This is a genomic window from Oribacterium sp. Sow4_G1_1 (genome assembly GCF_052116105.1).
Classification (GTDB): Bacteria; Bacillota; Clostridia; order Lachnospirales; family Lachnospiraceae; genus Oribacterium.
In genome coordinates this window covers 1-57,671 of the sequence record NZ_JBQKLS010000008.1, presented here as the reverse complement: position 1 = coordinate 57,671, position 57,671 = coordinate 1, and the positions used below count along the sequence as shown (strand labels likewise).

Annotated in this window: 41 protein-coding genes, 1 pseudogene and 1 riboswitch; of the genes and pseudogenes, 34 read left to right on the top strand and 8 right to left on the bottom strand. The window is 55.8% G+C overall.

Translation table 11 applies throughout. The features are described 5' to 3' along the window. Positions 1-54 precede the first annotated feature (54 nt). The gene (locus tag ACTQ52_RS06715) at positions 55-669 is read right to left on the bottom strand and encodes a folate family ECF transporter S component (RefSeq protein WP_441982137.1); all 615 of its coding nucleotides are present in this window, start codon (positions 667-669) and stop codon (positions 55-57) included. 56 nt (positions 670-725) lie between these two features. Continuing rightward, positions 726-827, bottom strand: a riboswitch (THF riboswitch). Between the two features lie 222 nt (positions 828-1,049). On the opposite strand from ACTQ52_RS06715, the gene ACTQ52_RS06710 reads away from it, so the two are divergent. Next, a complete protein-coding gene (locus ACTQ52_RS06710) occupies positions 1,050-2,147 on the top strand; it encodes a hypothetical protein (RefSeq protein ID WP_441982136.1) in 1,098 nt (365 codons plus the stop codon). A gap of 127 nt (positions 2,148-2,274) precedes the next feature. Here ACTQ52_RS06710 and ACTQ52_RS06705 read toward each other — a convergent pair whose 3' ends face one another. Continuing rightward, complete coding sequence (locus tag ACTQ52_RS06705; protein WP_441982135.1) at positions 2,275-3,729, bottom strand: DUF3810 domain-containing protein; 1,455 nt, start codon at positions 3,727-3,729, stop codon at positions 2,275-2,277. Between the two features lie 815 nt (positions 3,730-4,544). Between ACTQ52_RS06705 and ACTQ52_RS06700 the strand changes: the two genes are divergently transcribed. Next, positions 4,545-6,029 (top strand): M14 family zinc carboxypeptidase, encoded by a 1,485-nt coding sequence (locus tag ACTQ52_RS06700; RefSeq protein ID WP_410043193.1) that lies wholly within the window; start codon positions 4,545-4,547, stop codon positions 6,027-6,029. Between the two features lie 210 nt (positions 6,030-6,239). On the opposite strand, the gene ACTQ52_RS06695 is transcribed toward ACTQ52_RS06700, so the two are convergent. Then, a complete protein-coding gene (locus ACTQ52_RS06695; RefSeq protein ID WP_441982134.1) occupies positions 6,240-7,547 on the bottom strand; it encodes an MFS transporter in 1,308 nt (435 codons plus the stop codon). A 306-nt stretch (positions 7,548-7,853) separates the two neighbouring features. Between ACTQ52_RS06695 and ACTQ52_RS06690 the strand changes: the two genes are divergently transcribed. The 3 genes from ACTQ52_RS06690 to ACTQ52_RS06680 all read left to right on the top strand — a co-directional run bounded on the left by ACTQ52_RS06690 (position 7,854) and on the right by ACTQ52_RS06680 (position 12,011). Further along, positions 7,854-9,146, top strand: coding sequence for an ATP-binding protein (locus ACTQ52_RS06690; protein WP_441982133.1), 1,293 nt, complete (start codon positions 7,854-7,856; stop codon positions 9,144-9,146). Positions 9,147-9,336: 190 nt separating this feature from the next. Next, positions 9,337-11,037 carry a glutamine--tRNA ligase/YqeY domain fusion protein gene (locus tag ACTQ52_RS06685; protein ID WP_410043196.1) on the top strand — a complete coding sequence of 567 codons (1,701 nt, stop codon included), beginning with the start codon at positions 9,337-9,339 and terminating at the stop codon, positions 11,035-11,037. A 284-nt stretch (positions 11,038-11,321) separates the two neighbouring features. After that, on the top strand, positions 11,322-12,011 hold the full coding sequence (locus ACTQ52_RS06680) for a hypothetical protein (protein WP_441982132.1): 690 nt from the start codon (positions 11,322-11,324) through the stop codon (positions 12,009-12,011). A 131-nt stretch (positions 12,012-12,142) separates the two neighbouring features. Here the strand turns inward: ACTQ52_RS06680 and asnB are convergent, their stop codons facing one another. Beyond that, on the bottom strand, positions 12,143-13,729 hold the full coding sequence (gene asnB, locus ACTQ52_RS06675) for an asparagine synthase B (protein ID WP_441226848.1): 1,587 nt from the start codon (positions 13,727-13,729) through the stop codon (positions 12,143-12,145). Positions 13,730-14,109: 380 nt separating this feature from the next. Between asnB and ACTQ52_RS06670 the strand changes: the two genes are divergently transcribed. From ACTQ52_RS06670 to ACTQ52_RS06645, 6 genes are all read left to right on the top strand, one after another. Continuing rightward, complete coding sequence (locus ACTQ52_RS06670) at positions 14,110-15,312, top strand: LL-diaminopimelate aminotransferase (RefSeq protein ID WP_410043199.1); 1,203 nt, start codon at positions 14,110-14,112, stop codon at positions 15,310-15,312. A 79-nt stretch (positions 15,313-15,391) separates the two neighbouring features. Further along, positions 15,392-16,657: a glutamine synthetase family protein gene (locus ACTQ52_RS06665; RefSeq protein ID WP_441226850.1), complete on the top strand. Its 1,266-nt coding sequence runs from the start codon at positions 15,392-15,394 to the stop codon at positions 16,655-16,657. 20 nt (positions 16,658-16,677) lie between these two features. Continuing rightward, the gene (locus ACTQ52_RS06660) at positions 16,678-17,280 is read left to right on the top strand and encodes an ANTAR domain-containing response regulator (protein WP_410043200.1); all 603 of its coding nucleotides are present in this window, start codon (positions 16,678-16,680) and stop codon (positions 17,278-17,280) included. 400 nt (positions 17,281-17,680) lie between these two features. Then, entirely contained in the window at positions 17,681-19,786 is a 2,106-nt protein-coding gene (locus ACTQ52_RS06655; protein WP_410043201.1) for a glutamine synthetase III family protein, read from the top strand. Positions 19,787-20,204: 418 nt separating this feature from the next. Then, the gene (gene gltB, locus ACTQ52_RS06650) at positions 20,205-24,731 is read left to right on the top strand and encodes a glutamate synthase large subunit (RefSeq protein WP_441982166.1); all 4,527 of its coding nucleotides are present in this window, start codon (positions 20,205-20,207) and stop codon (positions 24,729-24,731) included. A 14-nt stretch (positions 24,732-24,745) separates the two neighbouring features. Beyond that, positions 24,746-26,251 (top strand): glutamate synthase subunit beta, encoded by a 1,506-nt coding sequence (locus ACTQ52_RS06645; protein ID WP_441982131.1) that lies wholly within the window; start codon positions 24,746-24,748, stop codon positions 26,249-26,251. A 799-nt stretch (positions 26,252-27,050) separates the two neighbouring features. Here ACTQ52_RS06645 and ACTQ52_RS06640 read toward each other — a convergent pair. Then, on the bottom strand, positions 27,051-28,499 hold the full coding sequence (locus tag ACTQ52_RS06640) for an MATE family efflux transporter (RefSeq protein WP_441982130.1): 1,449 nt from the start codon (positions 28,497-28,499) through the stop codon (positions 27,051-27,053). 685 nt (positions 28,500-29,184) lie between these two features. On the opposite strand from ACTQ52_RS06640, the gene ACTQ52_RS06635 reads away from it, so the two are divergent. The 11 genes from ACTQ52_RS06635 (at position 29,185) to ACTQ52_RS06585 (ending at position 41,096) form a co-directional block, all read left to right on the top strand. Next, positions 29,185-29,475 carry a co-chaperone GroES gene (locus ACTQ52_RS06635; RefSeq protein WP_410043204.1) on the top strand — a complete coding sequence of 97 codons (291 nt, stop codon included), beginning with the start codon at positions 29,185-29,187 and terminating at the stop codon, positions 29,473-29,475. A 126-nt stretch (positions 29,476-29,601) separates the two neighbouring features. Then, positions 29,602-31,221: a chaperonin GroEL gene (groL, locus tag ACTQ52_RS06630; RefSeq protein WP_441226854.1), complete on the top strand. Its 1,620-nt coding sequence runs from the start codon at positions 29,602-29,604 to the stop codon at positions 31,219-31,221. Between the two features lie 79 nt (positions 31,222-31,300). Beyond that, on the top strand, positions 31,301-31,792 hold the full coding sequence (locus ACTQ52_RS06625; RefSeq protein WP_441982129.1) for a hypothetical protein: 492 nt from the start codon (positions 31,301-31,303) through the stop codon (positions 31,790-31,792). Between the two features lie 93 nt (positions 31,793-31,885). Continuing rightward, a complete protein-coding gene (guaB, locus tag ACTQ52_RS06620; protein ID WP_410043207.1) occupies positions 31,886-33,352 on the top strand; it encodes an IMP dehydrogenase in 1,467 nt (488 codons plus the stop codon). 209 nt (positions 33,353-33,561) lie between these two features. Continuing rightward, positions 33,562-35,892 (top strand): NAD(+) synthase, encoded by a 2,331-nt coding sequence (gene nadE / locus ACTQ52_RS06615; protein WP_441982128.1) that lies wholly within the window; start codon positions 33,562-33,564, stop codon positions 35,890-35,892. Positions 35,893-36,103: 211 nt separating this feature from the next. Beyond that, positions 36,104-36,877 (top strand): TrmH family RNA methyltransferase, encoded by a 774-nt coding sequence (locus tag ACTQ52_RS06610; protein WP_410043209.1) that lies wholly within the window; start codon positions 36,104-36,106, stop codon positions 36,875-36,877. Positions 36,878-36,912: 35 nt separating this feature from the next. Continuing rightward, positions 36,913-37,923 carry an ornithine carbamoyltransferase gene (argF, locus tag ACTQ52_RS06605; RefSeq protein WP_441982165.1) on the top strand — a complete coding sequence of 337 codons (1,011 nt, stop codon included), beginning with the start codon at positions 36,913-36,915 and terminating at the stop codon, positions 37,921-37,923. Between the two features lie 12 nt (positions 37,924-37,935). After that, positions 37,936-38,241 carry a DUF6637 family protein gene (locus ACTQ52_RS06600; protein ID WP_441226856.1) on the top strand — a complete coding sequence of 102 codons (306 nt, stop codon included), beginning with the start codon at positions 37,936-37,938 and terminating at the stop codon, positions 38,239-38,241. A gap of 455 nt (positions 38,242-38,696) precedes the next feature. Then, the gene (gene rpoD / locus ACTQ52_RS06595) at positions 38,697-39,902 is read left to right on the top strand and encodes an RNA polymerase sigma factor RpoD (RefSeq protein WP_441982164.1); all 1,206 of its coding nucleotides are present in this window, start codon (positions 38,697-38,699) and stop codon (positions 39,900-39,902) included. Positions 39,903-39,925: 23 nt separating this feature from the next. Beyond that, the gene (locus tag ACTQ52_RS06590; RefSeq protein ID WP_441226857.1) at positions 39,926-40,732 is read left to right on the top strand and encodes an epoxyqueuosine reductase QueH; all 807 of its coding nucleotides are present in this window, start codon (positions 39,926-39,928) and stop codon (positions 40,730-40,732) included. 67 nt (positions 40,733-40,799) lie between these two features. Further along, complete coding sequence (locus ACTQ52_RS06585; RefSeq protein WP_410043212.1) at positions 40,800-41,096, top strand: HPr family phosphocarrier protein; 297 nt, start codon at positions 40,800-40,802, stop codon at positions 41,094-41,096. Between the two features lie 266 nt (positions 41,097-41,362). On the opposite strand, the gene ACTQ52_RS06580 is transcribed toward ACTQ52_RS06585, so the two are convergent. After that, positions 41,363-42,229: a P-loop NTPase gene (locus tag ACTQ52_RS06580; RefSeq protein WP_410043213.1), complete on the bottom strand. Its 867-nt coding sequence runs from the start codon at positions 42,227-42,229 to the stop codon at positions 41,363-41,365. Positions 42,230-42,622: 393 nt separating this feature from the next. Further along, entirely contained in the window at positions 42,623-43,507 is an 885-nt protein-coding gene (locus ACTQ52_RS06575) for a LysR family transcriptional regulator (protein WP_410043214.1), read from the bottom strand. 397 nt (positions 43,508-43,904) lie between these two features. On the opposite strand from ACTQ52_RS06575, the gene leuC reads away from it, so the two are divergent. Together leuC and ACTQ52_RS06565 are read left to right on the top strand one after the other, a co-directional pair. Then, positions 43,905-45,170, top strand: a complete 1,266-nt coding sequence (gene leuC / locus ACTQ52_RS06570) for a 3-isopropylmalate dehydratase large subunit (RefSeq protein ID WP_410043215.1) — start codon at positions 43,905-43,907, stop codon at positions 45,168-45,170. A gap of 22 nt (positions 45,171-45,192) precedes the next feature. Further along, positions 45,193-45,690 (top strand): 3-isopropylmalate dehydratase small subunit, encoded by a 498-nt coding sequence (locus ACTQ52_RS06565; protein ID WP_410043216.1) that lies wholly within the window; start codon positions 45,193-45,195, stop codon positions 45,688-45,690. 223 nt (positions 45,691-45,913) lie between these two features. Here ACTQ52_RS06565 and ACTQ52_RS06560 read toward each other — a convergent pair whose 3' ends face one another. Then, positions 45,914-47,191, bottom strand: a complete 1,278-nt coding sequence (locus tag ACTQ52_RS06560; protein ID WP_441982127.1) for a ribonuclease H-like domain-containing protein — start codon at positions 47,189-47,191, stop codon at positions 45,914-45,916. Between the two features lie 382 nt (positions 47,192-47,573). Here ACTQ52_RS06560 and ruvA point away from each other — a divergent pair, with 382 nt between their 5' ends. From ruvA to ACTQ52_RS06510, 10 genes and pseudogenes are all read left to right on the top strand, one after another. Further along, entirely contained in the window at positions 47,574-48,206 is a 633-nt protein-coding gene (ruvA, locus tag ACTQ52_RS06555; RefSeq protein WP_441982126.1) for a Holliday junction branch migration protein RuvA, read from the top strand. Positions 48,207-48,216: 10 nt separating this feature from the next. After that, entirely contained in the window at positions 48,217-49,227 is a 1,011-nt protein-coding gene (gene ruvB, locus ACTQ52_RS06550) for a Holliday junction branch migration DNA helicase RuvB (RefSeq protein ID WP_410043219.1), read from the top strand. 274 nt (positions 49,228-49,501) lie between these two features. After that, complete coding sequence (locus tag ACTQ52_RS06545; RefSeq protein WP_441982125.1) at positions 49,502-50,440, top strand: LysR family transcriptional regulator; 939 nt, start codon at positions 49,502-49,504, stop codon at positions 50,438-50,440. 214 nt (positions 50,441-50,654) lie between these two features. Then, entirely contained in the window at positions 50,655-52,052 is a 1,398-nt protein-coding gene (locus ACTQ52_RS06540; protein WP_441982124.1) for a YfcC family protein, read from the top strand. Between the two features lie 12 nt (positions 52,053-52,064). Next, positions 52,065-53,240: a M20 family metallopeptidase gene (locus ACTQ52_RS06535; protein WP_441982123.1), complete on the top strand. Its 1,176-nt coding sequence runs from the start codon at positions 52,065-52,067 to the stop codon at positions 53,238-53,240. A gap of 256 nt (positions 53,241-53,496) precedes the next feature. Then, complete coding sequence (locus tag ACTQ52_RS06530) at positions 53,497-54,384, top strand: YitT family protein (RefSeq protein WP_441982122.1); 888 nt, start codon at positions 53,497-53,499, stop codon at positions 54,382-54,384. A gap of 229 nt (positions 54,385-54,613) precedes the next feature. Then, positions 54,614-55,033 carry a cell division protein ZapA gene (locus tag ACTQ52_RS06525; RefSeq protein ID WP_441227407.1) on the top strand — a complete coding sequence of 140 codons (420 nt, stop codon included), beginning with the start codon at positions 54,614-54,616 and terminating at the stop codon, positions 55,031-55,033. A gap of 4 nt (positions 55,034-55,037) precedes the next feature. Continuing rightward, entirely contained in the window at positions 55,038-56,372 is a 1,335-nt protein-coding gene (locus tag ACTQ52_RS06520; RefSeq protein ID WP_441982121.1) for a peptidase U32 family protein, read from the top strand. Between the two features lie 72 nt (positions 56,373-56,444). Then, the gene (locus ACTQ52_RS06515) at positions 56,445-57,092 is read left to right on the top strand and encodes an IS607 family transposase (RefSeq protein ID WP_441982163.1); all 648 of its coding nucleotides are present in this window, start codon (positions 56,445-56,447) and stop codon (positions 57,090-57,092) included. Next, positions 57,031-57,570, top strand: a pseudogene (locus tag ACTQ52_RS06510) (helix-turn-helix domain-containing protein); the annotation flags it as partial. The gene ACTQ52_RS06515 and the pseudogene ACTQ52_RS06510, both read left to right, overlap by 62 nt. Positions 57,571-57,671: the final 101 nt, after the last annotated feature.

Sequence of the window (57,671 nt, the reverse complement as noted above, 5' to 3'; positions counted from 1 at the left end):
CCGTTGCCATCCCTCCGAGCGCATGGCACCGAAAGTATAGGAATCAGATATGCATTACGCGGCGAGCACCTGCTGGATATCGCGGCGGCGCAGGATGCCGGCGAGGGTGAGCACCACGGCAATCTGAATCGGTGCGGTGACCGCCGCCTGCATGACTCTCGTCGTGAGGAGGCCGGTGAAGCTGGAGCCGTAGAGGATGGAGATCCAGAGCGTGTTTATAAGAAGGCTCAGCACCAGCTGATTAAAGAGCACCGCGAAGGTCGCACGAACCGGCAGCGGAAGCGCGGCGTTCAGCACCGAGGATGCAGCGGCATCCAGTGCGCTGGCGGCAGCGCCATCTGCGTGCGGGTCGACGGCATTGGCGTCGGACACATGAAGCGGCTTCCGGTACAGCGCGAGGCCGAAGGAAAGGCCCATGAGCACCTGGGTCAGCGTGAAGCCCGGGAAGTAGGAGCCGGTCGGGAACGCGATGGCACCGATCATATCGCCGAGACCACCGACGAGGGCAGCGGCTACCGGACCGTGCACGACCGCGGCGATGACGAGCGCTACGAAGCCGAAGCCGATGCGGACGTTCCATGCGCTGAAGGAACAGAATCTTGTCAGAACGATCTGGAGAGCGACAAGAACTGAAAGGGATACGATGGTTTTTGTAGTGAATTTCTGCATAAAAATACCTCCTTTGCAGCCCCTGACTACAAAGAAGGTTAGCGTCTAATCTTCACTGCAGCGGGATGCGACACCCGAACCGCGCCGGAAAACCGGCTTCGTCCTCCCGACAAACTCCCCGTTCGGAAGGCACTGTACGCTCGTGCGTCTACTCTGCGAAACATGTTGTGTTACTTACATAAAAACTATAGAACAGATTGGTGGGCGCGTAAAGTGGATATTTCAACAGCTTTCTGTTAAAATATATACTAATTTTTGTGACAGTTTGGGCAGGGGCCGGAGAGTCTGGAACTAAAGCACGAACTCTTCGTATGGCGTCGGTTCCCGGCTCTCCGGCCTCCGCCTGCCACTTCGCTTGTGTTTTATGTATAGGAGAACAAATGGCATTTCGTGATGAGCTACAGAAGGAAAAGAAGAAGCTGAGCCGCCTGAGTTTCGGCGAGAAGCTGCAGTATATTTTCGACTATTATAAGTTCTGGATTCTCGGCGTGGTGGTGCTGGTCGGGCTCGTGTGGTCGGTCGGCTCGACGATCCTCCACAACAAGCCGACGGGCTTCTATGCGATGCTGCTCAATGCCGGCGGCCAGGACCTGAGCGGTCAGGCGGATGAAGCCGCAGGGGAAGCATTCGCCGAGGCGGCAGGGCTCGATGACGAGAAGCAGAAGATTCTTGTCGACACCTCTGCGACCTTCAATCCGAACGACCAGAGTCAGTTTTCGATGGCGCAGAATGCGAAGATCGCGGCGCTCTACCAGTCGCACGAGATCGATGTGATGGTCGCGGACCCGGGCGTCTTCACCTACTACGCGCTGAACGGCTCCTTCGTCGATCTCCGCGATGTGCTGGACGACGAGACCCTCGCGGTGTATGAGGCCGCCGGGCAGGTTTACTATATCGACCAGCATGTGCAGGAGCTGCTCGACCAGACGGACTACGGCGATCTCGAGGAGATGAGCCTCGGCGCCGACGAAACCATCGCGAACAGCGACACGCTTCGAAAGCCGGACGTCTCTTCGGAAGCCGGTGCGGAGACCAGCGCGGCCGCCGCTGCGGATGCGCAGCCGGCAGTTGCCGAGGAAGCGTCCGGAAATCAGACAGAGGCGGAGCAGAGTAGCAGCGCCACTGCAGGCGATACTCGGCTGGCGTCTGAAACGGATATCGAAAGCGAGGCAGGCGTAGAGCAGAGTACTGGCGCGGCAGCATCTGGAAATACGACCGCAGAGACCCTCGACGAGATGTCCGCGTTTGCGGCGAACCTCATGGGCCTCGCGACCGTGCAGCCGCGCGAGGAGTTCGTGATGCCGGACCCGGCGAAGATGCAGAAACCGATTCCGGTCGGCATCGTCCTCACGGGTGCTCCATGGCTCGCGGAAAACGCACTGTATCAGAAAACTACGCCGATTTTCGGCTTCGCCGTAAAGTCAGAGCGACAGGACGCCGCGAAGAGCTTCCTTCAGTTCTTGGAAGCGAAGTCGTAAAAGAAGCGCAATATAACACTCAGAATATAAGGGGTGCATCAGAAACTTCATTCTGATGCGCCCCTTCAGTCGTTTTTCAGTCTTCACTATAGTAAATCCGGATGATGCCTTTATTTTTCAGACCCCGCTATTGTGCCAGCGTCCCGTTTTTCTCGAAGTATTCGAGCATAAGGTCTGTCACGTGCCCGTAGCTACGGACGCCGGACGTCTGTCCCTGCATCTTCAGGTAGGCGTCGTTCAGCTGCTCGTGCGCTTCGGCCGGCTTTCCCTCGAACTGCTGCCAGTAGGCGTTGTTGTAGAGCATGTCCTGGCGGGTACGCGCATTGATCCGGGCATACAGCGTGGCGAAGGCGGTGCTGTCGATCCGGGCGAGTGCATTGCCCGCGTATACCCAGGCGGAGACATAGCCGGAATAGTTGAAGTAGAGATCGTCCGCGCCGATCGTCGCCAGCACGCCGATGAAGTTCGCTTCCTCCTCCTGCATGTAGCCGCGGAGGTGGGAGAGCTCGTGGCAGATGGTGAACGGGATGTCGTAGTAGGCGATATCGCGGTTGTAGTTTGCTTCGACGGTGAACGGCGAGTAGACGCCGGTGGTCTGCTGGACGCTGAGGATCCAGGTGTTGAGGATCGGCTTCGGGTACGGGTAGTGGCCCGACAGGCGGCGGTAGCGCTGGCCGAGCTTCTCCATCGCGCGCTGCCCCGTGCGTCCCGCGTGCCACAGCCAGGCGGCGGACGGCTTCGGCGTCTCCGAGGTCTGGCCAATGCAGACGCCCTCGACCTGGATGGTGGTCGCCGCTGTCTCGTCGGCAGCGGAAGGGCCGGAAGCTCCGACGGTGGTGGTCGGCGATTCAGTGGCGGAGGCCGAGGCGGTGTCGGTGTTGGAAGCTTCGGCAGTGGCGGTCGCGGATTCAGTGGTGGTGCCTGCGGCGTCCGCGCCCGCGGAGGTATGTGCGCGGAGAACGTTTGCATTGGCATCCGATGTGGCGGTCGCAGCGAGCTGCGCCTCAGTGTCGTTGATTTCCGTGACGAGGTAGTCGCAGAGCGCGATGAGGTCCGCTTCGTCGTAGACCGTGCCGTGCGCGTCGATCGTTACGCTGAGGCCGGCCTCCTCAGAGAAGCTCGTGCGGTGGTAGTTGATGCCGCAGAGGAAGACGTAGAGCACGAGCAGCGTGGACAGGATGAGGAAGAGGTGGCCGAGGAAGCGGCGCAGCGGGCGGGCGACGGCGGCGAGAAGATGCGTCTGGGCATCCTGCGATATGCGTGCAGAATGCACGCAAGCTGCGCCCACACGGAGGGCACGGCACAGCTGCTTCGCGAAATCGAAGAGCACGAAAAGAATCGTCGCGTAGAGCAGCAGCTCCACCACGGAGAAGGGCAGCAGGCCCATTACGGAGCCGATGCCGAGACTCAGCACGCGATACACGTAGTGGGAGTACGCATCCGCGAACGCGGATGAGCGGACCGCCAGCTGATTCGCGGCGAGCGCCAGCAGATCGAGGAGCAGCACGAGCAGGTAGACACGCTGCGAGTGAGATGGTATGGCGGCACTGGTTTTGGTTTTGATGATATGAAAGTTAAACATCGAAACTTCTCCATTTAACCCTGCTTACGCAGGAACATAATATAGACGTTACTGTTTAAACACAGATAAGTCAAGGCTGGCATGGCTGCCGTCCGCCGAGCCACGAGTGAACAGTAAGTTACTGTTCACTCGTTAACTGGATTCAGGCAGGAGCTGGATGGGCGGTCTCGGAGTACTGTGCCTCCGTTACCGCCCATCCGCAGCCCCTGACCAACGTTCCTATCCAATATGGTTTGATTATAAAAATACTGGATATGTTTTTTGACTGTAAGCATGACAGGCGGCTGCAAAATATCCACTATTAGGCGATTTCAAAAATACTTGATACGAAAAGCCTTATTTCCTAAGAGGAATCCGGACTCGCGTATCCAGCATTTAAAAAAAGATGGTTTATTGGATATTTGGCGAAAGAAACTCTTCTCTGAAGTCAGAAATACATATCTACTATTTTAAAAAGCGAGGATTATTTGATAGTATGCTTTTATGCGTATGCCTGATTTCGCAGAAAACTATCCAATAAGTGCCCTATTTGAAAATCTTGGATAGTTTAGCTCCGTACACAAAAATGATAGATGTTGCTAAAATTATCAACGATTTCGAAATCAACCGGTTATTGGATAGTGCCATCCATCTTCATCTATTTCACCCGGTTCCTAAGTGAAAATTTCCGGGTCCCTCGCCTGCCTGAACAGTATCAGTCCCACATCTGTCAGATTATTTTAAAAAAATTGACCATTCACATGAAAAAGCGAATTCGGTATAATCAGAAAGTTGAGTGAAAATCAGTTTTCTTATAGTCGAGGAGACAGTACATTATGATAAAGAAGAAATCCGTCGTCGCGGCTGCGATGGCGATGTCAATGATGGCGAGCCTCAGCACGACGGCGTATGCCGGGACGATCGCGTCGGGCGTGACGCCGATCGTGGCGAGTGCGGAGACCAGTGGCGCAAACTACAGTGCGGGGGCGACCGGTACGAGTGGCAGCGAAAGCAGCACGGGGATCGTCGAAGCGACGGGCGCACTGGAGGGCACGACGGCCAGCGCCGGCAGCACGAATCAGAGTGGTACGACGCAGGCGACGATCGGTGGTGCGGAGGCAGCGAGCTCTGAAACCCTGGCGTCGGTCAATGCATCCACGATGCAGGCGATCACGTCGGCGAGTGGGACAAGCTCGAACCAGGCGCTGGTGAGCAACAGTGCCAGCACACCGGCCGACAGTATCGGCATGACGAGCTTCGGACCGACGGTCCCTGGCGCGGTGGGCAGCACCGGCAGTCTCAATCAGCTGTTCGGTAGCGGCACATCGACCAGTGGCAGCTCCAATGTCCTGAACGCACTCAGTACCGTGCCGCTCCCGGCCGGCTACTACTGCAGCAACGTCGGCACCTATACCTACCAGGAGATGCAGGTCGACCTCAATAGCCTGAAGGCGACCTATCCGAAGATGCAGATGGATGTCCTCGGGAACACCATCGATGGTCGCCAGCTCTACCACGTGGTGGTCGGAAATCCGTCCGCTCCGCATAAGATCCTCGTGCACGGCGGCATTCACGCACGTGAGTACATCAGCTCCCAGCTCGTGATGCGGGAGATCGTGGCGCTGCTTGAGATGCAGCAGAACAACTTGCTCTACCATGGTCAGTCCGTCGCGACGCTGCTCCAGAACACCTGCATTCACTTCGTACCGATGGTGAACCCGGACGGCATCACCCTCGTACAGGGCGGTGTCGACGCGCTGAATACGCAGGCGGCGAAGACGATGGTCATGAGCATGGCCGCGCAGGATCAGGTGACGGACCTCGCCACCTACCTTCGCAAGTGGAAGAACAACATCAACGGTGTCAACCTGAATCGTAACTTCGACGCGTTCTGGCAGGAGGCGACCCCGAAGGTCGATCACCCGTCGAACATGTTCTATAAGGGCACGGGGCCGGAGAGTGAGGTTGAGTCGAAGGCGCTCGCGAACCTCTGCCGACAGCTTAGGCCGGACTACACGATCAGCTACCACACACAGGGCCGCGTGATCTACTGGTATTTCGGCGAGACCGGAAACTATAAGGCGAAGGGGCAGTATCTGGCCAATGTCGTCCATCAGAACACAGGGTATACCATCTCGAATACCTGGTCACAGACGGACGCCGCGGGCTTCAAGGACTGGGCCGTACAGAAGCTCGATATCCCATCCGTGACGATCGAGCTCGGCCGTGGCACCTCGCCGGTGGACGAGTCGCAGATCACCCAGATGTGGACCGAGAACGACGGCATCCTGCCGGATCTCCTCGTCGGCCTCGGCGCATAAAATTTAAGTTTTCATCATAGAAAAGGAGGGCGGACGCCGAAAGCGTCCGCCCTCCGTGTTTTCTTTAGCATAAGTTCAGCCGGGTGGATTTTCACCCGGCTGATTTTTTGCAGACACTTTAAGCGTCGAATATGGCCATCAGTCTACGGAATAGGGAGAAGATACAGTGTTCAGGTTCTATAGGCTGTAAAGATAAGACAATTCATATGCTCACCCCATGAGTCCTCTCCGGTCGCGAAGGACGGCGAGGATCGAGAGCGCGAGCATGATACCGACGGTGAGGACGACGGTAACCATCGCGCCGGCGATGCCGACGTGATCCGCGAGGATGCCGATGATCTGTGGGACGAGGATGCCGCCGATGGCGCTGATGCCGGTGAGGAGCGAGAGGCCCATGGTGGAGCCTTCGATGATCGGGCCGGCGGCTGCGACGGTGGTCGGGTAGATGGCACTCATGCCGAGACCGAGTACGGCGATGATGATGGCCGCCATCGTCGCGGTGTGGGTGTTCACGAGGAGCACGATCGCGACGAAATCGATGAGGGCGCTCACGAGGATGATCTGAAGCTTATTCACATTCTGGAAGAACTGCGCGGTACCCACGCGACCGGCCATCATCATGACCCAGGTGACGGATACCATCGCGGTGGCGAGCGCGCTCGTCATGACCCCAGTGTCCTTCAGGTAAGTGACGAACCAGCCGTTCACGGTGTTCTCGAAGCCGACGTACATGAACATGATGAAGGTGATGATCAGGAAGCTGCGGTTCGTGAGCAGTGCCTGAAGATTCGGCGCGCCGGCAGGCTGTCCCTGCTCAATGCATCCGGCGTCACTGCCGTCACCACCCTGCGCTGCATCGGCAGCCGGGTTCGGCATGGTGCCTTCCGGTTTCGCTGTGCTGCAGCCATCTGAGTGGTGGTCGCCTGCATTGGCCGCGGACGGCTGCGGCTCCTCGAGCATCCGGTAGTCCATGGTCCAGTAGTTCAGCGGGAAGATCGCGCCGGAGACGCAGAGGATGTACATGATGATGCGCCACGGGAAGCCGAGGGCGAGGAGCGCGGCCATGATGAAGGGACTCGCGAAGGCTCCGACAGCGAAGGTGGTGTGCAGGATGTTCAGGTACTTCGTCGAGCTGTTTGTCGCGACGTTCATCGCGAGGTTGTTGATAATCGTGACGGTGCCCTTCGTGATGCCGAGGACGAACACCAGTAGGTACATGAAGGCGACCGGCGGGTGGATCGTCAGTAGCAACATGACGATCGGCGAGAGGCTGGTGATGGCGACCACGACCACGCGATGCGAGAAGTGGCGCTTCGCGAGCGGATAGATGATGGAGGCGCAGAAATTGCCGATCGCGAGGATGCTGATCAGGCCGCCTGCGACCGCGTAGTTCAGCTGCTCCTCCTCGATGAGATGCGGCAGGATCGCACCGAAAATCGTGATGACCGCACCGCTCAGGATGTAGCCGAGGTAGAGGTGGTTCAGCACCCGCCATTTGAGTTCCTTTGTGATTTCCATATTCATAAACCTCGTTTCAAAAATTCACATTTAGAATCAGTTTAGCACACTTCCCGGAAAAAACCGAATTGCAGGCAGGCGAATGAGGAAAAAGCAGCCGGACTAAGAGTAACAGTTCTGCCTGCTCAGAAAAATGTGTTAAAACTTATTGTATTGACCTGGAAAAATGTGTATAGTTCAAGTGAATAATTCAGAAAAATGTGCGTAATTCGACTTGAAAACGCAGAAAAATGTGTGAATGCTGCTTCGATAATTGCAGAAAAATGTGCTACAACAGTGTGAGATTCAGGAAGGACGGTGATTCTCATGAAACGAAATGCGATACAGGCATTAATTAAATGGAAAAACAGCGAAGATCGGAAGCCGATGGTGCTGAAGGGTGCCCGACAGGTCGGAAAAACATGGCTGATGAAATCATTTGGGCGCGATTATTATGATAATTTCGTTTATTTCAACTTTGATGAGGAAGATGAGCTGAAATCCATTTTTGAAGCAAATAAAAATCCGCAGCGGATAATCGAAATTCTCTCCATGATTGTGGGCGAAAAAATACTGCCGGGAAAAACGCTGATTATCTTCGATGAGATTCAGGAATGCCCGGAGGCGCTCAACACGTTGAAATACTTCAAAGAGAAAGCAAATGAATACCATGTGATTGCCGCCGGAAGTCTGCTCGGTACACTTCTGGCACAGCCGAAATCGTACCCTGTTGGAATGGTGAATCTGCTGGACATCTATCCATTGACTTTTGATGAATTTCTGGAGGCAAGCGACGAACGCCTATATGCTTATTATTGCAGCATCCAGAAGGGGCAGGTGATTGAAGATGTTTTCCACAACCGACTGCTGGAGGCGTATAACTATTACCTGATTATCGGCGGAATGCCAGAGTGCGTTTCTTCGTGGATCACACATAAAGATCCGGCAAAGATCACGCAGATTCAGCGCGAACTGATAGAGGTTTATGAGAACGACTTCTCCAAGCACAACGGAAAAGTCAACAGCGGCCGGATTTTGATGGTGTTCCGAAGCATTGTCTCGCAGCTTGCAAAGTCAAACGAGAAGTTCATGTACGGTGCGGTCCGGGAGGGGAGTCGTGCACGTGACTTTGAAGAAGCGATTGAGTGGCTGGTTTCTGCCGGGATGTTAAACCGTATCTACAATGTTTCCAAGGCAGAACATCCACTTGCTGCTTTTGATAAGCTGAACCAGTTTAAGCTGTTTATGTTTGATACCGGTTTGCTCAAGCATATGGCCGGTATTGACAACAGCGCTATTCTGTTGAAAACGGATTTTCAGTTCAAAGGGCCATTGACAGAAAATTACATTCTGCAACAGCTCCGTGGACAATTTGAGGTGGATCCTCGTTACTACTCGGACAAAAACAGTGAAATTGATTTTCTTATCCAGCATGGCACAGAGGTCATTCCGGTAGAGGCTAAGGGCGGCGAGGACAGATCTGCGCCGTCGTTCAAAAAGTACATTGCGGACCATCATCCTGAACACGCGCTTCGGTATTCCAGACGCGGCTATCGAAAAGACGGTGCGATTACAAATGTACCGCTGTATCTGGCGCGGAAAACGAAAGAACTGCTTTGAGTGAGTTGTGGCGAATGAGGAGTAGCCTCAAACTTCCTGGGAGAGCCGGGATGGCATCTTCACCCCCGGCTGAACTGTTACGCTCTCTGAACTGGCTCTCCGGGCCGCTTCCTGCATATCCCCTTGTATAACGGCGCCCCGATATGCTATAATTTTGGGTACTTCATTTTTAGGAGGCTATACTATGTCTATGGAAACAAGAAACGAGAACGGCGTGCTGGAGGAGAAGGCTCCAGAGTCGAAGCATTTCATCGAGCGTGAGATCGAGAAGGATCTTGCCGAGGGCGTTTATGACCACGTACATACACGATTCCCACCGGAGCCGAACGGTTATCTGCATATCGGCCATGCGAAGTCGATCATTCTGAATTCCGGAATGGCGCAGGAGTACCATGGACAGTTTAACCTCCGCTTCGATGACACGAACCCGATGAAGGAGAAGACCGAATTCGTCGAGGCCATCGAGCGTGACGTAAAGTGGCTCGGTGCCGACTTCGAGGACCGCATTTTCTTCGCGTCCGATTACTTCGATATCATGTATGAGAAGGCCCTCCTTCTGATTAAGAAGGGACTCGCCTTCGTCGATGATCTCACCGCAGAGCAGATCACCGAGTACCGTGGCGACTTCACGAACCCTGGAAAGGAGTCCCCGAACCGTAACCGTCCGATCGAAGAGAACCTTCAGCTCTTCCAGGACATGAAGGACGGCAAGTACGCAGACGGTACCCTGACCCTTCGTGCGAAGATCGACATGGCATCCCCGAACCTGAACATGCGTGACCCGATCATCTACCGTGTAGCCCACATGCATCACCACAACACCGGTGACAAGTGGTGCATCTACCCGATGTACGATTTCGCACACCCGATCGAGGACGCCGTAGAGGGCATCACGCACTCCCTCTGCACACTGGAGTTCGAGGATCATCGCCCGCTCTATGACTGGGTTGTTAAGAATTGTGATTTCCCGCACCCGCCTCGCCAGATCGAGTTCGCGAAGCTGTATCTGACCAATGTTGTCACCGGTAAGCGTTACATCAAGAAGCTGGTAGAGGATGGCGTCGTAGATGGATGGGACGATCCACGTCTCGTCACCATCGCGGCTCTTCGTCGTCGTGGCTACACACCGGAGTCCCTCCGTCAGTTCGTCACCCTGAGCGGTATCTCGAAGGCGAACTCCAGCTGTGACATCAGTCTCCTCGAGTACTGTATTCGCGAGGACCTGAAGCTGAAGGATAAGCGTATGATGGCCGTCATTGACCCGATCAAGCTGGTGATCGACAACTATCCGGAGGGCCAGACCGAGATGCTCGAGGTGCCGAATAACCTCGAGAATGAGGAACTCGGCAGCCGTCAGGTTCCGTTCTCCCGCGAGCTTTACATCGAGCGCGACGACTTCATGATCGATCCGCCGAAGAAGTATAAGCGGCTCTATGTCGACAACGAGGTCCGCCTCATGTCCGCATATTTCGTAAAGGCGACCTCCTACGAGACCGACGCCGATGGAAAGGTGACCGTCGTTCACTGCACCTATGATCCGGAAACCAAGTCGGGCTCTGGCTTCACGGGACGTAAGGTGAAGGGCACGATCCACTGGGTCAATGCTCCGACCGCAGGTCAGGTGACCGTCCGTCTGTATGAGCAGCTGATCGACGAAGAGAAGGGCAAGCTGAACGACGACGGCACCCTGAACTTCAACCCGAACTCCCTCACTGTCGTAGAGAACTGCATGGTCGAGCCGGAGCTCATGGACGTGAAGGCATACGACAGCTTCCAGTTCGTACGAAACGGCTTCTTCTGCGTCGACAGTAAGGACTCCACCGAAGGCCACCCGGTCTACAACCGCATCGTCGGCCTGAAGTCCAGCTTCAAGCTCCCGACCCAGGCCTGAGTTTATGGGGTCTGACCCCATAAACTATGACTTTAGAATTTGTTTATAAAAATTTAATGGGGTCAGACCCCCTTACGAAATTCGAACATTTGTAACCACGATGCGGGTATGTATATATCGGCGAAATCGTGGTATGATAGCAGTATCGAATTTGTAGATTCTAAGCGATACAAATGAAAAATGGACTGGTGGTGCCTGACAGCAGTATCGATTTGTAGATTCAGATACGGAAGACACCGAAATGAAGAAACGGGCTGAAAGCGGCCCGGATGGAGGATATCGTTATGGGCAAGAAAAAAGGTTTAGGTGGTCTCGTCGGATTCGCTGCACTGGTCGGCGGTGTTGCCGCCGCTGTATCCTATCTCTACAAGTATGAGAAGTTTTCCGAGGAGGTCGATCAGGACTTCACGGATGTGCTCGAGTCCGCTTCAGAGGTGAAGGACTCCGCGAAGAGATCCTACACGACTCTGAAGAACAGCCAGACGAAGGAAGATTTCAAGACCGCAGCGAAGGACATCGGTGTAGCCGCAAAGAACCTCGCGGTCGATGCGAAGAACCTCGCCGTCGACGCAGGCAAGGACGCATACAAGACCGTAAAGGAAGCCCTCGATGAGAAGCTCAGAAGCTGCGACGAGGATGATGATGTCGTCGATGAGAACGTCGAGCACATCTCGTATCCATATGTAGATGACGAGGACGCAAAGTCAGATGCCGAAGAGGTGAAGGCGGAGTCTGCGGAAAAGGCGGAGGATATCGACATCGAGCCAGAGGATGACGGCGATGTCGAGGTAGAGTTCTTCACGACGGATGCGGATGACGCAGACGCGAAGACAGAAGCGACCGGGAAGGACGCCGAGCCGAAGGCAGAGGAGCCTGCAAAGGACGCGGCTACAAAGGCCGCTGTAGATGCCGCAACCGAAGTGAAGCAGGAAGCGGAGGAAGCAGAAGCCACTGCAACCATCACAGAAGAGTAATAGAAAACGGAAAAGACAGGGCCCTCCGGGGCTTTGTCAGATCACCAGACAGCAAACGACCTGCCCCGCGAGGGACAGGTCGTTTGCCTTAGGGAGTATAGGTTAATACGGCTATGCCGTTAACCATCGGATTATTTTCCGGAGTCGCCGTAGTTTGAGAGGACGCGGGCGGATGGGTCGTTGACGGCGCATCCAGGCCAGGTCTTGTTCGGCATCCAGAAATCGGTGACCATCTGGGACTGTCCCGGATAGTACTCTTCGAAGATTTCGCGGTAGAGGAGAGACTCCTTCGTGAACGGCCTCGCGTGCGTGTATTTCTGACGCTTCTCCTCGAATTCCGCGTCGGTATACTGCTTCTCGGCGAACTCCGCGAGGTCATCCTTCATGGAGTGACCGACGGCGTCGGAGAAGGCGGCCTTCTCACGCATGAGGATGTCCTCCGGCAGGAGATGATCGGCCTCGAACGCGTGGCGAAGGAGATACTTGCCCTTATGGTAGTGGTTCAGCTTCTTCTCCGGATCGATGTGCATCACGTAGTCGACGAAGTCAATGTCTCCGAACGGTACGCGTGCCTCGAGAGAGTTTACGCTGATGCAGCGGTCGGCACGAAGCACATCGTACATGTGCAGCTCGCGGATACGCTTCTCGGCTTCCTTCTGAAATTCCTCGGCGCTCGGTGCGAAATCGGTGTACTTGTAGCCGAAAAGCTCGTCGGAGATCTCACCGGTCAGGAGTACACGGACATCAGACTGCTCGTGAATCGCCTTGCAGCAGAGATACATGCCGATGGACGCACGGATGGTGGTGATATCGTAGGTTCCGAGGGTGGCGATGACTTCCCGAAGGGCGGCCAGAACATCCTCACGGGACATGATGACCTCGTGATGGTTTGCGCCGATGTAGTCCGCGACCTCACGTGCATACTTGAGGTCAATCGCATCGACATCCATACCGATGGCGTAGGTCTCGATCGGCTTCTTCAGAAGCTTCTGAGAGATCGCACAGACGAGGGAGGAGTCGAGACCACCGGAAAGCAGGAAGCCGACCGGTGCATCCGCGTCGAGACGCTTCTTCACACCCTCGACGAGAAGATCGTGGATGTTGTGGGCGATCTCCTCGAGATCGTCATGCGTGTTGTATTTGTGCACCACGGACAGATCGTGATAGCAGACGAACTGGCCATCCTTATAGTAGTGTCCTGGTGGAAATGGCTTGATTTCATGGCAGAGACCCACGAGGTTCTTCGGCTCGGAGGCGAATGCCAGCGTGCCGTCGTCGGTGGTGCCATAGTAGAGGGGACGAATACCGATCGGATCCCGCGCCGCGATGTAGTCATTGGCCTCAGCATCGTAGATGATGAGCGCGAACTCCGCGTCGAGCATACGAAACATCTCGGTGCCGAGCTCACGCCAGAGCGGAAGCAGGATCTCGCAGTCAGAATCGGACTGGAAGGTATAGCCCTCCTTCGCGAGCTTCTCACGCAGCGGGCGGAAGCCGTAGATCTCGCCGTTGCAGACCACGTAGGAGCCATCCAGCTCGAACGGCTGCATGCCGGCGTCGGTCAGGCCCATGATGGCGAGACGATTGAAGCCGAGGTAGCCGTTACCGGTGTCGACGATACGGGTATCGTCTGGTCCTCTCGATGTGGTCTTCAGAAGCGCGGCCTTCACAACCTCATACTGTGCGCGCTTGTCACAGAATCCGATAATACTGCACATATGGTTACTCTCCCTAAGTAAAATCTTAAACAAAAAAAGACGGCAGAGATGTAGCGATACACGCGACACCTTTGCCGTCCATTGATGCTCCACATTATGAAGCGGTGCGAAAAGATTGTCAAGCGTCGATTTGGAATAGGAGGTATTCGCGGATTGCATTACACTTCGGATCAGGCAGGGGCCGGCGGGGCGGCCTGAACGGAACAGTGAATACCAGCCATAATCATTTGCAATCAAAGATTTCTTGACATTCGCGTTTCCGAAATTATAATGTCATCAAAAGGGCAAAGGCGTCCTGGTTTCACCAGAGAGTCCATGCCCTTTTTTCATTTGAAAAATACATATCGAACATTCAACATTTCATGCTGGGGAGTATAAAAATGTCTGCAAGCGTCAATCAAAACTATCTGAAATTAAATGAAAGCTATCTTTTTGCGGAGATCGCGCGTCGTATCCGTGAGTGGCAGTCCGCGCATCCGGAGCTCAGCAGTCAGCTGATCCGTATGGGGATCGGTGATGTCACCCGTCCGCTGCCGAAGACCGTCGTCGATGCGATGGTGAAGGCAGCGCAGGAGATGGGCGTGGCCGAGACCTTCCGTGGCTACGGTCCGGAGCAGGGCTACGATTTCCTGAAGACAGCGATTCAGTCTTATTATAAGAAGTTCGGCGTAGAGCTCGCCCTCGACGAGATCTTCATCTCGGACGGTGCGAAGTCCGATCTCGGCAACATCCTGGATCTCTTCGATGAGAACAACACGGTGCTCGTCACTGATCCGGTCTATCCGGTCTATGTCGACACCAACATGATGTCCGGGCGAAAGATCATTTACGCGATGTCTTCTGAAGAGAACGGCTTTCTGCCGCTTCCGGCACCAGAGTACCGGGCCGACATCATTTACCTCTGCAGCCCGAACAACCCGACCGGTGCCGTCTATGACCGCGAGGGCCTCACGAAGTGGGTGCGCTTCGCACAGGAGAACAACGCGATCCTCCTCTTCGATGCCGCCTATGAGTGCTTCGTGACCGGCGATCTGCCGCACAGCATCTACGAGATTCCGGGCGCACGTGACGTCGCGATCGAGTTCTGCAGCTTCTCGAAGAAGGCTGGCTTCACCGGCACCCGTTGCGGCTACACCATCGTGCCAGACACCCTGAAGCGTGACGGCGCGAGCCTCAACAAGATGTGGCTTCGCCGCCAGACCACGAAGTTCAACGGCGTGAGCTACATCACCCAGCGCGGTGCAGAGGCCGTCTTCACCGAGGCTGGCGAGCGGGAGATCGAGGAGAACCTGCAGTACTACAGGGACAATGCCGCCATCATCACCGAAACGATGGATCGTCTTCATATCTACTACACCGGTGGCAAGAATTCACCGTACATCTGGCTCAAGTGTCCGGGTGACATGGACAGCTGGAGCTTCTTCGATAAGCTGCTGAACGAAGCCTACGTGGTCGGCACGCCGGGTGCCGGCTTCGGAAAGAGCGGCGAGAAGTTCTTCCGCCTCACCGCCTTCTCCACCCACGAGAACACCCGCGAGGCAATGGCCCGCTTCGAGAAGCTCGTCCAGTCGATGAGTTTATAAAAATTAAAAGGGGTCAGACCCCATTAAGTAGAGGACACTGAAAAAAGTACTGTATTCTGATGGAAAAGCGAGTTTACATATGATCGATTTAAGTAATACAATATTTAAAACCTATGATGATGTTGAGGTGAAGGATATGAATTCGTATGAAGACATCCTCGAGTTTGTGGAAGAGGAGAATGTCAAGTTTATAAGACTCGCTTTTTTCGACGTGTTCGGCGTCCAGAAAAACATCGCGATCATGCCGGATGAGCTGAAGCGTGCGTTCAGCGAGGGGATCAGCATCGACGCGAGCTCGGTGTGCGGCTTCGGGGCCGATGTCCGTTCCGACATCTTCCTTCGTCCGGATCCGACGACCATGTCGATCGTGCCGTGGCGTCCGGTCGATGGCCGAGTGGCGCGGATGTTCTGTGACATCGAGTACCCGGATGGGAAGACCTTCGAGAAGGACAGCCGCTGGATCCTGAAGCAGGCGGTCGAGAAGGCGGCCGACCGTGGCATTCACGTGAACTTCGGCACCGAGGTCGAGTTCTACATCTTCAAGCTCGACGATGACGGCAACCGCACGATGATTCCGCAGGACCAGGCGTCCTACATGGACATCGCGCCGGAGGACCACGGTGAGAACATCCGCCGCGACATCAGCTTCGCCCTCGTGGACATGGGCATCCGTCCGGAGGCGAGTCATCACGAGATGGGCCCGGGGCAGAACGAGATCGACTTCCGCTATGCCGATCCGCTGACAGCGGCGGACAATGCTTCCACCTTCAAGTGGGTGGTGAAGTCCATCGCGACATCGGATGGCGTTTGGGCTGATTTCTCGCCGAAGCCACTCGCCGACAAGCCGGGCAACGGCATGCACATCAACATGTCGGTAGAGTCCCGCGATGGGCACGATCACAGCGCCGCCTTCATGGCGGGCATCCTCGAGCATATCCGCGAGATGACGCTCTTCCTGAATCCGACCCGGGAAAGCTACGAGCGTCTCGGTGATATGAAGGCACCGAAGTTCGTGAGCTGGTCCGAGCAGAACCGGTCACAGCTCATCCGTATCCCGGCGAGCCGCTCGGATCTCAAGCGCTTCGAGCTCCGTTCACCGGATCCGATGGCGAATCCGTACCTCGCCTTCGCCCTGCTGATCTACGCCGGCCTCGATGGCATCGAACGCGGACTCGAGCCGATGGCACCGCTGGATGTGAACCTGTTCAAGGCGGACGCATCCATCACGGATCAGCTGAAGCGCCTGCCGCAGTCACTCGACGAGGCTGCCGCTTACGCACAGAGCTCCGAGTTCATCCGGTCGATCGTACCAGAGGAGTACTTCGAGGCATACACTATTCTTTAGAAACACTTAGGGAGAGTCACATGGAAAGAACGGAGCAAAGGAGCAGCGTACTGATCGCGGCTCAATCTGAAAAGATCGCCGTCCAGATCAAGGGCATACTGCCCGCTGGCTTCGGTCGCGTGACTTTCCAGCCGTCCATGGCGCGGGTGAAGCAGACGCTCACCGAGGAACGGGCGGATCTCCTGATCATCTACACACCGCTGTCGGATGATTCCGGCGTTCAGTCGATCCTCGATCTGAGTGTCAAATATCCGGCGATGAGCATCCTTCTCATCGTGTCGAAGGAAGCCTATCAGCAGGTGCTTTACCGTGCCGGCGACACCGGCATCACGGTCCTGGCGAGACCGATCAGCACCGGCACCTTCGTCTCAGCGATCCAGATGCTCGGCGCGATGAGCCGTAAGGTTCAGCGCCTGCTCGAGGAAAATGCGAAGCTGCAGCGGAAGCTCGAGGATGAGCGGTACGTCAGCCGGGCGAAGGCCCTTCTCATCGAGAAGCAGGGCATGACGGAGGGAGAGGCACACAAGTACCTCGAGCGCCAGGCCATGAACGGCAGCGTCACCCGCCGAGAGGTCGCCCTGAAGATCATCCGCGGGAGCGGAAGAATTATTGTAGGTACATGAGAGGGCCGTGCGAAGCACGGAGCGGCGCATGTACGCCCCCGGGCGGCGAGACATAGCTCCTAAGGTTTCCTTAGGAGGCCTTAGCGGCGAGCGTATTCAGAGCTTTGCTTTAGCAAAGCTGCTTTGCCCGTTTTGCCACGAAGGTGGCAAAATCAAACGACAATGCCCACGCCGAAGGCGTATTGCATGGCATTGTCTCCTTGTAACTTAAATCAAATCTGTAAACGAAGAGGACAATGGGGTCCGGGAATCGTATTTCCTGTGCCCCATTGTCCTCTTTTTTTATACCTACCGCATTTCCATGTAAATCGGTCATGATCGTATCGATCGCCGACAGATGGACATCGAAATGTGGTGGGGATCACCAACCACCATATATCTTTTTTAGGAGGAGAAAATTATGAGTACTACATCGGTTCCTGAGCTTTACGGAAGCCTTGTATTTAACGACAAGGTGATGCGCGAGCGACTGCCGAAGGACATCTACAAGGCAGTGCACAAGACCATCCAGAACGGATCCCATCTGGAGCTGGACGTGGCGAATACCGTCGCAGCGACGATGAAGGAGTGGGCACTGGAGCTCGGCGCGACCCACTTCACACACTGGTTCCAGCCGATGACCGGCCTGACCGCAGAGAAGCATGACAGCTTCATCTCTCCGACCGAGAACGGCGGCGTGATCATGGAGTTCTCTGGCAAGGAGCTCGTCAAGGGCGAGCCGGATGCCTCCTCCTTCCCGAGCGGCGGCCTCCGCGCCACCTTCGAGGCCCGCGGCTATACCGCATGGGACCCGAGCTCCCCAGCCTTCATCAAGGACGGCACCCTCTACATCCCGACCGCATTCTGCTCGTACTCCGGCGAGTCCCTCGATAAGAAGACCCCGCTGCTTCGCTCCATGGAGACCCTGAGTGACTCTGCGACGAAGCTGCTCCACATCCTCGGCAAGGAGAAGGTCACCCGCGTCGATACCACCGTCGGCTCCGAGCAGGAGTACTTCCTGATCGATAAGGACCTCTACAACGAGCGTGAGGACCTCATGCTCACCGGCCGTACCCTGATCGGTGCTCCGGCACCGAAGGGACAGGAGATGGAGGATCACTACTTCGGCGTATTGAAGCCAAAGGTATCCGAGTTCATGCACGACCTCGACCAGGAGCTCTGGAAGCTCGGCGTTCCGGCGAAGACCAAGCACAACGAAGTGGCGCCGTCACAGCACGAGCTGGCACCTGTCTTTGAGACCGCCAACATTGCCGTCGACCACAACCAGCTCACGATGGAGATGATGAAGAAGGTCGCCGACAAGCATAATTATGCATGCCTCCTGCACGAGAAGCCTTTCGAGGGCATCAACGGCTCCGGTAAGCACAACAACTGGTCCATGATCACCTCCGAGGGTGAGAACCTGCTCGATCCGGGCAAGACGCCGGGGAAGAACGTTCAGTTTCTGCTCTTCCTCATGGGTATCGTCAGTGCAGTGGATGAGTATGCAGATCTGATGCGTGTATCCGTCGCAACCGCGGGCAATGATCACCGCCTGGGCGCAAATGAAGCGCCTCCAGCCATCGTTTCCATCTACGTCGGCGACGAGCTCGAGAAGGTCCTCGAGTCCATCGAGAACGGCGAGGATTTCACCGCCTCGGATTCGAAGCAGCTCGAGACCGGTGCACACGTACTTCCACACTTCGTACAGGACAACACCGATCGTAACCGTACCTCACCGTTCGCCTTCACCGGCAACAAGTTCGAGTTCCGTATGCCGGGCTCCTCACTTTCTGTCGCAGACCCTAACATCGTACTGAACACCGCCGTCGCGGAGGCACTCGACCAGATCTGCGCGAAGCTCGAGCATGTCGATCCGAAGGACCTCGAGACAGAGGCGATGAAGCTCGTCAAGGAGCTCCTCAAGAAGCACAGACGCATCATCTTCAACGGCAACGGCTACACCGATGAGTGGGTAGCCGAGGCAGAGAAGAGAGGCCTCTACAACCTCAAGTCCCTCCCGGAGGCGATGCCGCAGATCAAGGCAAAGAAGAACAAGGAGCTCTTCGAAAAGCACCACGTCTTCACCGAGATCGAGATTGACTCCCGCTATGAGATCTACCTCGAGAACTACTCGAAGACCATCCGCATCGAGGCACTCACCATGCTCGAGATGGTCAAGAAGGACTTCACCGACGGCCTGATGGCATACGAGACCGCCCTCACCGACACCGCGATCCAGAAGAAGCAGGTACTCGCCGGCGCGAAGTGCACACTCGAGACCAGTATCCTCACGAAGCTCGACGCCGCATCCGAAGCGATCGGCCTCGCCGTCGAGAAGCTCGAGAAGGACCTCGCCGAGACCCAGAAGATCACCGACAGCCTCGCCCTCGCAACCGCGTACCACGACACCATCCTCGCCGACATGGATGCCCTCCGTGCCCCGGTCGACGCAGCCGAAGAGATGATCCCGGAGACCTACCTCCCGTACCCGACTTACTCGAAGCTCCTGTTCTCACTTCGTTAATCAAGTTAATGGGGTCTGACCCCATTACGAAATTCTTACGACCGCGTCAGAAAAACTTAAGGGGGTCTGACCCCATTAAATTTTTCTAAAGAAATCTATCGGTAGAAGAAATCGGCGCATGGAGGTCGCAAGCTTGCGAATTCAAAGAACGGGTTCCTGCGCTGTGTACGCGACGAACGGTCAGAACTTGTTCTGACCAGGGCGTCACGAACACAGCACTGGGTTCCGTACTTTGAACTGAGTGGGCGCGACCTCCATGACCGATTTCTTCGTACCATGAATCCCCTCCCTGCCCGATTTCTTCGTACCAAAAATTAGTGGAGTATATATGAATACTTATCAAAATCAGAACACCTTTACTGTGCCAGAGCAGTACAGGGGACACAACACACTCTGGCGTCCCCAGTCCCTCGAGGACATGAATGAGCTCACCCAGGATGCCTGCGGTATCGGCAGCGTCGTGAACATCGACGGCCACCAGGATACGCGCGTCCTGGACGATGCACTGCACATCGTGGAAAAGCTCGAGCACCGCGCCGGTAAGGACGCGAGCGGTAAGGTCGGCGACGGCGTCGGCATCCTCCTGCAGATCAGCCACAGCTTCTTTAAGAAGACGGCACTCGCGCAGGGCATCCAGCTGCGTGACGAGCGCGACTACGGTGTCGGCATGTTTTTCTTCCCGGAGGATCAGCTGAAGCGGACCTTCGCGAAGCGCATGTTCGAGGTCATCACCGAGAAGAACGGACTCCGTTTCCTCGGCTGGCGTGAGGTACCGGTGCATCCGGAGATCCTCGGCCAGGTGGCGGTCGACTGCATGCCGCATATCCTGCAGTGCTTCATCGAGCGTCCGGAGGACGCGGAGAGAGGCATCGATTTTGATCGGCGTTTATATGTACTTCGCCGTGAGTTCGAGCAGTCCTCAGAGGATACCTATATCTGTTCTCTGAGCTCCCGAACCATCGTATATAAGGGCATGTTCCTGGTAAAGCAGCTCCGTGCCTTCTATGATGACCTGCGTGATCCGGATTACCGGACCGCCATCGCCATCGTGCACTCCCGTTTCTCGACGAACACCACGCCGAGCTGGGATCGTGCGCATCCGTACCGCATGATCGCCCATAACGGTGAGATCAATACCATCCGTGGAAACATTGACCGAATGCTGGCCCGTGAGGAGACCATGTCGAGCCCGCTGCTCGAGAAGGACGTGGAGAAGATCTTCCCGGTCGTGGAGCGCAGCGGATCGGATTCCGCGATGCTTGACAATACCCTCGAGTTCCTCTACATGAACGGCATCGACCTGCCGCTCGCGATGATGATGACCATCCCGGAGCCATGGAAGCACAACCGCTTCATGGACCAGAACAAGAAGGATTTCTATCATTATTACGCAACCATGATGGAGCCGTGGGATGGTCCGGCGGCGATCCTCTTCTCTGATGGTGATGTGGTCGGCGCGACCCTCGATCGTAACGGCCTCCGTCCGTCCAGATACTACATCACCGACGACAACCGACTGATCCTGTCCTCCGAGGTCGGCGTCCTCGACATCGAACCGAAGCACATCGTGCAGAAGTCCCGTCTTCAGCCGGGCCGTATGCTGCTCGTCGACACGAAGGAGCAGCGCATCATCGCGGACGAGGAGTGCAAGGAGGCCTATGCGGCACGTGAGCCGTACGGTGAGTGGCTCGACCGGAACCTCCTCCACATCGAGGACCTGAAGATCCCGAACCGGAAGATCCCGACGCACACGCAGGAGATGCGTGACCGTCTCTATAAGGTCTTCGGCTACAGCTACGAGGATGTGAAGTCCGTGATCCTCCCGATGGCGCAGAATGGGATCGAGCAGACCGCGTCGATGGGCCATGATGTTCCGCTCGCGGTGCTCAGCAAGCAGCATCAGCTCCTGTTCAACTACTTCAAGCAGCTCTTCGCCCAGGTTACCAACCCGCCGATCGACTCCCTCCGCGAGAAGATCGTCACGGATACGACCGTGTACATCGGCTCCGATGGTAATCTGCTGCAGGACCAGGCGGACAACTGCCGCGTGCTCGAGGTGGAGAACCCGATCCTCACGGGCGTCGAGCTTATGAAGATCAAGGACCTCGACCAGCCGGGCTTCCGTACCGAGGTGATCTCACTTCTCTACTACAAGAACACCTCGCTCGAGAAGGCCCTGGAGCAGCTCAATATCTCTGTGGATCGTGCATACCAGCGCGGCTACAACATCATCATCCTGAGCGATCGTGGGGTCGATGAGAACCATGTGCCGATTCCGTCCCTGCTGGCGGTGAGCTCCGTCGAGCAGCACCTCGTCCAGACGAAGAAGCGGACCGCCGTGTCCCTGATCCTCGAGTCGGGCGAGCCGCGCGATGTCCATCAGTTTGCGACCATCCTCGGCTTCGGTGCGCGTGCCATCAACCCGTACCTCGCCCATGAATGCATCGCCGAGATGATCGACATCGGCATCCTCGATAAGGATTACCATACCGCGATCGAGGACTATAACAAGGCCGTGCTGAACGGCATCGTAAAGATCGCCGCGAAGATGGGTATTTCGACGATCCAGTCCTACCAGTCCGCGAAGATCTTCGAGGCCATCGGCTTAAGTAAAGAGCTGGTGGAGAAGTACTTCACCGGTACCGTGTCGAGGGTCGGCGGCATTGGCATAAAGGACATCGCCGAGGGCGTCACCTCCAGGCATGACCACGCGTTCGATCCGATGGGGCTTAGCCTCGATACCGCGCTCGATTCCGTCGGCTTCCACCAGCTGCGCTCGGGTCGGGGCGCCGAGGATCACCTCTACGACCCGCAGACCATCATCACGCTTCAGCGTTCGGTTCGGAGCGAGGAAGGCGACTATAAGCTGTTTAAGGAGTACACCGCGCGGATCGACGACGAGCGCCGTCCGCATACGCTGCGCGGCCTCATGAAGTTCGCCGCGAAGAACGAGCCGGTGCCGATCGAGGAGGTCGAGCCGGTATCCTCCATCGTGAAGCGCTTCAAGACCGGTGCGATGTCCTACGGCTCGATTTCGCAGGAGGCGCACGAGGCGATGGCCATCGCGATGAACCGTCTCGGCGGCAAGTCGAATACCGGTGAGGGTGGTGAGCATCCGGACCGTTTCGGTACCGAGCGGAATTCTGCTATCAAGCAGGTTGCGTCCGGCCGTTTCGGTGTAACCAGTGCCTACCTCAACTCCGCCGTCGAGATCCAGATCAAGATGGCGCAGGGCGCGAAGCCGGGTGAGGGCGGCCACCTGCCGGGTAAGAAGGTCTATCCGTGGATTGCCAAGACCCGTTTCTCGACCCCGGGTGTGTCTCTCATTTCCCCGCCACCTCACCACGATATCTACAGCATCGAGGATCTGGCACAGCTGATCTATGACCTGAAGAACGCGAACCGCCGTGCCGCGATCGCCGTCAAGCTCGTTTCGGAGAACGGCGTCGGCACCATCGCGAGTGGTGTTGCGAAGGCCGGCGCACAGGTCATCCTCGTGTCCGGCTACGATGGAGGTACCGGTGCAGCACCGATGACCTCGATCCACCATGCGGGTCTCCCGTGGGAGCTCGGTATCACGGAGGCGCACCATGCGCTGATCGAGAACGGGCTTCGTAACCGTGTCAAGCTCGAGACCGATGGTAAGCTGATGACCGGTCGCGACGTCGTCATCGCCGCACTGCTCGGTGCGGAGGAGTATGGCTTCGCGACAACCGCGCTCGTCTGCCTCGGCTGCATGATGATGCGTGTCTGCAACAAGGATACCTGCCCGTTCGGTGTCGCTACCCAGAACGACGTTCTCCGCAAGCGCTTCACGGGCAAGCCGGAGTACGTCATGAACTTCATGCGCTTCATCGCACAGGAGATGCGCGAGTACATGGCGGAGCTCGGCTTCCGTACCGTGGACGAGATGATCGGTCGTACCGACTGTCTCACGGTCAATGCTTCGGCCGCGCATGTCACCTCGCGCTCGGCAGAGGTGGATCTCTCGCAGGTCCTGGATCCGCGCTATGCATCCCTTCCGGAGGAGGAGCGTCACTTTGACCCGAAGCGGGTCTATGATTTCCATCTCGAGAAGACCCTCGACGAGTCGGTGCTTCTCCGGAAGTTTGCCCCGGCCATCGCGAGCGGTCAGCACCACGAGGAGAAGGTCGAGGTTTCGAGCACGAACCGTACCTTCGGTACCATCCTCGGCTCCGAGATCACCGATCACTACGGCATGACGCCGGAGGGCGATACCCTGCCGGATGATACCTTCGTGGTCGAGGCATACGGTGGCGGCGGTCAGTCCTTCGGTGCGTTTATCCCGAAGGGCCTCACGATCCGTCTCCATGGTGATGCCAATGATGGCTTCGGTAAGGGCCTGAGCGGCGGTAAGCTCGTCGTGGCGCCACCGGAGGGAAGTCCGTTCCGCGCCAGTGAGAATATCATCGTCGGCAACGTCGCCCTCTATGGTGCGACGGCCGGCAAGTGCTATGTGAATGGTGTCGCCGGTGAGCGCTTCTGCGTTCGTAATTCCGGTGCGACGGCGGTTGCCGAGGGCTGTGGCGATCATGGTCTCGAGTACATGACCGGTGGACGTGCCGTCATCCTCGGACCGACCGGTAAGAACTTCGCCGCTGGTATGTCCGGTGGTATCGCCTACGTCCTCGATATGGATCACTCGCTCTATCTCAAGCTCAACAAGGACATGGTTTCCCTGCTGGAGGTTACCGAGAAGTATGACATCAAGGAGCTGAAGGACATCCTCACGGATTATGTGAAGGAGACGAAGTCGGAGCTCGGCACAGAGATCCTCCAGAACTTCGACATGTTCCTCCCGAGCTTCAAGAAAATCGTGCCGAACGACTACCAGAAGGTACTGATCGCGGTCAGCCACTTCGAAGAGCAGGGCATCTCCCATGAAAATGCGGAGCTGGAAGCGTTTAAGTCTTTATTCAACTAATAGAGGGAGTATTCATGGGTAAGGTTACAGGATTTCTCGATTATGCGAGAGAAGAGAATAAAGACGTTCCGGTAGAGGAGCGTATCAAAAATTTCAAAGAATTTCATATCCCCCTCACGGAGGAGGAACGTCGGAAGCAGGGCGCGCGATGCATGAACTGCGGTGTCCCGTTCTGCCAGTCCGGCATGAAGCTGGCGGGCATGTTCACGGGCTGTCCGCTTCACAATCTCTGCCCGGAGTGGAACGACGAGGTCTACAACGGCCACGTCGCCCATGCGCTTAGCCGTCTGCTGAAGACTAATAACTTCCCGGAGTTCACGGGCCGTGTCTGCCCGGCGCTCTGCGAGAAGGCCTGTGTTGAGGGGCTCGATGACGCGCCGGTGACGACGCACGACAACGAGCTCTACATCATCGAGAAGGCCTTCCAGGAGGGCTATATGCAGCCGCGGATCCCGGAGGTCCGCTCTGGGAAGCGTGTCGCCGTCGTCGGTGCCGGTCCGGCCGGCCTCGCAGTGGCGGATCAGCTGAACCACCGTGGACACAGCGTCACCGTCTTTGAGCGCTCGGATGAAATCGGCGGGCTCCTCATGTACGGCATCCCGAACATGAAGCTCGACAAGTCCGTCATCCGTCGTCGCCGCGCCCTCATGGAAGCGGAAGGCGTCGTCTTCCGTACCGGTGTGGACGTCGGCCGCGAGACATTGACCGCGGCAGCGATCCTCCGGGACTACGACGCGGTCGTCCTGGCCTGTGGCGCGAAGCAGGCGCGCGGACTGAACGTGTCGTCCATCGAGCAGGCGCACGGTATCCACTACGCGGTCGACTACCTGACGAGTCAGACGAAGGCCCTCCACGAGCAGGGCGAGCATGCCTTCGGCATCATCAACGCGAAGGGGAAGCACGTCGTCATCGTCGGTGGCGGTGACACCGGAAACGACTGCTGCGGTACCGCGATCCGCCAGGGCGCGAAGTCGGTGACCCAGATCGAGATGATGCCGGAGCCACCGGTCGAGCGTGCAGCCTCGAATCCGTGGCCGGAGTGGCCGAAGGTCCTGAAGGTCGATTATGGCCAGCAGGAGGCCATTCGCGTCTTCGGGCATGATCCGCGCGTCTACGAGACGACGGTTAAGGCCATCGAGACGAAGAAGGACGGTAGCATCAAGGCCGTCATCACGTCAAAGGTAAAGTTCGAGAACCGTCAGATGGTGCTCGTCGAGGGCACGGAGCAGAAGCTTCCGTGTGACCTCCTCATCATCGCCGCCGGTTTCACCGGCTGCGAGAGCTACGTCGCCGACGCCTTCGGTGTCGCACTCACCGAGCGCCACGTCGTAAAGACGGAGGCAGAGCACTACCACACGGAAAGCACAGTGAAGCCGACGGCTGCTGCAAATGCCGCGAAGATCTTCACCGCAGGCGACATGCATCGCGGACAGTCCCTCGTCGTCTGGGCTATCGCCGAAGGCCGCGCCTGCGCAAGCGAAGTTGACGCGTACCTGATGGGCTACAGCTGCCTCGCGTAGGCAGCCGGAGCAGAGCGCCCGGGTTCATAATGGGGACCGAGTACTGGCGTTTGAAATAATCGGTAACAGTTCAGCCGGAGTGATGGTTCACTCCGGCTGATGTTTTAGAAATTTGTTGCTGCCGCGCGAGCATACGGCTTGATTTCCAGCAAATTATCGCGCGCGGCCCGGAAATATTCAGGTCCGAATCGGTCGAAATAGAAAAAATCGATGGCCACTATCCAATAACAGAAGAATTTCAAAATCGTGGATATTTTCAATAGCTTTTATCGTTTTTGTGCGAGAGACGAAATTATCCATGATTTTTAAAATCGGCATTTAATAGATAGTATTCTGGGAAATTCGATATACGCATATAAGCGTACTATCTAATCATCTTCATTTTCAGAAATAGTAGATATGGATTTTGAACCGTATAAAAGAATTTCCTTTGGCACATATCCAATAATCCTTCTTTTTCAAATTGCTGGATACTTGAGGGCGGAGTCCTCTTAGGAAAAAAGGATTTACATATCCACTATTTTCAAAAGCAACTATGATTGGATAGTTTGCAGTCATCCGCGACTATTTCGAGCAAAAAACATATCCAGTAATTTCGAAATCACGCAAAATTAGATAAGAGCAGAGTAAAGTCCAACCAGGCGAAGATCTTTAGGAGCCGAGGGAACACTGCGGAACCGGAATACCGTAAAGTTCAACCAGGCGAAGATCTTTATCGAGCCGACTGAATACGCAAAGGCTAATATAAAAATTGTGTCTATAGCTCAGATTTCGTAATCACGATTCCAGAAATATCTGTTTACACGCGGCCTTTCCTGCGGAGCGCGAGATAGAAGGCGATGCAGATGAGGGCGCTGAGAAGGGAGCCGGCAGGGGCGGCGAGGCCCATCGCGTAGAGGGTGTCCGGGAACAGCTTCGTGGCGAGCCATGCGCCCGGGATGCGGACGAGGATCACCGAGCAGAGGTTATGGATGAAGCTGAGGATCGACAGGCCGGAGGCACTGAAGAAGCCGGAGAATGGGAAGTGAATGCCGGCGACCACGCAGTCGAGCACGTAGGTGCACATATACTGCACCGCGAGTGCCTGCACGACCGGATCCTTCGTGAACAGCGTGAAGAACGGCACGGAGATGAACTGGAACAGGATCGCGAAGAGGAGCCCGATGCCACTGGCGAGGCCGACGCCGTACCGGAGTGTCTGGCGCGCCCTCGCTGGATCGCCGGCACCGATCGACTGCGCCGCGATCGTCGACACGGTCGACAGCATGCTGGACGGCACCAGGAAGAGGAAGCTGATCGTCTTCTCGACGATCCCAACTGCCGCCGAGATGTCGACACCACGCCGGTTCGCGATCACGGTGATGATCAGAAACGAAATCTGGATGAAGCCGTCCTGGCAGGCGATCGGGAGGCCAATGCTGAGAATCTGGTGCAGCATCGCCGGGTCCCACCAGGCGCTGCGATCCGCGCAGGCGTGTTCGTTTGAAGACGTCGCTGCGCCTTCGGATGCATGGATCTGCGTTTCCACCCTGTTTTCTATGGCTGCTTCCACAGAAGTATTCCGGACGTCGGCGGTACCATGCTGCCGGCTGCCCGCGGTTGTCTTCCGGATGCCGACGAGCGCAAACGCCACCGACGCGGCCTGCGCCACGACCGTCGCGAGCGCTGCACCCGCTGCGCCCAGCTGCATTGGCCCCATGAAGAGGAGGTCGAGCAGGATGTTGAGGGCACAGGCCACGGCGATGAAGAGCATCGGACTGCGGCTGTCACCCATGCCGCGGAAAATCGAGCTCAGGATGTTGTACGCGACGATAAAGGGGATGCCGGCGAAGCAGATGCGGAGGTACGCGAGGGCCCCCGGGACGGCTTCGGGCGGTGTCGACAGCAGCTGGACGATCGGCTGTGTGAGTCCGAGCAGGGCACAGGTGGCCAGCACGGCGATCATCGCGAAGAGGGTGATCGTGTTCCCGATGGCGCGTCGGATGCCGTCTTCGTCCTCTGCACCGACGAAACGCCCGATCGTAACGGTGGTGCCCATGGCGAGGCCGACGATCATGACGGTCACCATGTGCATAACCTGTGAACCGATCGAAACCGCCGAGATGACATCAGCGCCATTGAAGCGGCCCGCGATGAGCAGATCCGCGAGCCCGTAGAGCGTCTGCAGGAAGTAGCTGAGAAGGTATGGGAGTGAAAACAGAAGCATATTATGGAAGAGATCGCCCTTCGCGAGATTATGTTGAGCCATGGTAAGTCCTCGATATAGGTAGTGTATGAATGCCTGCGTTTAATTCATTATTGTAGCGAATCGCAGAGGATTTGGAAACTAGTACACGTTTATGGCTGATATAAGCTGGAAAATTTCATTAGAATTCAGGCGGTGGGTCCCCGGAGGGGCGGCAACGGAGGCCATACATAGAGACCGTGTGAAATCAAGCCGGGTCCCCTTAGCGGCACTTGGTACTTTTTCCTTAGCACCCTCTGCAACGCTGAGTTTTCATAAAGAAAACTCAGTGATTGCAGAGGGCCTAGTGCCGCTTAGGGTCCCCGGCTTAGATTGAACCGGTCTCGGAGTACTGTGCCTCCGTTGCCGCCCCTCCGGGTCCCCTGCCTGAACTGTTACAAATTTCCGGGCCGCGCGCGTGTTTGTGAAGGAAATGTGAAATCTACAAATTGTTAGCACTCACCACTTGACGTTGCTAACAGACCGTTCTATAATACGTTTTGTTGTTAGAAAAGAAGGCTGGACGCAGAGCGATCGGATGATCGATGGCTGGAAGATCGGGAGATCAGGCGCTTGTGCTGGGAAAACAGCATGATTGCAGGATGAAGTGATCGGTCGACAGCGCATGCGTGCCGGGCTTCATATAAACAGCATCGCCGGGAGGCGAAAAGCCGAAGGGCTGAAAGCAGATATTAAGGAGGTCAATCAAATGAAACTGGTTCCATTATTTGACAGAGTCGTACTTGAGAAGGAGAAGATGGAGGAGACCACTGCAAGCGGTATCGTTCTTCCAGGTCAGAATGATAAGGAGAAGCCGGGTCAGGCACTCGTTGTAGCGGTCGGTCCTGGTGGAGTGGTCGATGGTAAGGACATCACCATGCAGGTGAAGGTCGGCGATCACGTTCTTTTCTCGAAGTATGCGGGATCTGAGGTCGAGGTTGACGGACATAAGTATACAGTCGTAAAGCAGAACGATATTTTGGCAGTCATCGAGAAGTAACATCCGACGGGATGTCGCGTCGGGTCCACGCAGAAGTGGGCAGGACGTCAGACCGACATGAGGATGTAGAGAAGGAAGCATTGGACGAAGAACAGAGGATGCTTCGTAAATCAGGAGGATAAAGCTATGGCTAAGGAAATTAAGTATGGTGTCGAGGCCAGAAAGGCTCTCGAAGCTGGTGTGGATGCAGTTGCAAATACAGTAAAGGTAACCCTCGGACCGAAGGGCAGAAACGTAGTACTCGATAAGAGCTACGGTGCTCCGCTGATCACCAACGATGGTGTGTCCATCGCGAAGGACATCGAGCTGAAGGATCCGTATGAGAACATGGGCGCACAGCTCGTTCGTGAGGTTGCTTCGAAGACCAATGATGTCGCCGGTGATGGTACCACCACAGCGACCGTGCTTGCACAGGCGATCGTGAAGGAAGGTATGAAGAACCTTGAGGCGGGTGCAAACCCGATCATCCTTCGTAAGGGTATCCAGAAGGCCGTGGCAGCAGCTGTGGAGTCCATCAAGGCACAGTCTTCCAAGGTAAAGGGCAAGGATCAGATCGCAAAGGTTGCCGGCATCTCAGCTGGTGACGAGCAGGTCGGCCAGATGGTTGCCGATGCGATGGAGAAGGTTTCCAAGGATGGTGTCATCACCGTCGAGGAGTCCAAGACCATGCAGACCGAGCTGGACGTCGTCGAAGGTATGGAGTTCGACAGAGGCTACATTAGCGCTTACATGTGCTCCGATATGGATAAGATGGAGGCAAATCTCGATGATCCGTACATCCTGATCACCGATAAGAAGATCTCCAACATCCAGGATATCCTTCCGCTCCTCGAGCAGATCGTAAAGATGGGCGCAAAGCTCCTCATCATCGCAGAGGATGTCGAGGGTGAGGCACTCACAACCCTCATCGTCAACAAGCTGAGAGGTACCTTCAACGTCGTTGCGGTCAAGGCTCCGGGCTATGGTGACAGACGTAAGGAGATGCTTCAGGATATCGCGATCCTGACCGGCGGTCAGGTGATCTCCGCAGACCTCGGCCTCGAGCTCAAGGATGCAACCATCGAGCAGCTCGGCCGCGCAAAGAGCGTAAAGGTATCGAAGGAGAAGACCACCATCGTCGATGGTGAGGGCGAGAAGGCGGATATCGACAGCCGTGTCGCTGAGATCAAGAAGCAGATCGAGACCACAACTTCTGATTTCGACCGCGAGAAGCTCCAGGAGAGACTGGCAAAGCTCGCTGGTGGTGTCGCTGTCATCAAGGTCGGTGCAGCTACTGAGACCGAGATGAAGGAAGCAAAGCTTCGTATGGAGGATGCGCTGAACGCAACCCGTGCCGCAGTGGAAGAGGGCGTCATCGCAGGTGGCGGATCCGCTTACATTCACGCACAGGAGGCTGTGAAGAAGGTTGTTGAGTCACTCGAGGGTGATGAGAAGACCGGTGCAAGAATCGTTTACAAGGCACTGGAGGCTCCGCTGTTCACCATCGCTTCGAACGCAGGTCTCGAGGGCGCTGTTATCGTCAACAACGTACAGAACACAGAGGTCGGCCATGGCTTCGATGCACTCCACGAGGAGTATGTCGACATGCTCGAGGCCGGTATCCTGGATCCGGCGAAGGTAACCAGAACCGCTCTTCAGAACGCGGCTTCCGTCGCTTCTACACTGCTCACCACTGAGAGCGTAGTCGCAGATATCAAGGAGCCGGCACCTGCTATGCCAGCACAGCCACAGGGTGGAATGTACTAATTAAATAAAAAGCGTTATAATAAATCCGGGTCGCATCGCGGCCCGGATTTTTGAAACCAAGGAAAAAGGAGGATGACAGATGGATGATTATATCGAGCACATGACGAAGGGAAAGCAGCCGGCCTACTGGACGGTGCTGCTGGTGATCGCGGGCGCGCTGTCCGTACTGTCACTGCTGTTTGCGTTTTATAACGTGTTCGGCATCCTGCTCTTCATCGCGGTGAGCCTCGGCACCTACGTGGTCTGGCTCTTCTCGAAGGTGGAGTATGAGTATACCTATGTCGGCGGTGGCTTCACGATGGACCAGATCCTCAACAAGACGCGCCGTCGTCAGCTGGTTGATACGAATGCTTCCGAGCTGATCGTACTCGCTCCGCAGAACTCGGACGCGGTCCGTGCAGAGCTCCAGAACGCGAAGGTCATCGACTGTGCCGGCGACTGTCCGGCCGATCGGAAGTTCGGCTATGTATACAACCGTGCGGGGCAGAAGACCTGCATGTATATCGAAGTGACCGATGCACTGCTGCGCGAGGCGAGAAGATGTATACCGCAGAAGGTAAAACTGAACTGATTTTTGGATGAAAGACGGGTTGAAATTCAATCCGCCTTTTGTTATACTCGTTTAAATTTTATGAAAAGTCGCGATTTGAAAGGAGATTCTTCTATGGCCAAGATTATCGGTGATGGTATTACGTTTGATGACGTGCTGCTCGTTCCGCAGTACTCCGAGGTCGTTCCGAACGAAATCGACGTTTCCACCTATCTTACGAAGTCAATTCATCTCAACATTCCATTCATTTCTGCAGGTATGGATACCGTTACAGAGCATCAGATGGCGATCGCCATGGCGCGCTGCGGTGGTATCGGTATCATCCACAAGAATATGTCGATCGAGCAGCAGGCAGAGGAAGTCGACATGGTAAAGCGCTCGGAGAATGGTGTCATCACCGATCCGTTCTTCCTGACCGCAGATCATACCCTGAAGGATGCCAATGATCTCATGGCGAAGTTCCGCATCTCCGGCGTGCCGATCACCGAGGGCAAGAAGCTCATCGGTATCATCACGAACCGTGACCTCGTTTTCGAGGAGGACTACACGAAGAAGATCAGCGAGTGCATGACGAGAGAGCACCTCGTAACGGCGAAGGAGGGTACCACCCTCGAGGAAGCGAAGCAGATCCTCGCACGTGCAAAGGTTGAGAAGCTCCCGATCGTCGATGATGAGGGTAATCTGAAGGGTCTCATCACCATCAAGGATATCGAGAAGCAGATGAAGTATCCGAACGCGGCGAAGGATGCACAGGGCAGACTCCTCTGCGGTGCTGCACTCGGTATCACAGCCAATGTTGTCGAGCGTGCACAGGAGCTCATCAACGCACATGTAGACGTCGTCGTTCTCGACTCTGCACATGGCCATAGTGCAAACGTTCTGAAGTGCGTCAGCATGCTGAAGGAGAAGTTCCCGGATCTTCAGATCATCGCAGGTAATGTCGCGACCGGTGAGGCGACCGAGGCCCTCATCAAGGCCGGCGCCGACTGCGTAAAGATCGGTATCGGACCGGGCTCCATCTGTACGACCCGTGTCGTTGCCGGTATCGGTGTTCCACAGGTATCTGCGGTTATGAATTCGTTCGAGGTAGCCGACAAGTACGGCATCCCGATCATCGCCGATGGTGGTATCCAGTACTCCGGTGATGTCGTGAAGGCGATCGCTGCAGGTGGCAGCACCGTCATGATGGGTTCTGTATTCGCAGGCTGCGACGAGGCACCGGGTGAGTTCGAGCTTTACCAGGGCCGTAAGTACAAGGTATACCGTGGCATGGGATCGCTCGGTGCGATGAAGCAGAAGAACGGTTCTGCGGATCGTTACTTCCAGGCGAACGCGAAGAAGCTCGTACCAGAGGGTGTCGAGGGTCGTGTCGCATACAAGGGCCGTGTAGAGGATACCATCTTCCAGTTCGTCGGTGGTCTCCGTGCAGGTATGGGCTACTGTGGTGCGAAGGATATCACGACGCTGCAGCATAGCAGCCAGTTCGTGAAGATCTCCAGCGCTTCCCTGAAGGAGTCACATCCGCATGATATTCATATCACGAAGGAAGCACCGAACTACTCGGTAGAGAATAACGACTAAAAAACAGTTCGTATGACCGGAGTGCCGCCAACAGAAGCACAGTACTCCGGTAACAGACGAAACTGATTTATCAATTACCCGAAAGGTCAGGCTGCTATGGGCCTGACCTTTTTTTATTTCCGTGCTAAAATTATATCCATCTTATGGCACGAGGTCGCTGTATTGCGGTCGATGTCTACATTTGAATTCTATTTCTGAAAGAGTGTGTTATGATCGAAGGATTCCTGCGGGTGGCGGTGGCCACGCCGAAAATCAAAGTTGCTGATGTGCGTTTTAATACCGAGGCGGTGCTTCGTGAGATCGTGGAGGCGGATCGTCAGGGTGTTTCGCTGCTGGTGTTTCCGGAACTGGTGCTGACGGCGTATACCTGTGCGGATCTGTTTCACCAGACGATCCTGATCGAGCGGGCAGCGGCGGCGCTCGATGAGGTAGCAGAGGCGACACGTCGCACGCAGCTCGTGGCGGTGGTCGGTGTGCCGTATATGGTCGACCACAAGCTCTATAACTGTGCGGCGGTGCTGCACGCCGGCCGCATCCTCGCGCTGGTGCCGAAGAAGAACCTGCCGAACTACAGCGAGTTTTATGAGCGTCGCTGGTTCACACCGGGACAGACGCGTGTCGTGACGCTGACGCATCGCTCGGCGATGACGGGTGAGGAGTACGCGATTCCGTTTGGCATGAACATCCTCGTGGAGGCGATGGATCGTCCGGATTTCCGCCTTGCATGTGAGATCTGTGAGGACGTCTGGGTGCTGGATCCGCCATCGACCCGCCATGTGCTCGCCGGTGCGACCGTGATCGCGAACACCTCGGCCTCCGATGAGACCGTCGGCAAGGACAGCTACCGTCGGGAGCTGATCCGCTCGACCAGTGCGCGGCTTGTGTCCGTCTACTGTTATGCCAATGCTGGCGACGGGGAGTCTACCACGGACCTGGTCTTCGGTGGCCAGGATATCATCGCGGAGAACGGCTCCGTCGTGACGGAAGGAAAGCGCTTCAACACCGGTCTTTACATCGCAGATGTCGACCTCCAGCGCATCATGCAGGAGCGTGCCCGCATGACGACCTTCCCGGAGATCGATGATGCGCTCCGTGACGAGTACAGCATCGTGAAGTTCCGCTTCACGCCGGTAGCCGAGAAGACGGGCGAGGGCGTGGGTCCGGCGAAGGAAATCGCCGGGGGCGCGGCACAGACATCGGACGATGCGGAGAATACTTCGCCTGCAGCCGCACAGCCGCGCAAGAAGTCCTTCGAGGAGGTCTTCGCGGCGTACGTCGGTCAGCAGGCGCCGACCGCGGTGACAGCGACCGGCGCGTCAGCGCAGACGGGCGTCGGCGGGGCGTACCGGGCGGCCACCGGTGTAGTGGCGGAGACATTGGCCGGACAGCTCGCGGCGGACGCAGCCGACCTCCGACGCTATGTCGACCCGAAGCCGTTCGTACCGAGCAGCGCGGCGGAGCGTCATGCCCGCTGTGATGAGATCTTCACGATCCAGGCGCTCGGTCTTAAGAAGCGACTCGAGCACACCGGCTGTCAGTCGGCCGTGGTCGGCATCTCCGGCGGCCTCGACTCGACCCTGGCGCTGCTCGTCATCGCGCGCGCCTTCGATATGCTGGGTCTGCCACGTGAGAATATCATTTCCGTGACCATGCCGGCCTTCGGTACCACGGATCGCACATACAATAACGCGGTGACGCTGACGCGTCTTCTGCACGCGACGCTGCGGGAGATCAACATCAAGGCCGCGGTGCTGCAGCATTTTCAGGATATCGGGCACGATCCGGAGGATCACTCTGTGGTCTACGAGAATGCGCAGGCGCGTGAACGGACGCAGATCCTTATGGACATCGCGAATCAGTCGAACGGCATCGTCATCGGCACCGGCGACCTCAGTGAGCTCGCGCTCGGCTGGGCGACCTACAACGCCGATCATATGTCGATGTATGGCGTCAATGCCGGCGTCCCGAAGACGCTGGTGCGCTACCTCGTCAAGTTCGTCGCGGATACTTCGGAAGACGCGGACCTCGCCCGCTGTCTGAACGACATCTTCGATACGCCGGTGAGTCCGGAGCTGCTGCCGCCGACCGGCGACGGCCAGATCAGCCAGAAGACCGAGGACCTCGTCGGCCCGTATGAGCTTCACGACTTCTTCCTGTACCAGATCCTGCGCTACGGCTTCAGCCCGCGGAAGGTGTACGCGCTCGCGCTCCACGCCTTCTCGGCAGAGAATCAGGTGGGGATGCAGGCGAAGAACGACGTGGTGGCGAAGAGTGATGACGGAGTACAGCCTGTGGGTGAAGTGACGACAGCAGCGGCAGAGACATTGGCAGCGGGACAGGCGGAGGTCTATGACGCAGCGATGATCCTCAAGTGGCTTCGGAAGTTCTACTGGCGCTTCTTCTCACAGCAGTTCAAGCGCAGCTGCCTCCCGGACGGCCCGAAGGTCGGCTCCATCGCAGTCTCCCCGCGCGGTGATCTCCGTATGCCGAGCGACGCCGTCGTCCAGATCTGGATCGACGAGCTGAAGGAGCTGGACTGAAGCTACGATAAATAAACTAGTGACGATGGCCATCGTGCAGTCGGATGAAGATCCGGAAGCGCGGTGGCTTTTTTAATTGTCTGAAATAAGATATAACGCCAGGTTTGAGCTGTGATCCTTCAATTAGTTTAACGACCGACTTGAAAAATGTGGATAAACGAGCACTATTAATAATGCTAACGTTCGATTACTTTGAGTTTTAGGAGGCGCTGTGGAGCGAATTACATCCACTGGAAATAAACTGATCAGAGAGGTACGGGACCTCGAGAAAAAGGCGCGGGCGCGTCGCGAGAGCGGGCTCTTCATCGCGGAGGGCGAGCGGCTGTGCAGCGAGATTCCGGCGGCGTACATCGAGCGGATCTTCGTGGCAGACGATTATGACGGTCGCCTGCCGGAGGCTGCGGGCGATGGGGCGCAGCGGGCACTGAAAATCTTTCAGGTGCCGCGTGAGCTGATGGAGCACATGTCCGACACGAAAAACAGTCAGGGCATCCTCGCGGTGGTGCGACAGAAGAAGTACACGGAGCTTCCGGGCGACTTCTTCCTGATCCTCGATACGCTGCAGGATCCAGGCAACATGGGCACGATTTTCCGTACCGCGGAGGCGGCGGGGGTCGATGGCATCCTCATGAACCGCGACTGCGTGGATGTGTACTCGCCGAAGGTGGTGCGTGCGACGATGGGCGCGATGTTCCGTATGCCGTTTATGGTCAGCGATGACCTGCCGGCGGAGATTCAGCGCATGAAATCCGAGGGCGTGCAGGTCTACGCCGCGCATCTCCGGGGCACGAAGAACCACTGGGACTTCGACTATCGTCAGCCGACCGCGTTTATGATCGGCAACGAGGGTAACGGCCTCCAGGATGCAATCGCCGACCTGGCCGACACCTACCTCCGCATCCCGATGATGGGACACACGGAGTCGCTCAATGCAGGCGTCGCAGCGTCTGTGCTGATGTATGAAGTTTTACGTCAGCGAAGTTAACATGACACTAAGAAGAAAGGAAGAGGAATCAGATGATTGATTTAACTGGACGCGACTTTTTGAAATTACTTGACTATACACCGGAGGAAATCAATTATCTCCTCGATGTGGCTGCCCGTCTGAAGGCGGAGAAGAAGGCCGGTGCGCAGCCGGGACAGACCCTGCACAAGACGAGCTTTCCGGGTAAGAACATCGCCCTGATCTTCGAGAAGAACTCGACGAGAACGCGCTGCTCCTTCGAGGTGGCGGCGGCCGACCTCGGCATGGGCTCGACCTACCTCGGACCGACCGGTTCGCAGATCGGCAGCAAGGAGTCGATCGCGGATACCGCGCGCGTGCTGAGCCGTATGTACGACGGCATCGAGTACCGGGGCTTCGGCCAGGATCTCGTGGAGGAGCTCGCAAAGTACAGCGATGTGCCGGTCTGGAATGGACTGACGAACGAGTTCCATCCGACGCAGATGCTCGCCGACATGCTGACGATTCGTGAGCATCGTGGTGACCTGAAGGGCCAGAAGCTGGTGTATATGGGTGACGCCCGCTACAACATGGCGGATTCCTACATGGTCGTATGCGCGAAGCTCGGCATGCATTTCGTGGCCTGCGCACCGAAGGCGTACTGGCCGAACGCAGAGCTGATCGCGACCTGCCAGGCGGTGGCGGCAGAGACTGGAGCGATGCTCAGCTTCACGGAGAGCGTGCCGGAGGCCTGCCAGGATGCAGACGTGATCTGCACCGATGTATGGGTATCCATGGGCGAGCCGGACGAGGTCTGGGCGCAGCGCATTCACGACCTCAAGCCGTATCAGGTCAATGCGGACGCTTTCCGCTACGCGAAAGACGACGCCATCTTCCTGCACTGTCTGCCGGCCTTCCACGACACAAACACGAAGATCGGCAAGCAGATCTACGAGAAGTATGGTCTCACCGAGATGGAAGTGTCTGATGAAATCTTCGAAGGCCCGCACAGCGTCGTCTTCGACGAAGCAGAGAACCGCATGCACACCATCAAGGCAGTGGTGTATACGACTCTCGGCGGTAAATAACGTAGGAGTTTTATGGCAAGAATCAATGTAGCAGGGCGGCAGCCGTCCCGCATGCTCGACATGGTGCATATCATCATCGGCATCGTGATCGTGGTGATGGCGGTGATGGCGTTTATCGATCCGACCGAAAATATGGTACTGTTTCCGCTGATCTTTTTCGCGGCCGCGATCCTGAAGATCGTGAGCGGAGCAAATACGATTCTGAACGCGAAGCGGGCACATGAGCACACGAGCCCACAGGGCACGATCGAACTCGTCGTCGGCATACTCATCGCCGTACTCGGCGTGGTGTCGGCCGTGAGCGTCTGGGTAGTGTAGGAGAGTGTAAGAGTTTGTATCAAACAAACTCTGGAACGACTTCCCACAGAACTTGTTCTGTGCCCGAAGGGCTGAACTCGAGCCATACAAGCTCGAGTTCAGGGTATTGCATAAAGCAGACTCCGGAACGATATCCAGCAGAGCTGTGCTCTGCTCCCCGAAGGGGCTAAGTTCAGGCATCCCTGGCCTGAACTTAGGGCAGTGTAAGAGTTTGTATCCATGCCTGCTTCTTCATATTCACGCGTGCATGAGAGGTCCGCAGTTTGTGGGACGGTGCGTAGATGGAAACGCAGATCAGCGGAGTATGCTGGATGTAGGCATTGGACAAATATAGAGTAACCCGGTTATGATGCGTGTCGTCATCGCCACGGAATGTAGGACAGGAGGGTAGTATGGCCAGAAAGAAAGCATCTGATGAGAAGACCACCAAAAAGAAGGTGAATGAAAAGCCGGAAATCAGCAAGGAGGAGCTCGTCAAGAAGATCGAAGCGCTCTGCAAGCAGGCGGAGCAGAACAAGAACACCATCAGCCAGGCCGATATCAATGACGCATTCCGTGATTATGCGATCACCGATGATCAGATGGACAGCATTGACCGCCTCATCGAGAACCGTGGCTTCGACATCGAGCCGCTCGAGGAGGAGCTCGACAGCTTCGAGGATGGTGATCTGCCGGATCTCGACGATGACGATGTCGTCGATGATGTCGTGGGTGAGGATGGTGTCGACGTCGAGGGTGTTGCATCCGATGACGAGGGCCCGAGCGAGGCAGAGTACAAGCAGGTCGAGGCAGAGAATGTCGACCTCGATGCGGTCGATCTCCTCGAGGGGATCGGTACCGAGGACCCGGTGCGTATGTACCTGAAGGAGATCGGTACGGTCCCGCTGCTGTCTGTGGAGGAGGAGTACCGTCTCGCCGTGCGGAAGTCCCAGGGCGATGAGATCGCGAAGCAGCGGCTCATCGAGGCGAACCTGCGTCTCGTGGTGTCCATCGCGAAGCGCTATACCGGTCGTGGCATGAGCTTCCTGGACCTCGTGCAGGAGGGCAACCTCGGTCTCATCAAGGGTGTCGAGAAGTTCGACCCGGAGAAGGGCTTCAAGCTTTCAACCTACGCGACCTGGTGGATCCGCCAGTCCGTAACGCGTGCGCTGGCCGATCAGGCGCGTACCATCCGTGTGCCGGTGCACATGGTCGAGACCATCAACAAGATGTCGAAGATGCAGCGTAAGCTGACGCTCGAGCTCGGCTATGAGCCGTCCATCAAGGAGCTCGCCGACCACCTGGACATGAGCGAGGAGAAGGTGCAGGAGATCATGCAGATCGCGCGTGAGCCGGCCTCCCTCGAGACCCCGATCGGTGAGGAGGATGACTCGAATCTCGGCGATTTCGTCGCGGATTCGAACGTCGTTTCACCAGAGGGCAATGTTGAGTCCGTGATGCTGCGCGAGCATATCGATACCCTGCTCGGCGATCTGAAGGAGCGTGAGCGTCAGGTTATCGTGCTCCGTTTCGGCCTCGAGGACGGTCATCCGAGAACCCTCGAGGAGGTCGGCAAAGAGTTTAACGTCACCCGTGAGCGTATCCGTCAGATCGAGGCAAAGGCGCTCCGCAAGCTGCGGAACCCGGTCAGATCGAAGAGAATCAGGGATTTCTTACAGTAAATCCATGAGAGGGAATTTATAGAGTGAATCAAGAAACCGAAGTGCCGGTATATATCAAACCGGAACCGAATACGAAGAACTACCAGCGTCTGATGGAGCAGGAGATCAGCCGGTGGCGGGAGCAACCGGGGCGACGTCCTCGGCTCCTTCTTCATAGCTGCTGCGCACCGTGCTCCAGTGCGGTGCTGGACGCGCTCTGTGCGGACTTCGATATCACACTGTTCTACTACAATCCGAATATTTCCACGGAGGCTGAGTTCACGCATCGCGTGGACGAGCTCCGGCGCTTCTGCCACGAAACGGGCATCGATGTGGAGCGGCAGGACAGCGCAGGGCATCTGCTCGGCGCCGTTGAGGTCGTCGTGCCACCGTATGATCACCGGGAGTTCCTCGCCATCGCGCGCGGCCACGAGCGGGATCCGGAGCGCGGCGAACGCTGCCACCTCTGCTACCGCCAGCGCCTCGAGCGCACCGCGGAGTACATGGAGGAGATGAACCAGGCATGCGCTGCGGCGCAGTGCAGCGAAGATTCGGCGAAAGAAAGATCGGCGGCATGTGCGGAAGCGCAGCGCGTGGAGAGCGGAGCGGAAGAGACAAACGATGTCGGAACGCATCGCCCATTTGACTATTTCTGCACGACGCTCACGCTGTCGCCGCTGAAGTCCTCGGAGGTGCTCAATGTCATCGGCGAGGACATCGGGAAGGCGCATGGACTTTCGTTTCTGCCGTCCGATTTCAAAAAGCGCGGCGGCTACCAGAAGTCGATCGAGCTCTCAAAGCAGTATGAGCTGTACCGGCAGAACTTCTGTGGCTGCGAGTTTAGCCGTTAACAGTCATTGATTTCGACATTCCAAAATCGTATTATGTATATAAGAAAAGCAAAGGAAGGGGAGCGATATGGTAACAGGCGAAGTAGATGTTATTAACGAGTCGGGTCTCCATTTAAGACCGGCCGGCGTGCTGACGCAGACATGCATCAAGTTTAAAAGCAATATCTATCTCTATAACGGAGATCGAAAGATCGTCGCGAAGTCCGTTCTCAACGTGATGGCCGCCGGTGTAAAGCAGGGTGCACATCTCCGCGTGGAGTGCGATGGACCAGATGAAGAGGAGGCTCTGCAGGCCGTGATCGAGGCCATTTCCACCGGTCTCGGCGAAGGCGTCAAGTACAGTAGTAAAGACCGATTATTTTGAGTGTAGAAGAGTGTAGGAGTTTGCATCAGGCAAACTCCGGAACGATATCCCACAGAGCTGTGCTCTGTGCCCGAAGGGCTGAACTTGAGCCTTACAAGTTCAAGTTCAGGGCAGGGCTAAAGTCGGGCCTCGATAGCCCGACTTTAGGGCATTGCATCAGGTAAACTCCGGAACGATATCCAGCAGAGCTAAGCTCTGCTTCCGAAGGGCTAAAACCGAAAAAATCAGCCGGGTGATTTTTCACCCGGCTGATTTTTTTCTATAGATTACCTGCTGAAATCGATGACCGCCTGTACAGCGTCCTGGATCTCCGGAAGCTCGATGCCTTCGACCGCACCGGCGTCCATATAGGCCGCGTTCTTCGGGTCCATCGGCAGCTTCGCCAGCACCTTGAGGCCGTGCTGTGCTGCGACTTCATCCACATGACTCTCGCCGAAGACATTGACCTTCTCACCGCAGTGCGGGCAGATGAGGTAGGACATGTTCTCGATGAGACCGATGACCGGCACACCCATCTTATCCGCCATGTTTACAGCCTTCGTCACGATCATGGAAACAAGGTCCTGCGGAGAGGTGACGATGACGATACCGTCGATCGGGAGGGACTGGAAAACAGTCAGCGGAACATCGCCGGTTCCTGGTGGCATGTCGACGAACATGTAGTCGACGTCCTTCCACTGAACCTCAGACCAGAACTGCTTGACGGCCTGTGCGATGAGGGAACCACGCCAGATGATCGGGTCGGTCTCGTTCTCGAGCAGGAGGTTCGAGGAGATGATTTCGATACCGTCGGCACTTCTGTCTGGAATCATGAGCTTGCCATCTGGGGTGACGCCGACGCCGTCATTCGACAGACCGAAGGCCTTCGGGATGGACGGACCGGTGATATCGGCATCGAGGATCGCAGTCTTGAAGCCGGCCTTGTGGGTGCCACAGGCGAGGAGGGAGGTGATGGTGGACTTGCCGACACCGCCCTTACCGGAAACGACGCCGATCACCTTCTTAACGCTGCAGCCATCTGCAAGCTTCGCGCGGAAATCCTCTGGATTTGCGTGGCGGGAAGCACAGTCGGAACCACAGGAACCGCAGTTGCCGTTGCAGCTGGAAGGACTCTGATTTTCTAATTCTGCCATATAAGTAAACTCCTTTCAGGATGTGAAGATACGCTCCATGGACTCGATGTTCATCGTGTACACGGATCACCATGAGTGCGCTGCCCCGGAAGAACGACGCGTATGCCCGAATCGTGACGCACGGTTTTGCACTCAACCTTATAACCATACCACAGAAAAAGGCTCCCGTCCATCCGACGGAGGCCCTTAGATTGTTCTAAATTCTATATTCGTAACAGTTCAGCCAGGGTGATTTTGTAAGCCGGATAATTTTTAAGGGATGTCCATACCGGGCGCGTAAATAGATAAAGGCAATCGAATGGGGTGGACAAACAAAAAGAGACGCTCGGCATAGGCGTCTCGTAAAAATCAGCCGGGTGAGAAGCCTCCCCGCATGAACTGCTCCAAATTCGATCAGTCAAGAATGCTCAGGAACGCATCGAGTGACTTTCCGGTGTTGCCGGCGTTGTATACATAGCCGACGCTGCGGGATGGTACCGGGAACTGGGTCGGGATCTCGATGAGGCTGCCTTCGTCGAGCTCCTTCTGTACGAGTTCGCGGATCACGCAGCCGATGCCGATGCCGATCTTCGCGAAGTCCACGAGCAGATCCATCGTGGTGACCTCGAGGACCTGTGCCGGTTCGATGCCCATGGTCTTGAAGTAGTCATCGATATGACGACGGGTCATGTTGTTCTGGTCGAGGAGCATGACGTTGCCCTCCTGGAAAGGATCACAGTCCTCGCCGTACATCGCCTTCAGATTCTCGAGATACTGCGGTGTCGCGACGAAGGTGTCGTGAATCTGCTTCGGGTGAACGAAGCGGAGCTCCGAACGACGTGTGCGCGGCTCGGCGGTGAGACCGATATCGATTTTTTTCTGCTCGAGCAGAGCGAGTGTCTGTGCGGTCGACTGTGTGATGATCGACACACGGATGTTCGGATACTTCTGCATGAAGGTCTGGAGATATGGCAGCAGGATGTAGCGGCAGAGTGTCGTCGATACACCGATCTGCAGGTGGCCGATATTGAAATCCTTCATACGCTTCAGCTCGGTCTCCGCGTTATTGATATTATCAAACGCATCCTTAATATAGCGGTAGAGCACCGTGCCCTCCTCTGTCAGCGTAACACCGCGCGAATTCCGGTGAAAGAGCTTCGTATCGAGTCCGTCCTCGAGCTTCACGATGGACTTGGAGATCGCCGGCTGTGAGATATACAGCTTCTTCGCGGCCTTCGAAATGTTGCCGCAGCTCGCAACCTCGTAGAAAATTTTATAACCTGACAGATTCTGATCCATGATAATTCCCCCTAAGATAAGGTCGTCTGACCGTAACTGAACATATCGTCATGCGGCTGAGTGAATGCTTCCGATGACGTTCCTGACCTTATCCGAATTTCTTCAACGCTTTAAAGCAAAGTAATGAATAAGAGTCATTTTTAATATAACATATTTTTTCGACATAACACAAGATTATTTGTAACATGTTTTGACATAACCTCGCAAATAATTGTGTGCAAAGTGCGAAAAACAAGTATAGGCAAAATAACGTACGGTGATAATGATTATCAAAAACATATATTATGATTATACCTGGAGGGGTGCTATAGTGTGTGAAAGAGTTTGCATAGAGCCACTAAATAAGAAGGAAAGCGCAACGTAGCGTCCTTGTCAGGATATAGAAGAGGAGTTAAGTATGGGAATGACGATGAGCCAGAAGATTCTGGCGAAGCATGCAGGACTGGAGTCGGTGAGCGCGGGGCAGCTGATCATGGCGGAGCTCGACCTCGTTCATGGCAACGATATCACGTCGCCGGTGGCGATCCGCGAGATGAAGAAGCTGGATCAGAAGGACGTGTTCGACCAGGAGAAGGTTGTACTGGTCATGGACCACTTCGTTCCGAATAAGGATATCACGAGTGCGAAGTGCACACAGATGTGCCGGAACTTCGCGCATGAGCAGGGGCTTACGAACTACTTCGATGTGGGACAGATGGGCATCGAACACGCGCTGATCCCGGAGAAGGGACTGATCGTCGCGGGTGAGCTTTCCGTCGGTGCGGACTCACATACCTGCACCTACGGCGCGCTCGGAGCATTCTCGACCGGTATTGGCTCCACCGATATGGCGGCGGCGATGGCGACCGGCAAGCTCTGGTTCAAGGTGCCGACGGCGATCCGGGTTAACATCATCGGCAAGAAGCAGAAGTGGGTGTCCGGTAAGGACGTCATCCTGCACCTGATCGGCGAGATCGGCGTGGATGGTGCACGCTACCAGTCCATCGAGTTCACCGGCCCTGGCGTCGCGGAGCTCAGCATGGACGACCGTTTTACGATCTGCAACATGGCGATCGAGGCGGGCGGAAAGAACGGAATCTTTCCGGTTGACGAGAAGACCATCGAGTATATGAAGGCGCATTCTACGAAGCCGTACACCGTTTACGAGGCGGACGCGGATGCGGAGTACACACGTGAGGTGACGATCGACCTCTCGACTCTGAAGTCGACGATTTCCTTCCCGCATCTTCCGGAGAACACCCACGAGCTCGGCAGCTTCGGGGACATCAAGATCGACCAGAGCGTCATCGGCTCCTGCACGAACGGACGTATCCAGGATATGCGCGAGGCGGCAGAGATCCTGCGTGGTCGCAAGGTGGCACCGGATGTACGCTGCATCGTCATCCCGGGCACCCAGGACATCTACATGCAGATGCTGAAGGAAGGCCTCGTCATGGACTTCATCGAAGCCGGCGCGGTCGTATCGACCCCGACCTGCGGACCATGCCTCGGCGGTTACATGGGTATCCTCGCACCGCATGAGCGCTGCGTCTCGACCACCAACCGTAACTTCGTCGGCCGTATGGGTGACACCACCTCCGAGATTTATCTCGCTTCCCCGGCCGTTGCAGCCACATCTGCCGTCACCGGTAAGATCTCAGGACCAGCTGACTTAGGACTTTAACTCCGGAATGAAAGGAAAATATATGAACGCAGAGGGTAAGGTTTTAAAATATGGCGACAATATCGACACGGATGTCATCATCCCGGCACGATATCTCGCGATTCAGGATAAGAAGGAGCTGGCATCCCACGCGATGGAGGACATCGACCAGGACTTTCTGAAGAAGCTTAATGCCGGCGACATCGTGGTCGCTGGCAAGAACTTCGGCTGTGGCTCCTCCCGTGAGCACGCGCCGCAGGTACTTCAGACCAGCGGCGTCGGCTGTGTCATCGCCGAAAGCTTCGCGCGTATCTTCTATCGGAACGCGCTGAATATCGGCTTTCCGATCATCGAGGCACCAGAGGCCGCCCAGGCCATCGCCGAGGGCGATCGGGTAAAGGTAGACTTCGATACCGGGCTCATCACCGACGAGACGACCGGAAAGACATTCCAGGGACAGCCGTTCCCGGAGTTTCTGCAGAAGATGATCGCTGCCGGCGGACTGATGGCTTACGTCAATCAGAATGGCGGAAAGATCTGATCACAAAGATGATCGCCGCCGGACGAATGGCTTGCGTCAGCCAGAATGGCGGAAAGATCTGATCACCAGAACGTTGAAAAAATCTGATCATAAAATTTGAAAAAACGAGGGGCAGTGTCCGGTGTGGACGCTGCCCCCTTTTCGCGCGAATCTTAAGAAAATCGTAATGGGGTCTGACCCCATTAAATTTTTCTAAACAGAATCTAAACTGGAGTTTATAGGGTCAGACCCCATAAACTTCCAGGAAGGATTTCAGGTACGTGACGGCCTTCGCCTCGTCGTCGAAGAGCGTATCCGAATACTGTGCATACCGGAGCTTATCGCGGTACTCGGCACGGAGCGCCGGCGTATAGATCTCACTGCACTCCGGGAGGAAGCAGCCGCTCACGCGCTGGTAGCAGTTCCGCGCACAGGCCTTCTTCCGCGCACTGCGGTCCACGAACTCGGCGAGCGACTGGTGGATCACCTGGTCCTCCGCCGGAAGATAGTAGTAGTGCTCGAAATCCGCGAAGAAGAGCTTTCGCTCCCCCTCGAAAAGCTGCACATAGAGCTCGACCGCGCTGCCCTCGGCGTGCAGCGCCCAGAAATCCCCCCTGAGATCCATCGGCTTCGGCAGTGTAAGCGCTGGCCAATGCTGGCGGCGGTCATCCGTCGCTTCGCGGGTAGCGTTTTCGTCGGCATCTGGCCAATGCAGGTGGCGATCATCCGTCGCTTCGCGGGTGTCGCTTCCGCCGGCATCTGTGTCATGCTGGCGGCGATCATCTGTCGCTTCGCGGGTGCCGTTTTCTACCGAAGCGTGCGCTGATGGAGGCATTGGCGAAAGGAGCGTGAAGGAGAGGTGGACGAGCGGCGTGCTACCGTCCTGCAGGCGCTCATGCGCGCGGAGGCGGAAATCGCTGTGGGGCAGGCTGCGATAGCGAAGCAGCGGCAGCAGGTTCGGGAGGTTCGCGATGTCCTCGGCGTTGTGGAGAAGGAGCGTGTCGAGCAGCGCCGGTGCCTTCCTTTTCTGCCACTCGAAGTAAACCTCGATGAGCTCGCCGCCGGTGAAGCGATCCTCGCGGTCAATGCCGAGAAAACGCTCACAGCTTTTCAGCTTGAGATCCGGAAGGTCGAGCAGGTGCTTGAGCGGCCGGAATTTCTTGAACAGGTCGAAGCTCTCGACGGTGTCGAAGTTGTACGGCAGCCCATACTGCTCGAGCATGTGGCGGAGAAACGGGATGTCGAAGCCGTCGCCATTATAGGAAATCAGGATCTTTTTCGTGCGGAGCAGCTCGAAAAACGCCTGCAGCACCGCCGGCTCGTCCGCGACATCCTCGCAGAAGTACTGGAGAAGCGTCCAGTTTTTATCAGTGTATGTCAGTATGCCGATGAGATAGAGACCGGCGCTGCGGGCGGAGAGACCGGTGGTCTCGATGTCAAAAAAGAGGACGTCCTCCGGGGCGCCGATCGTGTATATATCAGATGGAACAGGCTGTGTCAGAACTTTCTCGATGCAGATCATGTGGACCTTTCCCTTCATACTTGGTAAACTAAAGAACGATTCAGGTGCTGGAAATGCCGGCAGGCAGAGCCGCGGTACAGCGGTGGAATGCCTGCGGTTAGCGAGAACTAACATACGCCACTACTGTAGCATCTCAGCAGACCTGCTACAAGTGTAGCGACTTGAATTTTCAAAATCAATGGTTTTAATTGACGAACACATGTTTTTGATATAACATAGAAGCAGCAAATCCGGGAAAAGGGAAATTCTGCGCAGCGGGAGGCCAAGGGGTCAGACCCACGCGTGAATTCAGTGCCCTCCTTATGCCTTTCAGAAGGGGGTCTGACCCCGGATCAGTAAGGGGTGGCCAGGGGCTGACCCCCGATGTTGAGGAGAATACAACATGATTCACTTTATACATGGAACGCTTAGCGATGTGGCCGAGGGGCTGGTGGTCGTCGAGGCGGCCGGTGTCGGCTATGGCATCCACGTGCCGGCGTCAGTGATCGGCGCGCTGCCGCCGATCGGCGAGGACATCAAAATCTATACATACTTTTCGCTGACGCAGAACGGCGTGGATCTCTATGGCTTCCTGAGCCCGGAGGACCGTGCGATGTTCACGATGCTGCTGACGGTCAGCGGCATCGGCCCGAAGGGTGCGCTCGGCATCCTCAGTGCGCTGACACCGGATGATCTCCGAATGGCGATCGTGACCGGCGACAGTAAGGCGATTTCACGTGCACCGGGCGTCGGGAACAAGACCGCACAGCGCGTGGTGCTCGAGCTCAAGGATAAGCTTGATGCGACCGAGGTCTTCAGCTCGGCGCTGGATCACGGTCATGGTGCTGGGGCAGTGGTGGATGCCGGTGCAGCCGCCGGTGTGTATGGTGCGCAGAAGGAAGCCGTGGAAGCCCTCGTGGCCCTCGGCTACTCGAACGTCGAGGCGAGCCGTGCCGTGAAGAAGGTCGAGCTCAGCGAAGGCATGACCGTGGATCAGATCCTGAAGGCGAGCCTGAAGAACCTGAATTTTTTATGAGGTATGAATTTTGGAACGTAGAGTAATCAATACAGATGAGACGGTAGAGGATCGGCAGCTGGAGCCGAAGATTCGTCCGCAGACGCTCGATGACTATATCGGCCAGAGTAAGCTGAAGGAGATGCTGAAGATCTATATTCAGGCGGCGAAGAACCGCGGAGAGTCCCTGGATCACTGCCTGTTTTACGGCCCACCGGGACTCGGCAAGACGACCATCAGTAACATCATCGCGAATGAGCTCGGGGTGAATATCAAGGTGACCTCTGGTCCGGCCATCGAGAAGCCGGGCGAGATCGCTGCGATTCTGAACGGACTTTCTGAGGGCGATGTGCTTTTCGTTGACGAGATTCACCGCCTGAACCGTCAGGTCGAGGAGGTGCTGTACCCGGCGATGGAGGACTTCGCCATCGATATCATGCTGGGAAAGGACTCCACCGCGCGTTCGATTCGTCTCGATCTCCCGCACTTCACACTGATCGGCGCGACGACCCGTGCGGGCCTGCTGTCCGCACCGCTCCGGGACCGTTTCGGTATCATCACGAAGCTCGAGTTCTACACCACAGAGGAACTGATGCAGATCGTACGACGTTCCGCGAAGGTGCTGAATGTAGACATTGACGACGCCGGCGCTGAGCGCATCGCACTGCGTTCCCGCGGTACGCCGAGACTCGCGAACCGCCTGCTGAAGCGCGTGCGTGATTTCGCAGATGTCCGCTTCGACGGCCGCATCACCCAGGAGGTCGCCGATATGGCCCTCGACATCCTCGACGTCGATAAGCTCGGCCTCGACCAGAACGACCGGAACTACCTCATGACCATCATCGATAAGTTCTCCGGCGGACCGGTCGGCGTCGAAACCCTGGCCGCCGCTCTCGGCGAGGACAGCGGCACCATCGAGGACGTCTACGAGCCGTACCTCCTCATGAACGGACTCATCAACCGCACCCCGCGTGGCCGCGTCGCCACCGCAAACGCCTACCGGCACTTCGGACTGCCGTACCAGACGACGATGGAGCTGTAAGTGGACGTTTTCCGGGCGCTAGATTAGATGATGCTGTATCAAAACAACGAAAAATGAAATTCTCAAGTTACACTCTATAATCTGAATGATGGAGCTGTGGCAACCGCAAGCAATGTTACGATTGAGGACGAAAATGTTGCGATTGAGGTTGCGATGAATCAACTGAACGCAAGCCAAGGTACGAATGCTGCTGCGGCGACGGCGAGCTGAGCAGTGAACGGCAGCTTCAGTAAGTGAAGGATTTAGGGCTTGAAATTATAGGAAGGAGGACGGCATGAACTTAAAGGAGCAACAGTATGTGTGCACGCTGGCGCGGTGCCGAAACCTTTCCAGGGCGGCGGAGGCGCTGTTTATCTCACCGTCTGCGCTGAGTGTGTATATCAGTAATCTTGAGAAGAACCTCGGCGTACCGCTGTTTAAGCGTGTGGGGAAGGAAAAATCCTTCGTTCTGACGTCGATCGGAGAGGAGTATGTGCAGCGGGCGGAGAAGATGCTGGAGATGAAGGCGGAGTTCGACGATCTTCTGAAGCGGGAGCAGAAGAAGGAGCAGCCGGTGATTCGTATCGGTATACAGCAGCGAAGAGCGATTTCGATGGTGCCGGAGGTGCTGGCCCGTTTTAAGGGACGCTATCCGGATGTGGAGCTGGTTTTCCACGATCTTGTCGTCGCGGATCTGAAGCAGATGTTTAAAGAAAATGCGATCGATTTCATGGTTTCAAACTTCCTGGAGGAGCTTCCGGATACGGTGTATCACGAAATTGCGAAGGAACCGGTGCTGCTGGCGCTTCCAGATACGCATCCGGCGATTCAGTATGCTTATTCCGTGGAGGGGGATGGCTTATTGCATCTCAACCTTTCGCATCTGGACTGGGAGACATTTATCGTGCCGCTGCCGGATCAGAGTATGCGGAGAACAGCGGATCGCCTCTTCCGGGAGAATAATATCCATCCGAAACGTCTGATCGAGATCGGTCATTTTGAAATCATCATGTCGATGGTGAATCAGGGGATGGGTGTCGGTTTTAACCGTCTCGGGTATCTGTCGGATATGCAGAGATTCGAGCATGTGCGCTATTTCCTGATCAATCGGGAAGCGGAGACCTCCAGCTTCAGGCTCGCTTATCGAAAAGGGCATGTGCTGAGCGATTGCGAGCAGCATCTGATCAGCATCATCGAGGAAACGATTTGCCGGAAGCTTACTTATAAAGAGTAACGGAGCGAACAGAGAATCCGTTCTGCATCAAGCTTTCTTTAATGGAGCGTTCGGAAAAATCAAGTGGCCTGCGATTTTCACAAAAATGCTGGAATCCGTGCTGCATTAAGTTTCCTTTAATGAAGCATTTGAAAAAATCAAATGGCACGCGATTTCCGCTCTTGCTATAATGTTATACAAAGAAACAATATCATAAAGAAGGGGAATATTAACTATGGCAACGAAGAAAAAATTTCATGTGCCGCACAGCTTCATGATCGTGTTTTCGATCATCGTGTGTGCTGTGCTTCTGACCTGGATCATCCCGGCGGGTGAGTATGTACGTGTGGAGAATGCAGACGGCATCAAGGTCATCGATCCGACGCAGTTCAGCTATGTCGATCGTACACCGGTGAATCCGTTCCTGATCCCGATGTATATCGTGAATGCGTTTGTAAAGCGTGTCGATATCATGCTGGTTATCCTGTTTTCGGGTGCGGCTTTCCACATGCTGACGCAGTCTGGTTCACTGCAGGCGGTGATCGCGAAGCTCGCGAAGAAGTTTTCCAACAACCTGTATGTTTTTATCCCGATTCTGACGCTGATGTTCGGTCTCATCTGCACGACCCAGGGTGTCAACATGTTCATCGCGTTCGCACCGGTGATGGTTATGCTTGCACTGGCGATCGGTCTGGACTCGATCACAGGTGCAGCCATCATCCTGCTCGGTGGCGCCATCGGATTTTCGACGGGAACGCTGAACCCGAATACGACGGTTGTAGCACAGAAGATCGCGGAGCTGCCGCTGTACTCCGGCATCAGCTACCGCTGGGTATGCTTCGCTGTGTACTATGTGATCACGAACATCTTTCTCGTGCGCTATGCACTGAAGATTCAGAAGGACCCGACGAAGAGCCCGATGTATGAGCTTGACCAGAAGAGTGAGTTCCGCACAGCCGGCGGTCTGGATGATTTCGGGACCATCGATCTGCGAAAGATCTTAAATATCGTCGCACTCGTGGTTTCACTTGCGGTCGTGATCTATGGCAGCATCAAGCTGGACTGGGATATGCCAGAGATGGCGGCGATGTTCATCTGGCTCGCCATCGTGGTCGGCATCATTTCCGGCTTCGATACGGATACGATCTGTAAGAACTTCCTCGAGGGCTGCAAGAAGATGATGTCTGCGATGATCATTATCGGCCTCGCACAGTCCATCAGTGCCATCATGAAGGATGGTAAGATCATCGATACCGTCGTACATGCCCTCGCGGGCGGACTCGGCAGTGTGCCGACGCTTCTGCAGGCACCGGCGATGCTGATTGCGAACACCATCATCAACGTGTTCCTGACCTCCGGCTCCGGACAGGCCGCAGCGGTGATGCCGATCATGGTGCCGCTTTCCGACCTTATCGGTGTGACGAGACAGACCGCGGTGCTCGCCTTTAACTTCGGTGACGGCTTCTGTAACTACATCCTGCCGACCTCGACTGCACTCATGGGCATCATCAGTGCCTGCAACATCCCGTATGATCGCTGGATGCGCTTCATGTGGAAGATGTTTGCCATCTGGCTGGTGGTCGGTACAGTGCTGCTGGTGATCGCGCAGATCATCCACTTCGGACCGATGTAAGGAGAAAGTACTATGAGCGATAAGAAGACTTTATTTGCTGCGATCGATGCACAGCGGGATGCGCTCTGCTCGATGGCGGACCAGATTTTCGATCATCCGGAATATGATGGAGAAGAGGTGTTTGCCAGCGGACTGCTGACCGATTATCTTCGTGCACATGGCTTCGAGGTCGAGATGGGCGTCGGCGGATTCAAGACGGCGTTCCGTGCGACCTTCAAGCATGGCGAGGGCGGTCCGAAGCTCGGCATCCTCTGCGAGTACGATGCACTTCGGAACCTCGGACATGGCTGCGGCCATCATATGCAGGGGCCGGGCTGCCTCGGTGCCGCGGTGGCACTGAAGAACATGGACGGTGCGGAGCCGTTCGAGCTCATCATCTATGGTACACCGGCCGAGGAAACGTTCGGCAGTAAGGTGCAGATGCTGGAGCGTGGCTGCTTCCGTGAACTGGATGTCGCCTTCATGATGCATGGCGGTCCGAATACCTGCACGGATGTGAAGTGCCTCGCGCAGAAGAGCTTCAACGTGACCTTCCACGGAAAGCGCGCGCATGCCGCACTGGCACCGGAGAAGGGCAGAAGTGCCTTCGATGCCATGCTGGTCGCATTCCAGGGCGTCGAGTTCCTGCGGGAGCATGTGCCGGATGATGTGCGCATGCACTACTGCATGACCGAGCTTCCAGGCCCGTCCAATGTCGTGCCGGCGACGGCAAAGGGTGAGTTTTCACTGCGTTCCTTCTCAAAGAAAGAGCTCGAGGATATCAGTGTCCGCTTCCAGGATATCATCAAGGGCGCAGCGCTGATTGCCGGCGTCGACTATGAGATCAAGGACGGCACCTTCTTCTTCAACAAGATTCCGGTGCTTCGTCTGAATCAGCTTCTGATGGACAATGCTGAGCTCGCGGGTGCTCCGCAGCTCGCGCCGCCACGTGAGAAGACCGGTTCGACCGATTTCGGCAATGTCATGTACGAGATTCCGGGTTCCTGCATCCGTGTCGCGTTCGTACCAGAGGGGACCGCGTCCCACTCCCAGGAGTTCGTGGATGCCGGAAAGAGCGACGCAGCGCATAACTGTGTAATCTACGGTGCAAAGAGCATCGCCGGTGCATGCTATGACCTGCTGCATACCGAGGGTCTCCTCGATGCGGTCAAGGCAGAATATGCGGAGAATAAAAAGAAATATCAGTGATTTTCGAGCGAAAATCGTGTATGATAGAAGCCGTGTGAGGCATACAGCAGAGTGGTTTGCGAATACTTCAGACAAAAGATCTCCGCAGGCAGCGATTCGGAAAGTGCATCGTGTGCGGAAATCAGACAATCGAAAAGAAATGCAGCTGCATTGATTATAGTTCAGACTATTTTCGTGCAGCCGCATACCGATGAGAGGGCTGACATGAATGTCAGCCCTTTTCATATGCAGAAAAGTGGAAGAGGAGGAAAAACAAATGGAAACGATAGTGATGAAAAATCGAAAGAAGTGGAGAGAAACCGGGCTTGATATCCTGGGGGATTTCGCGGGTGCGCTGCTGCAGGCGATCGGTGTCTGGTGCTTCATCGAACCGAGCCGGATCGCGCCGGGCGGGGTGTCGGGCATCGCACTGATGATCAACCATCTGTTCGGCTTACCGATCGGTGCACTCAGCCTCGCCATCAACATCCCACTGCTGCTGGCGTCCTGGCTGCTGCTGAATCGCGGGATGACACTGAAGACCATCCGCACGGTCATCTTCATGAGCGTGATCCAGGATCTCGTGTCGGCGCTCTGTCCGTGGCAGTACGCAGGAGACCGCCTCGTATCCTGCGCCTTCGGCGGTATCTTCGTGGGCGTCGGCCTGGCACTGATCTTCATGCGAAACTCGACGAGCGGCGGTGGCGATATCCTGGCGAAGCTCCTTCAGAAGCGTTTCCCCTATATGCAGACCGGCTATGCCATCATGCTGGTGGACTTCGTGATCGTCACGATCTCCGTGCTGGTGTTCGGTGAGATCGAAGCGGCGCTGTACGGCATCATCTCCATCGTCTGTACTACCCAGTCGATGGATGCGCTTCTCTATGGACTGAACCGCGGCAGCCTTATCACGATCCACTCTGTGAAAAACGAAGAAATCGCGCATGAAATCATGGAAACCATGGACCGCGGTACTACCTTCTATAAAAGCATCGGCGGCTTCAGCGGCAAGGAATGCCTCACCCTCACCTGCGCCGTCGACCGTAAGCAGTTTCCGATCGTGAAGGAAATCATCGACCGCCACGACCCGCACGCTTTTGTCATCGTCTCCCCGACGAAGGAAACCTACGGCGAAGGCTTCATTGGCGACCCGCGGAAGCTCTGAGCGAAGTTTACAGTTCAGGCAGCGGGGGGACCCGGCTTGATTTCACACGGTCTCTACGTATGGCCTCCGTTGCCGCCCCTCCGGGTCCCCCACCGCTGCCATCGCTTGCGGTTGCATCGCGCTTGCGGGCTATGTTATAATAAGTGGTCGAAAACATGGCGAACACCGTGAGGCACAGGCGCGTTCACCCGTGCTTCATGGACGTAAGAGATAGAGGAGTAACAGTTTCATGGCAGGAAAGAATTCTGTAGAGGTCGTAATCAATGGCAAGATCTACCAGCTGGCGGGGAGTGAGTCCGAGAGCTATATGCATGAGGTGGCGAGCTACCTGAACCAGAAAATTCTCGATTTTCAGAAGGAGACCGTGGGCTACAACAAGCTCGACGACAGCATCAAGGCCCTTCTCCTCGAGGTGAACATCTGTGACGATCTCTTCAAGGAGCGTAAGAGAAGCCGTGACATCCAGCAGGCGCGGGATGATGCGGAGCGCGAGAGCTATACGGCGAAGCATGACCTCGTGAATATGCAGATGAAGCTTGAGACGACGCTTCGTGAGCTCGAGAACACGCAGAAGAAGCTGGCGGAGCTCGAGGCGAAGCAGGCAGCGCAGGATGCGCGTGATCGTGCGCTCGCATCCACGAAGAAATAAGAGTATGAAAATCAAACGAGATAAACGTGTAGAGCTGCTGGCCCCGGCCGGTTCGTTCCAGTCCGTGGTCGCGGCGGTCAATGCCGGCGCCGACGCGGTATACATGGGCGGCCGTCGCTTCGGTGCCCGCGCCTACGCAGATTCAGCACAGGCCGAGGGGGAAGATATGGTGATGGAGGCGATCCGTTACTGTCATCTCTTCTCGGTAAAACTATATATGACGGTAAATATACTCTTTAAGGACGACGAACTTAAGGAGCTTTTTTCGTACATAAAACCCTACTACGAGGAGGGCGTCGACGGCCTCATCATGCAGGATCTCGGCGCCGTACGTCGGATCAGGGCAATGTTTCCGGACCTCGAGGTACATGCCAGCACGCAGCAGACCATCACCAGCGTGGCCGGTGCCCGCATGGCGCAGCGATTCGGCATGACCCGGGCGGTGCTCTCCCGGGAGCTCAGTCTCCAGGAGATCCGGAAGATTCATGACGAAAGCGGCATGGAGCTCGAGGTTTTCTGCCACGGCGCGATGTGCTACAGCTACTCCGGTGCCTGCTTCATGTCCTCGCTCCTCGGCGGCCGTTCCGGCAACCGCGGACGCTGCGCCGGCACCTGCCGTCTCTGCTATGAGACTGCAGGGCAGAAGGGCTACTACCTCAGCATGAAGGATATGCAGACGATCGAGCTGCTGCCGGAGCTGATCGAAGCCGGTGCCTACAGCTTTAAGATCGAGGGCCGTATGAAGTCCCCGCTGTACACCGCGGGGGTCGTCAGCGTCTACCGCAAGTACCTCGACCTCGCGCTCGACTGCATTGACCGAAAACAGGGGGCAGCGAAGCACGGCAGTATGTCGGGCTACCGCGTGGCCGAGGAGGACCTCCGGACGCTGCGCGAGATCTTCGACCGCGGCGGCACCAGCAGCTATCTGAAGAAGCATAACGGCGCGGACATGATCGCGCTGTCGGAGAAGAAGTTCCGTGCGGTGGATCAGACGGTGACGGACCGCATCCAGGCCGCGTACATCGACCGCAACCGGACGATCACGGTGGACGCCGTGATGGACATGACGGTGGGCGCGCCGGCGGTGCTGACCCTCAGCGACGCAGCCGGTCGCATGGTGACCGCGGTGTCGGAGGACCTCGTGCTCCCAGCCGAGCAGCGGCCGGTGCAGGCGACGGAGGTCGAGGCGCGGCTCCGGAAAACCGGTGGCACCGCATTTACATTAGGAAACGTACAGGTATCGGTGCATGGCGATGCGTTCTATCCGGTCGGAAAGCTGAATGAGCTTCGCCGAACCGCACTCGCGATGTATGAAGAGGAGAGGATGTTAGGAGATTAAATTAACTGACAAACGTGATTAAATGTGTTTAAATATACCCATAGAAGGGAATTGTTTATGCATACATCTAATATCACGAATTATAAGCCCAAAGATTTTGCTGAGTTGTTAGGCGTGTCTGTAAAAACATTGCAACGTTGGGATAGGAAAGGAACTCTAAAAGCAAATAGAACTCCAACTGATAGGCGTTATTACACTTACGACCAGTATCTTCAATTTAAAGGCATAAATATCAAAAATGACCAACGACAAGTAGTTATTTATGCGAGAGTGTCTACAAGAAACCAAAAAGATGATTTACAAAACCAGGTCGCATTTTTAAGGCAGTTTTGTAATGCCAAAGGAATTATTGTAGACGAATGTATTGAAGATTATGGGAGTGGTCTTAATTACAATCGTAAAAAATGGAATGAGTTATTAGATGAAGTAATGGAGCAAAAAATCAAAACCATAATTGTAACCAATAAAGATAGATTTATTAGGTTTGGCTACGACTGGTTTGAAAAATTCTGTATGAAATTCAACACAACCATTGTGGTGGTAAATAATGAAGAACTATCGCCGCAAGAAGAATTTGTACAGGATATTGTTTCGATTCTTCAGGCGTTTTCCTGTAGGTTATATGGACTTCGTAAGTATAAGAAGCAAATAGAAGGAGATGAGGAAATTGCTAAAGAGCTTCAAGACGGAAATCAACCCAACAGAGGAACAGAAAGTTAAGATACGTAAAACAATAGGGACTTGTAGATATATTTACAACTTCTATCTCGCTCATAATAAAGAACTTCATGACAATGGAGAAAAGTTTATGAGTGGTAAAAGTTTTAGTGTCTGGCTGAACAATGAATATCTTCCCACAAATCCAGATAAGTTATGGATTAAGGAAGTAAGTTCAAAATCTGTAAAGCGTTCAATCGAAAATGGTTGTGTCGCATTTACTAGGTTTTTCAAACATCAAAGTGCTTTTCCTACTTTTAAAAAGAAAGGAAAGTCTGATGTGAAGATGTATTTTGTAAAGAATAATCCAAAGGATTGTCGTTGCGAAAGACATAGAATTAATATTCCATCACTTGGTTGGGTCCGTATCAAAGAAAAAGGATACCTTCCTACGACCAAAGATGGGTATGTGATTAAAAGTGGTCATGTTTCTATAAGAACTGATAGATACTATGTTTCAGTTCTTATAAGTGTTGCTGATTTCATGAGCTGTCACGGAGCTGCTCTCATGAGCTGTCGCTGAACTGCTCAACTTTGCGTCATGAATGTCGTATGGGTTATCGCCGCCGGAGGTCGTCTTCG

Bases quoted from the DNA above. Each gene is read 5' to 3' on its own strand.
- ACTQ52_RS06715 (WP_441982137.1), bottom strand. From the start codon at position 669: ATGCAGAAATTCACTACAAAAACCATCGTATCCCTTTCAGTTCTTGTC.
- ACTQ52_RS06710 (WP_441982136.1), top strand. From the start codon at position 1,050: ATGGCATTTCGTGATGAGCTACAGAAGGAAAAGAAGAAGCTGAGCCGC.
- ACTQ52_RS06705 (WP_441982135.1), bottom strand. From the start codon at position 3,729: ATGTTTAACTTTCATATCATCAAAACCAAAACCAGTGCCGCCATACCA.
- ACTQ52_RS06700 (WP_410043193.1), top strand. From the start codon at position 4,545: ATGATAAAGAAGAAATCCGTCGTCGCGGCTGCGATGGCGATGTCAATG.
- ACTQ52_RS06695 (WP_441982134.1), bottom strand. From the start codon at position 7,547: ATGGAAATCACAAAGGAACTCAAATGGCGGGTGCTGAACCACCTCTAC.
- ACTQ52_RS06690 (WP_441982133.1), top strand. From the start codon at position 7,854: ATGAAACGAAATGCGATACAGGCATTAATTAAATGGAAAAACAGCGAA.
- ACTQ52_RS06685 (WP_410043196.1), top strand. From the start codon at position 9,337: ATGGAAACAAGAAACGAGAACGGCGTGCTGGAGGAGAAGGCTCCAGAG.
- ACTQ52_RS06680 (WP_441982132.1), top strand. From the start codon at position 11,322: ATGGGCAAGAAAAAAGGTTTAGGTGGTCTCGTCGGATTCGCTGCACTG.
- asnB (WP_441226848.1), bottom strand. From the start codon at position 13,729: ATGTGCAGTATTATCGGATTCTGTGACAAGCGCGCACAGTATGAGGTT.
- ACTQ52_RS06670 (WP_410043199.1), top strand. From the start codon at position 14,110: ATGTCTGCAAGCGTCAATCAAAACTATCTGAAATTAAATGAAAGCTAT.
- ACTQ52_RS06665 (WP_441226850.1), top strand. From the start codon at position 15,392: ATGATCGATTTAAGTAATACAATATTTAAAACCTATGATGATGTTGAG.
- ACTQ52_RS06660 (WP_410043200.1), top strand. From the start codon at position 16,678: ATGGAAAGAACGGAGCAAAGGAGCAGCGTACTGATCGCGGCTCAATCT.
- ACTQ52_RS06655 (WP_410043201.1), top strand. From the start codon at position 17,681: ATGAGTACTACATCGGTTCCTGAGCTTTACGGAAGCCTTGTATTTAAC.
- gltB (WP_441982166.1), top strand. From the start codon at position 20,205: ATGAATGAGCTCACCCAGGATGCCTGCGGTATCGGCAGCGTCGTGAAC.
- ACTQ52_RS06645 (WP_441982131.1), top strand. From the start codon at position 24,746: ATGGGTAAGGTTACAGGATTTCTCGATTATGCGAGAGAAGAGAATAAA.
- ACTQ52_RS06640 (WP_441982130.1), bottom strand. From the start codon at position 28,499: ATGGCTCAACATAATCTCGCGAAGGGCGATCTCTTCCATAATATGCTT.
- ACTQ52_RS06635 (WP_410043204.1), top strand. From the start codon at position 29,185: ATGAAACTGGTTCCATTATTTGACAGAGTCGTACTTGAGAAGGAGAAG.
- groL (WP_441226854.1), top strand. From the start codon at position 29,602: ATGGCTAAGGAAATTAAGTATGGTGTCGAGGCCAGAAAGGCTCTCGAA.
- ACTQ52_RS06625 (WP_441982129.1), top strand. From the start codon at position 31,301: ATGGATGATTATATCGAGCACATGACGAAGGGAAAGCAGCCGGCCTAC.
- guaB (WP_410043207.1), top strand. From the start codon at position 31,886: ATGGCCAAGATTATCGGTGATGGTATTACGTTTGATGACGTGCTGCTC.
- nadE (WP_441982128.1), top strand. From the start codon at position 33,562: ATGATCGAAGGATTCCTGCGGGTGGCGGTGGCCACGCCGAAAATCAAA.
- ACTQ52_RS06600 (WP_441226856.1), top strand. From the start codon at position 37,936: ATGGCAAGAATCAATGTAGCAGGGCGGCAGCCGTCCCGCATGCTCGAC.
- ACTQ52_RS06585 (WP_410043212.1), top strand. From the start codon at position 40,800: ATGGTAACAGGCGAAGTAGATGTTATTAACGAGTCGGGTCTCCATTTA.
- ACTQ52_RS06580 (WP_410043213.1), bottom strand. From the start codon at position 42,229: ATGGCAGAATTAGAAAATCAGAGTCCTTCCAGCTGCAACGGCAACTGC.
- ACTQ52_RS06575 (WP_410043214.1), bottom strand. From the start codon at position 43,507: ATGGATCAGAATCTGTCAGGTTATAAAATTTTCTACGAGGTTGCGAGC.
- leuC (WP_410043215.1), top strand. From the start codon at position 43,905: ATGGGAATGACGATGAGCCAGAAGATTCTGGCGAAGCATGCAGGACTG.
- ACTQ52_RS06565 (WP_410043216.1), top strand. From the start codon at position 45,193: ATGAACGCAGAGGGTAAGGTTTTAAAATATGGCGACAATATCGACACG.
- ACTQ52_RS06560 (WP_441982127.1), bottom strand. From the start codon at position 47,191: ATGATCTGCATCGAGAAAGTTCTGACACAGCCTGTTCCATCTGATATA.
- ruvA (WP_441982126.1), top strand. From the start codon at position 47,574: ATGATTCACTTTATACATGGAACGCTTAGCGATGTGGCCGAGGGGCTG.
- ACTQ52_RS06545 (WP_441982125.1), top strand. From the start codon at position 49,502: ATGAACTTAAAGGAGCAACAGTATGTGTGCACGCTGGCGCGGTGCCGA.
- ACTQ52_RS06540 (WP_441982124.1), top strand. From the start codon at position 50,655: ATGGCAACGAAGAAAAAATTTCATGTGCCGCACAGCTTCATGATCGTG.
- ACTQ52_RS06535 (WP_441982123.1), top strand. From the start codon at position 52,065: ATGAGCGATAAGAAGACTTTATTTGCTGCGATCGATGCACAGCGGGAT.
- ACTQ52_RS06530 (WP_441982122.1), top strand. From the start codon at position 53,497: ATGGAAACGATAGTGATGAAAAATCGAAAGAAGTGGAGAGAAACCGGG.
- ACTQ52_RS06525 (WP_441227407.1), top strand. From the start codon at position 54,614: ATGGCAGGAAAGAATTCTGTAGAGGTCGTAATCAATGGCAAGATCTAC.
- ACTQ52_RS06520 (WP_441982121.1), top strand. From the start codon at position 55,038: ATGAAAATCAAACGAGATAAACGTGTAGAGCTGCTGGCCCCGGCCGGT.